Below are 45,829 nucleotides of genomic sequence, written 5' to 3'. Positions count from 1 at the left end.
CGCCATGGATGGCGCGTGGCGGCGGCCCCCCAAATCACTGTCGGATTACGGGCACACCGAGCCTAGGCGAGGTGCCGAGTGTTGGGGCAAGAGCCCTTTGCTTACTTTGGGGCTTTTCCAAAGTGAGCCGCTGTAAGAGCGGAACCATAAGCAGCCGTTACCCAAACAACGGATATGTACTCAATCCCCACGATCCCAAAAAACCCACCCCGACTGACGGCCATTGTCAGAAACTTCCCACAGGAGTACAAATGTACTCCATGACAACCCTGACCCCCCGCCGCACCGCCATCCTGACCTTCATCCGCGACCGCATCGCGCAACAAGGCCAACCCCCCAGCCTCGCCGAGATCGCCGAGGCGTTCGGCTTCGCCTCCCGCAGCGTCGCACGCAAGCACGTGGTGGCCCTGACCGAAGCCGGCTTCATCGAGGTCAACCCCAACCAGGCGCGTGGTATCCGCCTGCTCAACCAACCCACACGCCCCGAATGGCTGGACATCCCCGTCCTCGGCCGCGTCGCCGCCGGCCTGCCCATCGGCGCCGACGCCGAAGTGCACAGCCGCCTGCAACTGGACCCCGCCACCTTCGCGAAAACCCCCGACTACCTGCTGCGCGTCCAAGGCGATTCGATGATCGAAGACGGCATCCTCGACGGTGACCTCGTAGGCGTGCGCCGCAGCGCCGAAGCCTTGAACGGGCAGATCGTGGTCGCGCGCCTGGACGGCGAAGTCACCATCAAGCGTTTCGAGCGCCACGGCGAGCACGTGCGCCTGCTGCCCCGCAACCCCGCGTACCAACCCATCGTGGTTGGGCCTGACCAGGACCTGGCCATCGAAGGGGTGTTCTGCGGCCTGGTGAGGCAAGGCTGATGGGCGCCGTGGTTGCCCTGGACTCGCTGTTCAATGGCGGGCGAGTCTGGAAGGGCCGGCCCGCCGCACCTCCCGTCAGCGTGCACCCCACGGGGCTGGCGGCGCTGGATGCGGTGCTGCCCACGGGGGGCTGGCCGGAGTCGGCGCTGAGCGAAATCCTCATGGCGAAGGAGGGCGTGGGCGAGTTGCAACTGGTGTTGCCGACCCTGGCGCGTTTATCTGCGGCAGGGGAGCGCATCGTACTGGTGGCGCCGCCCTATACGCCGTACCCCCATGCCTGGCAGAACGCCGGGGTGGACCTGCGCCAACTCTCGGTGATCCAGGCCGAGGAACGCGATGCCCTGTGGGCTGTTGAACAGTGCCTGCGTTCCGGCAGTTGCGGCGCGGTGTTGTGCTGGCCGCGCAAGGCCGATGACCGGGCGTTGCGGCGCTTGCAGGTGGCGGCGGAAACCGGGCAGACCCTGGCATTTGCCTGGCGCGCCTTGAGCGAGGCAATCAATGCATCGCCTGCTGCGTTGCGCCTGGCGGTGGAGGCCAGGCCCGCGCAGGTGCGGGTGCTCAAGTGCCGGGGCGGCCTGGCCCACCCGGCGCCGATTGCGCTGGCGGGGCACTGAGGTTGCCATGCGCTGGGTGTGTATTGTCTTCCCGCAATTGGCGCTGGACGGGGTGCAGCGTGGGCATCCCGAGCCGGGCCAGCCCCTGGCCTTGCTGGCCGGTACGCCGCAGCGGCGTGTGCTGCAAACCGTCAATGACGCTGCCCGTGCCTTGGGCTTGCGCCCCGGCCAATCCCTGACCGCCGCCCATGCCTTGGCCAAGACCTTTGCCTGTGCCGAATACGACCCCGCCGAAATCGAGCGCTGGCAGCAGTTTTTGGCCGCCTGGGCCTATCGGTTCAGCTCTCAGGTCAGTGTGTATTACCCACGGGCGCTGCTGTTCGAAATCGAATCGAGCCTGGGGCTGTTCGGGCCCTGGCCGGCCTTCGAGACGCGGTTGCGCAAGGAGTTGAGCGAGCTGGGGTTTCGCCATCGCATCGTGGCCGCGCCCAACCCGGCGGCGGCCCGGGTGTTGGCGAATATTGATGATGGCCTGGCAGTTCAGGACGACGCCTTGATGCAAGCCCTGGCGCCGCTGCCCATCGACCGTGCTGGCCTTGACCCGCAGGCCGCCACCGCGTTGTCACGCATGGGCCTGCGCACCCTGGCCCAGGTGCAGGCGTTGCCCCGGCACACCTTGGCGCGGCGGTTCGACGCGAGTTTGCTCAAGCATCTCGATGCCTTGGCCGGGCAGCGCCCGTTGGCGCTGGCGTTCTACCAGCCGCCGGACCGTTTCGATGTGCGCATCGAGCTGAATTTCGACGTGCAATCCCACCAGGCCTTGCTGTTTCCGTTGCGCCGTTTGACCGCTGACCTGTCGGCCTTCCTGTGTGGCCGCGACAGTGGTGTGCAGCGTTTTGACCTGCACCTGGAACACGCCCAGGCGCCCGACAGCGTGATCAAGGTGGGCCTGCTCAGCGCCGAGCGCGAGCCGGCGATGCTGTTCGAGCTGGCCCGGGGGCGCCTGGAGCAGGTGCAAGTCACCTCGCCGGTGCGCGGCTTTCGCCTGGTGGCCCAGGACCTGCCGACCTTCGTCCCGCAACGCCAGGACCTGTTCGATGACCGCCCGCAACAGACCTTGCCCTGGGAGCAATTGCGCGAACGCCTGCGCGCACGCCTGGGGGACGAGGCGGTGCAGGGCCTGCGCTTTCACGCCGACCACCGCCCCGAATGCGCCTGGCAAGCGGCGACCGATCCGCGCGTGTGCCAAGGCCTGAACAAGGTGCAGCGCCCTGGCTGGTTGTTGAACGAACCCACGTTATTGGCCGAGCACGGAGTGCAGATCCTCATGGGCCCGGAGCGCATTGAATCCGGCTGGTGGGATGGCGCCGACATCCGCCGCGACTACTACCTGATCCAGACTCGCGCCGGCCAGCAAGGCTGGGCCTTCCGCACCGTGGGGCAAAACGACGGGCTGTGGCTGCAAGGCTGGTTTGCATGAAACCCCCACACACCCTCGCAGCCACCGTTGACACCCCTCCCTGTAGGCGCCGGCTTGCCGGCGAAAAACTCAAGCACGCCGCGTTCACCCAGGCACTGTGCCCATGAATTACGCCGAACTGCATTGCCTGTCCAACTTCAGCTTCCAACGCGGCGCCTCCAGTGCGCTGGAGCTGTTCGAGCGCGCCAAGCGCCAAGGCTACAGTGCGCTGGCGATCACCGATGAATGCACGCTGTCGGGCATCGTCCGTGCCTGGCAGGCGGCGAAAGCGGTGGAGCTGCCGCTGATCATCGGCAGTGAAGTGCGCATCGAGCATGGCCCGAAACTGGTGCTGCTGGTGCAAGACCTGACCGGCTACCAGCACCTGTGTCGCTTGATCACCCTGGCCCGGCGCCGCGCCGAAAAGGGCAGTTACCGCCTGCTGTTTGAGGACTTCGAACAGCCGTTGCCCGGCCTGCTGGCGCTGTGGGTGGCCGAAGACAGCGACACCCAGGCATCGATCCAGTGGCTGCGCCGCACCTTCGCCGACCGTCTGTGGCTGGCGGTGCACCTGCACTGTGGTCAGGACGATGCGCGCCACCTGGAGCAACGCCTGCAATTGGCGGCCAGCCTGCACATCCCCGCGGTGGCCTGCGGCGATGTGCACATGCATGCCCGCGGTCGCCGAGCCCTGCAAGACACCATGACCGCCATCCGTCATCACGTGCCGGTGGCCGAAGCCGGCACGCGCCTGCACCCCAACGGCGAGCGGCATTTGCGCAGCCTAGACGCCCTGGCCGCGTTGTACCCGCAAAGCCTGCTCGACGAAACCCTGGCCATCGCCCGCCGTTGCAGCTTCGACTTGAGCCAGTTGCGCTATCACTACCCGCGTGAGCTGGTGCCTGCCGGCCATGACGCCAAGTCCTGGCTGCGCGCCGTGACCGAACAGGGCATCGCCGCGCGCTGGCCCAAAGGTGTCGAGGCCAAGACCCTGAAGCAGATCAACGACGAACTGGAACTGATCAGTGAGCTGGGTTACGAGAGTTATTTCCTCACCGTGCACGACATCGTGCAGTTCGCCCGCAGCCGCTCGATCCTGTGCCAGGGCCGGGGTTCGGCGGCCAACTCGGCGGTGTGTTTTGCCCTGGGCATCACCGAGATCCACCCCGGCCTGACGAGCATGTTGTTCGAGCGCTTCCTGTCCCGGGAGCGCAACGAACCCCCGGATATCGACGTCGACTTCGAGCATGACCGCCGCGAAGAAGTGCTGCAGTACGTGTTCCAGCGCTACGGCCGCACCCGTGCGGCGCTGACGGCGGTGGTCAGCAGTTATCACGCGGCCGGCGCGGTGCGGGATGTGGCCAAGGCCCTGGGCTTGCCGCCCGACCAGATCAACGCGCTGGCCGACTGCTGCGGGCGCTGGAGCGACGATGCGCCGCCGCTGGCGCGCTTGCGTGAAGGCGGCTTCGATCCCGAGAGCCCGATCCTGCGCCGCGTGCTCACGCTCACCCAACAACTGATCGGCTTTCCCCGGCACCTGTCCCAGCACCCGGGCGGGTTCGTGATTTCCGAATACCCCCTGGATACCCTGGTACCGGTGGAAAACGCCGCCATGGCCGAGCGCACCATCATCCAGTGGGACAAGGACGACCTCGATGCCGTCGGCCTGCTCAAGGTGGATATCCTCGCCCTGGGCATGCTCAGCGCGATCCGCCGTTGCTTCGATTTGCTGCGCCGTCACCGCAACCGTGACCTGGCCCTGGCGACGATCCCCAGGGAAGACCCCGCCACTTACGCCATGATCAGCAAGGCCGACACCATCGGCGTGTTCCAGATCGAGTCGCGGGCGCAGATGTCGATGTTGCCCCGGCTCAAGCCGCAGACCTTCTACGACCTGGTGATCGAAGTGGCGATCGTGCGGCCGGGGCCGATCCAGGGCGGCATGGTGCACCCGTACCTGCGCCGGCGGAACAAGGAAGAGCCGGAGACCTACCCATCGCCTCAACTGGAGGCTGTGCTTAAACGCACCCTGGGCATTCCGCTGTTTCAGGAACAGGTGATGCAGATCGCCATGGTCGCGGCCGATTATGGCCCCGGCGAAGCCGACCAGTTGCGCCGCTCCATGGCCGCCTGGAAACGCCATGGCGGCCTGGAGCCGCATCAGGAACGCCTGCGCACCGGCATGCTGAAAAACGGCTACAGCGAGGCATTTGCCGCGCAGATCTTCGAACAGATCAAGGGCTTTGGCAGCTATGGTTTCCCCGAGTCCCACGCGGCCAGTTTTGCCTTGCTGACCTACGCCAGTTGCTGGCTCAAATGCCATGAACCTGCCGCGTTCGCCTGTGCGCTGATCAACAGCTGGCCCATGGGTTTCTACAGCCCGGACCAGATCCTGCAGGACGCGCGGCGCCATCGTTTGCAGATTCGCCCGGTGGATGTGCAGGCCAGTGATTGGGATTGCAGCCTGGAACCCATCGAGGGCGAACAGCCGGCGATTCGCCTGGGGCTGCGCATGATCGCGGGGTTTCGTGAAGAGGATGGGCGCCGTATCGAAGCGGCCCGCCAGCATCGGGCTTTCAGCGATATTGCCGACCTGGACGCCCGTGCCGGGCTGGATGCGCGCACCCAGGCGCTGCTGGCCGATTCGGGCGCCTTGCGTGCCTTGGCCGGCAACCGCCACACGGCGCGCTGGGAAGTGGCCGGGGTGCAAAAGCAGCTGGGGCTGTTTGCCGGGTTGCCGAGCCCCGATGAGGCGGTAGTCGAGCTGCCCGCGCCCACGGTGGGCGAAGACCTGCAGGCCGACTACGCCACCGTCGGCACCACCCTGGGCCCACACCCGCTGGCCTTGCTGCGTGGCGAGTTGCGCAAGCGGCGCTGCCGCAGCTCCCACGAGTTGCTCGCGGTGGAGCATGGGCGCAACGTGAGCGTGGCGGGGCTGGTGACGGGTCGTCAGCGCCCGGGCACCGCCAGCGGTGTGACGTTTGTGACCCTGGAAGACGAATTCGGCAACCTCAATGTAGTGGTCTGGCGTGACCTGGCCGAGCGTCAGCGCCAGGCGTTGGTGGGTTCGCGGTTGCTCAAGGTGGACGGACGCTGGGAAGCGGTGGGCGAAGTGCGCCACCTGATCGCCGGGCGCCTTACCGACTTGTCGCCCCTGCTGGAAGGCATTCATGTGCGCAGTCGGGATTTTCACTGAGGCCAGTGGTTTCTGCTGTAATTACCCCCTAACGTATACGCGTTGAAACGATCTACCGCTGGTGTGCTCAAAACCTTGCCGATGTTTTCTTTTCGCACAGAGCCAACCGATGCAATTTTTATCCAACCCCCACGGCTGTGAAGGCTGGGCCGGTGAAATGGCCCAGCGGATCCGCGCGTTCGATTGGTCGGCCACCGACCTTGGCCCGATCGACAACTGGTCCACCAGCCTGGCCTGCACCGTACAGATGATGCTGGCGTCACCGGTGCCGATGGTGATGTTGTGGGGGCGGGCGGGGTACATGATCTACAACGACAGCTACTCGACGTTCGCCGGCGGCCGCCACCCCTATTTGCTGGGCACGCCGGTGGAGCTGGGCTGGCCGGAAGTGGCCGACTTCAACCGGCATGTGGTCGACACCTGCCTGGCCGGTGGCACCTTGTCGTTCAACAACAAGGACCTGGTGCTGCTGCGCAACGGCAAGCCCGAAGAGGTGTGGCTGGACCTCTACTACAGCCCGGTCGCCGGCGACAATCATCAACCGGCCGGGGTGCTGGCGATTGTGGTGGAAACCACCGAGCACGTGCATTCCGAGCGCTTGCGCCAGGAACTCACCCATAACCTGGAGCAACGCGTGGCCGCCGAAGTGCAGGCCCGTTCGGCGGCCGAAGACCAGTTGCGCCAGTCGCAGAAGCTCGAAGCCATTGGCGGCCTCACCGGGGGCGTGGCCCATGACTTCAATAACCTGCTGCAGGTGATCGCCGGCAACCTGCACCTGCTGGCCCGGCACGAACCGGACAACGCCCAGGTGCAACGCCGCGTCAGCGCGGCCATTGCAGCGGTGGAGCGCGGGGCCAAGTTGTCGTCGCAGTTGCTGGCCTTTGCCCGTCGCCAACCGTTGTCGCCGGCGGTGTACAACCCGCAACGCATTTACGCCGGCCTGGGCGAGCTGTTGCAGCGGGCGCTGGGGGAAACCATCCATATCGATGTGCAATTGCCCCAGGACTCCTGGTGCATCAATGTCGACCGCAACCAGTTGGAAAATGCGCTGCTCAACCTGGCGATCAACGCCCGGGACGCCATGAAAGGCGAGGGCGTGATTCGCATCACTGGCGAAAACATTATCCTCAACCCCGCCGATTGCGTGGGCAAAAGCATCAAGCCCGGCGAGTACGTGCGCCTGGCGGTCACCGACACCGGTGTGGGCATGTCGCAGACCGTGCTCAAGCGCGCCTTCGAACCCTTCTTCACCACCAAGCGCGAGGGCCAGGGCACCGGCCTGGGCCTGAGCATGGTGTTCGGCTTTGTGCGCCAGAGCGGCGGGCATGTGGAGATGTGGAGCGAGGAGGGCAAGGGCTCGGTGGTGCAGATGTATTTCCCCCACAGCCTGGAGCCGGAGAGCCTCGACATGCACAGCGAACTGGCGCTTCACAGCGGCGGCCAGGAGACCGTCCTGGTGGTGGAGGACAATGAAGGCGTGCGCTTGACCGTGGTCGAGTTGCTGGAGCAGTCGGGCTACACCGTGCTCACCGCCGAAGACGGTGACCGCGCCATGCAGGCATTGCAAGACGGCGTGCGCCCGGACCTGATTTTCACCGACGTGGTCATGCCCGGTCGCGTCAAGAGCACTGACCTGGCCGACTGGGCCCGGGCGCAACAGCCGCCGGTGGCGGTGCTGTTCACCTCAGGCCACACCCGTGACATTCTCTCCAGCAATCACCTGCTGAGTCCCGACATTCATCTGCTGAGCAAGCCCTACAGCCCCGAAGCCTTGACGCAACGGGTGCGCAGCGTGCTCACCGCAAGACAAGGTTGCCCATGACGTCACAGCGCAGCATCCCGCCGATAACCGCCCACCCCACTGGCTTTGTCCGCGTACGCGGCGCCCGTGAACACAACTTGCGCAACGTCGATGTGGACATTCCCCGGGATGCCCTGGTGGTGTTTACCGGGGTATCGGGGTCGGGCAAGTCGTCCCTGGCGTTTTCCACGGTGTATGCCGAGGCACAACGGCGCTACTTCGAGTCGGTGGCGCCGTATGCACGGCGGCTGATCGACCAGGTTGGCGTGCCGGACGTCGATTCCATCGAAGGCCTGCCGCCTGCCGTGGCCCTGCAGCAACAGCGCGGTACGCCGAGCGCGCGCTCATCGGTGGGCAGCGTCACCACCTTGTCGAGCCTGATCCGCATGCTGTACTCCCGTGCCGGCAGCTACCCGCCGGGGCAGGCGATGCTGTATGCCGAAGACTTTTCGCCGAACCTGCCCCAGGGCGCCTGCCCGCAATGCCACGGCCTGGGCCGCGTGTACGAAGTGACCGAAGCGCTGATGGTGCCCGACCCCTCGCTGACCATCCGCCAGCGCGCCGTGGCGTCCTGGCCGTTGGCATGGCAGGGCCAGAACCTGCGCGACATCCTGGTGACCCTGGGCTATGACGTCGACATCCCGTGGCGCGACCTGCCGAAAAAGCAGCGCGACTGGATCCTGTTCACCGAAGAAACCCCCACCGTGCCGGTGTACGCAGGCTTCACTCCGGCGCAGACCCGCGACGCATTGAAGCGCAAGCTGGAACCGAGCTACCAGGGTACCTTCAGCGGTGCGCGGCGCTACATCCTGCACACCTTCACCCACACCCAAAGCGCACTGATGAAAAAGCGCGTGTCGCAGTTCATGCAAGGCAGTGCCTGCCCGTTATGCCAGGGCAAGCGCCTGACCCAGGCGGCGCTGTCGGTGAAGTTTGCCGGGGTGGATATTGGTGAGCTGTCGCAATTGTCGCTGACCCAGTTGGCCGAGTTGCTGCGGCCCGTGGCGGCGGGGCAGGACCGCATGAAGCTGTCGGTGGAAAAACGCCTGGCAGCCCAGCGCATCGCCCAGGACCTGCTGGAACGGGTCAGCACCTTGACCGAGCTGGGGCTGGGCTATTTGTCCCTGGAGCGCAGCACGCCGACCTTGTCGTCCGGCGAATTGCAGCGCTTGCGCTTGGCGACCCAGTTGGGTTCGCAATTGTTTGGCGTGATCTACGTGCTGGACGAGCCGTCGGCGGGTTTGCATCCGGCGGATGGCGAGGCCTTGTTCACCGCGCTGGATCGGTTGAAGGCGGCCGGCAATTCGTTGTTTGTGGTGGAGCATGACCTGGAAACCATGCGCCGCGCCGACTGGCTGATCGACGTCGGCCCGGCCGCCGGCGAGCATGGCGGGCAGGTGCTGTACAGCGGCCCGCCTGCAGGGCTGGCGCACATCGAAGCGTCGCAAACCCGCGACTATCTGTTTGCCGAGCGCCGGCCTTCGACGCCGTCGCGACGTGAGCCGAGCGGCTGGTTGAAACTCGAAGGCGTGACCCGCAACAACCTCAAGGGCTTGAACGTCGACTTCCCGTTGGGCTGCTTCACGGCGGTCACCGGTATTTCCGGCTCGGGCAAGTCCAGCCTGGTCAGCCAGGCGCTGCTGGAACTGGTGGGCGCCGGCCTCGGCCGCGTGGTAGAAAGCGACGAAGAACCGAGCCTGGAAGACGACGCGCCCCAGGCCAGCGGTGGGCATATCGGCAGCGGCCTGGAGCACATCCGTCGCCTGGTGCAGGTGGACCAGAAACCCATCGGCCGCACGCCGCGCTCCAACCTGGCGACCTACACCGGGCTGTTCGACAACGTGCGCAAGTTGTTCGCCGCTACACCAGCGGCCAAAAAGCAGCATTACGACGCGGGGCAGTTCTCGTTCAACGTCGCCAAGGGCCGTTGCCCCCACTGTGAGGGTGAAGGGTTTGTCAGCGTGGAACTGCTGTTCATGCCCAGCGTGTATGCGCCATGTCCTACCTGCCATGGGGCGCGCTACAACCCCGAAACACTGGCGATCAAATGGCAGGGCCTGAGCATCGCCCAGGTGCTGGGCCTCACGGTGGAACAGGCGGTGGAGGTGTTTGCCGAACAGCCTGGGGTGTTGCGTTCATTGCAGGTGCTGCGGGACATCGGGTTGGGTTACCTGCGCCTGGGGCAGCCGGCCACCGAGCTGTCGGGCGGCGAGGCGCAGCGCATCAAGCTGGCGACCGAGCTGCAACGCAATGCACGCGGCGCCACCTTGTATGTGCTGGACGAACCGACCACCGGCTTGCACCCACGGGACGTGGACCGCTTGCTTAGCCAGCTGAATCACTTGGTGGACGCCGGGCATACGGTGGTCGTGGTGGAACATGAAATGCGCGTGGTGGCGCAGAGTGACTGGGTGATCGACATCGGGCCGGGGGCCGGGGATTTGGGTGGGAAAATAGTGGCGTGCGGCACACCGCAGAAAGTCGCCAAGAGCAAGACCAGCCGCACCGCCCCCTTCCTGTCGCGAGAGCTGACCTTGTAGTGAGCGGGCTTGCCCCGCGCTGCGGTGTGTCAGGTGCATGGTGTATGTCTGATATACCGCAGCGCGGGGCAAGCCCGCTCACTACAGGTTTATAGGTTGATCTGTTGCTTGGCTTGTTTCACTACGTTCTCGACGGTGAAGCCAAACATCTCCTGCAACTTGGCCAAGGGGGCCGATGCGCCAAAGCTGTTCATCACCACCTTGGCCCCGGTCTGCCCGACATAACGGTCCCAACCCAAGGGACCGGCCTGTTCCACCACCACCCGCGCCTTGATCGCAGGGGGCAGCACGCTGTCGCGGTAGGCCTGGTCCTGATCTTCAAACAGCTCCCAGCTCGGCATGGACACTACCCGCGCGGCGATGCCTTCGGCTTTCAGCTGCTCGTACGCTGCCACGGCAAGGCTCACTTCGCTGCCTGTCGCCATCAGGATGACGGTGGGGTGGTCGTCACTGGCCAACACATAGGCGCCCTTGGCTGCGCCGGATGCTGCCGCGTATTGCGTGCGGTCCAGTGTCGGCAGCGCCTGGCGCGACAGCACCACGCAACTGGGGCGATGGGTTTGCGCCAGGGCCACTTTCCACACTTCCAGGGTTTCATTCGCGTCGCCCGGGCGCAGGGTCAGCAACCCTGGCGTAGCGCGCAACTGCGTGAGGTGTTCGATAGGTTGGTGCGTCGGCCCGTCCTCACCCACGCCAATCGAGTCATGGGTAAACACGAACACCACCGGCAACTCCATGATTGCCGCCAGGCGAATCGGCGGCTTCATGTAGTCGCTGAACACCAGGAACGTCGAGGTGTAGGGCCGCAGGTACGACAGCGCCATGCCGTTGGCAATCGCGCCCATGGCATGTTCGCGGATGCCAAAGTGCAGGTTGCGCCCACTGTAGTCGTCGGCACTGAAACGTCCGGCACCGTCAAAAGTGAGGTTGGTCTTGGTGGACGGTGACAAGTCGGCCGAGCCCCCCAGCAGCCAGGGGATGTGTTGCGCGAAGGCATTCAACACCTCGCCACCGGAAGCACGGCTGGCGACGCCTTTGGCGTCTGTGGCGAAGGTGGGCTGCCCCGCCTGCCATTGCTCGGGCATTTCCCCGGCGCGCATGCGCTGCAGCTCATCGGCCAGTGTCGGCTCAAGCTTGGCCAGGGCCTGGTTCCATTGCGCATACAGTGGCTCAGCACGTTCGTGCAGCGCATCACGCAATACCGTGCGCGCGCCCTCGGGCACCAGGAAGCTGGAATCCTGCGGCCAGCCATACGCGGCTTTGGTCAGGCGGATTTCTTCCTCACCCAACGGCTCGCCGTGGGCAGAGGCGGTGTTGTGCTTGTGGGGCGAGCCGTAGCCGATCACGCTGTCGACCACGATCAAGGTCGGCGCGCCGGTGTTCGACTGGAAGGTGTGCAGCGCCGTGCTCAGGGCCTGCAAGTCATTGGCATCGGTGACGTGCAGCGTGTGCCAGCCATAGGCCTGGAAGCGCTTGATCACGTCCTCACTGAACGCCAGCTCGGTGTGGCCTTCGATGCTGATGGTGTTGTTGTCGTAGATCCAGCACAGGTTATCCAGCTTCAAGTGCCCGGCCATGGAGGCGGCTTCGCTGCTGATGCCTTCCATCATGTCGCCGTCGCCACACAGGGTGTAGACGTTGTAATCGAACAGCACCTGGCCGTCGCGGTTGAAGCGTTCGCCCAGCCAGCGCTCGGCCATGGCCATGCCCACGCTGTTGGCGCAGCCTTGGCCCAGCGGGCCGGTGGTGGTTTCCACGCCGGTGGTCATGCGGTATTCGGGGTGTCCCGGGGTCTTGGAGCTCATCTGGCGGAACTGCTTGATATCGTCCAGGCTCACCGCCGACAGGCCGGAGCGCTTGCCGTGCGCATCAATCTCCACCACACCCGCCAGGTGCAGCAGCGAATACAGCAGCATTGACGCGTGCCCCACCGACAGCACGAAGCGGTCACGGTTGGGCCAGTCGGGATGGTCGGGGTGGTAGCGCAGGAACCGGCTCCACAGCGTATAGCCCACCGGCGCCAGGCCCATGGGCGTGCCCGGGTGGCCGGAATTGGCCTTTTGCACGGCGTCCATCGCCAGGGTGCGGATCGTGTTGATGCATTGGGTGTCGACAGCGGTGGCAGCGTGAGTCATGAAACCGGTCTCCCTCGGGTGGCGATCTACAGTGGAGGGCAGGGCGGGGCAAAGGTTTGATCGCGTTGCCGGTGCCGCGACGAACGGAGGGAATTGACCTCGAACATGACAAGACCCACTGCAATGGGCTAGCTTCAAGAGCGTAGGCCATTGATCAACGTGCGGAGGTTTTCCATGCCAGTGAAACACGACCTGTATCAGGACTTGGGATTGAGCAAGACAGTCGTTCACGAACGCAGGACGAGCGACAAACGCCTGGACTCACTGCTCACCCAATACGACGCAGCCGATGGGGAGGTGCTCAAGGCAGAGTCGGCCAGTGCCAGCGATAAGGACGTGGAGAAACTGAAGAAAAAACGGCTGTTGATCAAAGACAAGATCGTGGAGCAGTTGGGCTGAAGGGATGTCCGCGCCTACAGGGCGCGGACATATTTGTTCAGAATTGTCTGAAGGACAGGGCGCTTTTGACTGCCTATGATGCGCCCCGCCCACCTGGCTCTGGGGACTGTTGCGGCGCAAGGATTGCGCTGGTGAGCCAGGTGGGCACCTCTCTTCAAGCCAGCAGCGCCCGCGCGCATTCATCGATCGAGCGCTGCTGCGTTTCGCCATACAGCTTCAATTCATCAATCGTCTGACGGCCCAGCGCCTTTTCGAATTCCACCTGGTTGGCATTGGCCGCGTAGTGACTCTGCGCCGCATCCCCCAGGTTGGACTGGAAGATCCCCGCCGCGCTCACCGGCAAGAAATCCTCGTACACCAACGGTTCCACATCAATGTGGCCGGCCGTAATCAGCGCCTCCAGCGTGCGCGGCTGGTCGGCGTTGCCACGGGCGGCCACGCCCTGTTCGGTGGCGAAGTAGCGGAAGTACGCCAGGCCCTGTTCACGCATCTGCCCGTGGTTGTCGGGGAAGGCCTGGAAGTGTTGCTCCATCAATTGCATATAGCGCGCCACGTTGCCTTCGTTCGGAAAGGCGCCCAGCTCATCACGCGCCGCATTCAGCAACTGGTCGTACAGCGCCCGGCCCTTGGGGGTCAGCGCGACACCGCGTTGTTCTATTTCACCGAAACGCGCGCTGTGGCTGCCTTGGGCGTCGGTGAAGGCGATGGGTTCATCCAGGGCCTTGAAGCTGGTCTGGCGCAGCAGGATCGGGCACTCACGGCGCGGCGGGCCTTCGATCACCGCCTTGGGGGTGATGCCTTTGCCCGGCATGGCGGCCTGCACCTGGTCGATGTCCAGGGTGCGCGGGGTGAGGTGGTTGATGTGCGGGCCTTTAAAGGCCACGACATCGGCGATCAGGCGGTGCTGGTCGCTCAGTTGCTGGTATTGCGCGCCGGTGACGGTCGCGGTGTGGTGCCAGCGGAAGGTTTCCAGGGCCTGGCGGATAAATTCATCGGCGTCTTCGGCATTGAGCCCGCCGTGCGTTTCGGCTTTCTCGATCAGGGCCAGGGCGCCAGGGGTGAAGATCGAGCGCTTGGCCAGGGCGATTTCGGCGAAGCTGCGCAGTTCGAGGTTTTCGATCAGCTCCAGACGCAGCAACGAGGTGAACACGCGGAACGGGCTGGTCTGTAGCGCATGCTCATGCACGGCGCGAAAGGCCGTGGAATGCACGGGCACACCGGCCGGCGTCAGGTCGTAGTAGCCCACCGGCTGCATGCCCATCACGGCAAACAGGCGGCCGATGGTGGCCAATTCATAGGCGGTGCCCAGGCGAATAGCACCGTGGCGTTCCATGTCCAGGCGCTGGATTTCGCCGGTGCGGTGCAGCTGTTGCGCCAGGCCCGGATCGCGGTCGAGAACGCGGGTATTGGTCTCGGCCACCAGCTCCATCAGGGCGCCGTAAAGTGGAACTTCATCTCGGTACATGTCGGACATGGCCTTGGAGAAGCCCTTGCGGATGTCGTCGGGGCTGACATGTGCGGTGGTCGGCATAGAAAAATTCCTGAACACGGTGGAGTGGGGCATGGCCTATGTCTGGATTTTGTTGGGCTGGGCCTGGCCGTGCAAACGAAGAATCCTCAGGACTTCATGCTGAAAATGAATGAAATGACGCAAATATGACAAAAAACGACAGCTTGAAAATTTCATTTTTCGCGGGCTTTCCTAACTAATTCTTCACGAGGAGCGCCCCGGTCCTCATGAAACAATCGTCACGTTTGTAGGGATGAAAGCTGTTCTGCACACACCGCACATAAAAATATGTTTAGGGGCTGTCGTTAATGAAAATTTCTACACTGGCGTTATCCATCACCGCCGCCTTGCTTGCACACCAAGCCAGCGCCGATGATTTCGGGCTCGGTTCGCTGGGCACGGGGAACGGTCACAGCGGCTTTCTGGAAGACAGCCACGCGGCTATCAGCTCGCGAACCATGTACTACAGCGCAGACAACCGCTCGGGGACGGCGAATGATCTGCGTGAAGCGGCCACCTTGCTGCGCGTCGACTACAAATCCGGCTACACCCAGGGCACCCTCGGGGTCGGTTTTGATGTGATGGCCTTCGGTGCCTTGCGTCTGGACGGCGGCGATGGCCACACCGCAGGCCCAGGCCTGGCCGGTAACGGCAACAGCTTCTTCCCAACCAAGAACAACGGCACTGAGCCGGCCGACAGTTTCGGTCGCGCTGCGGGTAACGTGAAGTTCCGCATCTCCCAGACCGAATTGCACGTGGGTGGCGGTCTGGCCCCGGTGTTGCCGATCCTGGTTTCCAACGACAGCCGTGTGGCGCCGCAGACCTTTGACGGCGGCATCCTGACTTCCAGCGACATCCCCAACGTGACCTTCACCGGTGGTGAGCTGAACCATGCCCAAGGGCGTGCTTCCAGCAACTCCACTGGCCTGAGCGTTGCCGGCGCGACCCGTGACAGCAACAGCTTCAAGTTTGGCGGCCTGGACTACAAACCATTCGGTTCTTCCGACAACGCCATCGCTAAAAACCTGACGTTGCAGTACTACTACGCCGATCTGGAAGACTTCTACAAACAGAACTATTTCGGCCTGGTACACGTGCTGCCCCTGGGCAACGACCAGTCGTTCAAGACTGACCTGCGCTACTTCGACAGCACCAGCGACGGCAAGAACGGCTCGGCCGGCTACGCGTTCAACAACAACGGCGGCTATGCCAAGCACGCCGGCGAAGTGGACAACAAAACCTACAGCGCCGCGTTCACCTACCAGTTGGGCGGCAGCAGCCTGATGCTCGGCCATATTGGCGTGAGTGATGACGGCGGTTTCGTCTGGGTCAACCAGGGCAGCATTGCTGACCCGAACGCCCAAGGCGCAGGCGGCAGCGACTTCTACCTGTTCACCGACGCCGTGGTCGGCCAGTTCTCCCGTGCGGGCGAGCAGGTCAATTTCGGTCAGTACTCGTATGACTTCAAAGCCTACGTGCCTGGCCTGAAAGCCTCCATCGCTTACCTGGACGGTACTGATATCAAGTCCAAGGTAGCTGGCGGTGCTGACCAGAAAGAAAACGAAACCGACTTCCGTCTGGACTACGTTGTGCAGGAAGGCCCGCTGAAAGGCTTTGGCACCACCTTCCGTACCGGTACTTACCACGGTCACAACACCGGCACGGCCGATCAGGATCAAACTCGCCTGATCTTCAACTACACCTACGCGATCTTCTAAGAACACGCGAGGAAACTGCGCGATTGCGCAGCGCTAAAAAACTGCAGGCCGCCTAATCAGCGGCCTCAGTCTTTTCTGGGCCAGGGTTGAGTCTTCATGTGCATCGGGGCGCGAATGGGTTCTACACTGCCCGTCACCGCGCCAGTGATGGAGGACCCGATGACGGCCACGCCCGTAACAGACATCCTTGCAACGATTGAAGGCCAGCGCCTGGCCAACCCAGACGCCGAACGCTGGCGCGAGTGGGGCCCTTACTTGAGTGAACGCCAATGGGGCACCGTGCGCGAGGACTACAGCGCCGACGGTGATGCCTGGGTGTATTTCCCACACGAACATGCCCGCAGCCGCGCCTACCGCTGGGGCGAGGACGGCCTGGCCGGTTTCAGCGACAAGGCACAACGCTGGTGCCTGGGCTTGGCCCTGTGGAACGAGCGCGACAGCATTCTCAAGGAGCGCCTGTTCGGCTTGAACAACGCCGAGGGCAACCACGGTGAAGACGTCAAGGAACTGTACTTTTTCGTCGACGGCGTACCGAGCCATGCCTACCAGCGCATGCTCTACAAGTACCCCCATGCAGCCTTTCCCTACGCTGACCTGATCACCGAAAACGCCCGGCGTGGCTTGGGCGATGCCGAGTACGAGGTGCTCGACACCGGGGTGTTCGAAGACAACCGCTACTGCGATGTGAGCGTCGAATACGCCAAGCACACGCCCGACGATATCTTCATGCGCATCACCGTGCACAATCGCGCGGACCAGCCGACTCGCCTGCAAGTGCTGCCGCAGCTGTGGGCGCGCAATGACTGGAGCTGGACGGTTGATGCGCCCAAGCCACAGTTGACCCTGGCGGGCTCTCATGTACTGGCCCGTCACCCTGAGCTGCCCGACCGTCACCTCGGCGCCTGGGGCCAGGACGGCGTGGAATGGCTGTTCTGTGAAAACGAAACCAACTACCCGAAGCTCGACGCCCAACCGGCGCCGGGGCCGTTCAAGGACGGTATCAACGATTACGTGGTCGACGGTGTTCAATCGGCGATTCGTCGCGATGCCGGCACCAAGGTGGCGGCGCGGTTCATTCTTGAGCTGGAAGGCCAGCAGAGCCAAATCCTCTACCTGCGTTTCGCACCCACCGATGCACCTGAAGTCAATGCGCGCAAGCTGTTTGAACAACGCCGTCAGGAGGCCGATGACTTCTACGCGGCCCTGCAACACAACATTCCCGACGCGGATGCACGCAATGTGCAACGCCAGGCCCTGGCCGGTTTGCTGTGGTCCAAGCAGCTCTACTATTTCGACGTCAACCAATGGCTCGACGGCGACCCGGCCCAGCCTGCGCCACCGCCCGAACGCCTGCATATCCGCAATACCCATTGGCGGCACCTGTCGAATTTCGACATCCTCTCGATGCCCGACACCTGGGAATACCCGTGGTACGCCTCCTGGGACCAAGGTTTCCAGGCCGTGGCCATTGCCCTGATCGACCCGGGGTATGCCAAGCAACAGTTGTTGCTGCTGGTGAAGGACCGCTTCATGCACCCCAATGGCCAGTTGCCGGCGTATGAGTGGCGGTTCGACGACGCCAACCCGCCCGTACACGCATGGGCCAGCTGGCGCGTGTATCAGCAGGACAAGGCGCTGACGGGCGTAGGCGACATGGACTTCCTGGAGCGGATCTTCCACAAGCTGCTGCTGAATTTTTCCTGGTGGGTCAACCGCAAGGACGCCGAGGGCCGCAACCTGTTCCAGGGCGGGTTCCTGGGCCTGGACAACATCGCCTTGTTCGACCGTTCGGCCACGTTGCCCCCGGGCTATCAACTGGACCAGGCCGACGGCACTGCGTGGGTCGCTGCGTATGCGCTGGACCTGATGCGCATCGGCCTGGAGCTGGCCAAGCGCAATGTCGTGTACGTGGATATTTCGGTGAAATTCTTCGAGCACTTCCTGTACATCGCTGGTGCGATCAACCGTGTCGATGACAGCGCCGAAGGCCTGTGGGATGAGCAGGACCAGTTTTTCTACGACGTGCTGCACCGGCCCGACGGCCAGAACGAACCGGTGCGCCTGCGCTCCATTGTCGGCCTGATGCCGCTGTTTGCCGTGCTGGTGCTAGAGCAACGTGAACATGAAGGGCTGGAGGGCCTGCGCGAGCGCCTGCTGGGCTTCATGAAACATCGGCCGGACCTGGCCAAGTTAGTCTCGCGCTGGAACGAACCGGGGCAGGGCAACCGCCTGCTGCTGGCGTTGTTGCGGGGGGAGCGCACCAAGGACCTGTTGCGGCGCATGCTCGATGACAACGAGTTCCTCTCGGCCTTTGGCGTGCGTTCCTTGTCCAAGGCCTTCGCCGAACAGCCCCTGGCGCTGAAGATGAACGGCGACACGCTGTGCGCGCGCTACCAGCCGGGGGAGTCCGACTCGCGTTTGTACGGCGGCAACTCCAACTGGCGCGGGCCGTTGTGGATGCCGGTGAATTACATGCTGATCGAGTCGCTGCGCGAGTTTCATCGCTACTACGCGGATAACTTCTCGGTGGAGTACCCGACGGGCAGTGGTTATCTGTCGTCGCTTGAAGAAGTGGCTGACAGCCTCAGCCAGCGCCTGACGCGTTTGTTTTTGCGCGATGAAAATGGCCTGCGGCCGTCGATGGCGGGTTATGCGCAGTTGGAGGCCGACCCGCTAAGCCGCGACCTGGTGTTGTTTCATGAGTATTTCCACGGGGAAACCGGGCGTGGGTTGGGGGCGTCGCACCAGACGGGGTGGAGCGCGTTGGTGGCGCTGTTACTGAGTGTTCCGCCAACGGCGTGAATCGGGTAGATTCGCCGGCCCGACCCTTACAAGGATGTAGATCATGGCGAATAGCGCCACTGCTTCACGCCCAGCGAACCTGCTGGTAGCCCTGCTGATGGGCGCCGGTGTTTTTACCTTGAGCCTGTATGCCAGCAGCGCCAGCGCAGCCTCAATGAGGGCGGCCTGTGTGCAATGCCCATCGGAGACTGCCGATGCGTCCAAATGGGTCAAGAATGGCACGTATCGCCTCGAACCCGTGACTCTGTCGATTGACGATGAGGTCAGAAATGCGGACCCTGACTCGCTTCGCAAAATGACCCGGCTCAAGCCGCGGGCGCTTGGCGCTGATGAAAATGATCCTTTGGTCGATGAAGTCGTCCGCGCGATAGATATCGTCGGTGAAGCCGGTGATGTCGATATATTGAGGGCGCAGTGGCCCGAGCTGACGCGCCGATCGCGTTACGCGTACAGTCTTTTCATCAACGAAGGGCAAATAGCCGATTTCTATAACGTCTACGTGCGCGTGGGGCCCAACAAGTATTTGATCGTCATTGGCCGGGATGTGGAGTCCGGGGAGTTCCACGAGCGGCGGGGTGAGGGGTACCTCATCAACCGGCGGGGTACCGAGGGCCATTCCAGGGAGCTTGAGCAGTTTAGAGTTGTCGAGGCCGCAGCAGGCCGCTGACAGATCCTCATGAGCCAGAAATGAAAGTCGCCTCAGGTGCGCGGTTTTCCGCGGTTGTTGTTGTCGTGAGCGGGCTTGCCCCGCGCGGCGATCCATCTCGCGCTGAGGGGCGTCAGGCAGGGTTGCGATGTGTCGAATGGCGCGGCGCGGGGCAGGCCCGCTCACTACAGGCCAGGATTTGGGGCAAAAAAAATCCCGCCTCGAAGGGCGGGATCGGGGACTGTCCGTGAATCAAGCCGGGAACAGTTCGCTCAGCTTCATGGCCAGCATCATGTCGCCTTCAGTGCGCAGTTTGCCGCTCATGAAGGCCTGCATGCCGTCGGTGTCACCGCTGACGATGCCTTCCATGGTTTCGCCGTCGGTGACCAGGGTCACTTGGGCGTCAGGGTTTTCGCCTTCCAGCAGTTCGCAGGTGTTGTTTTTCACCACCAGCGAGAAGTTCTGGGTGTCGTCGATACGGAAACCGAACACCAGGTCCAGGCCGTCGGCAGCGGCTGGGTTGAATTTGGCTTTCATTGCTTCTACAGCTTTGGCTACGTCAGTCATGGTTTCGATCCTTTAGGGTGAGTCCAGTGACCTTGGGGTCACGGTTGGCCGCCATTCATCGGAAGGTGATGAGGTGCGGCGCCTTCAACAGTTGCAAGTGGGTGTGACTGTTGAAGGAAGCCAGTGCCACCTCGCGACCGCGGAATTTCAGCTGGTTGAGCGAGGTGTTAACAATTTGCCAGTTCAGCTCGAACGCCTGGGCAGCCGGCATTCGGGTAATCAGGTGGAGCAGGGCGGTGATGGTGCCGCCGGAAGTAAACACGGCGATCTTCTGCGTATTGTCGGCTGCTTCGAGGATGCGCTGCAGGCCGCCTTGTACGCGTTCCACGAAGCCCAGCCAACTCTCCAGCCCGGGCGGGTCGTAGGTGCCGGCCAGCCAGCGCTCGATGATCAAGGCAAAGATACGTTGGAATTCGCTGCGGTTCTGCGCGGCATTGCGCAGGATATCCAGCGCCTCGGGCTCGGTTGCCAGCAGGTCGGGCAGCAGGGCGCGGATGATCGCATCGGCATCGAATTCGTTGAAGGCGCTGTCGACTTCAAGCGCGGGCACCGGCAGGCCGAGGGCTGCATATTGATCGAAGGCGGCGGTGGCGGTGTGCTGCTGGCGACGCAGGTCACCGGCGACACAGCGGTCGAACGTGAGGCCCAGTTCCGCCAGGTGGCGACCGAGCACTTGCGCTTGTTCCACGCCGGCGGGCGACAGGACGTCATAGTCGTCTGCACCGAAGGAGGCCTGGCCATGTCGAATCAGGTAGATGCTGCCCACGTCCGTTTTCCCGGTACGTTGAAAGTCTGGCGAGGTTATGAGGATGCCGAAGAGCTGTCAATGAAAAAACATACGCTTGTTTTAAAAGCTCGTTAGAGGCCCGTTGCTGGCGGTTTGAGCACTGGCCCGAAGGCAATGCCGTCGGTATGCTGGGGCCATCCGCGCCTGGCGCAGTGCATTTTTTAAGGAGTCATATGGATTTTCTGGCTGAATACGCGAGTTTCCTGGCGAAGACCGTCACCCTGGTGGTCGCCATTCTGGTGGTATTGATCAGCTTCGCGGCCCTGCGCAGCAAAGGCCGTCGCAAATCGGCTGGCCAGTTGCAGGTCAGCAAACTCAATGATTTCTACAAGGGCCTTCGCGAGCGCCTGGAATCGACCTTGCTCGACAAGGACCAACTGAAGGCGCTGCGCAAGGCCGAAAGCAAGACCGAAAAGAAGAGCAGCAAGAAGAAACCCGAGGCCAAGCCACGGGTGTTTGTGCTGGATTTCGACGGCGATATCAAGGCCTCGGCCACCGAGAGCCTGCGCCATGAAATCACCGCCTTGCTGAGCCTGGCCACGCCAAAGGACGAAGTGGTACTGCGCCTGGAAAGCGGCGGCGGCATGGTGCACAGCTATGGCCTGGCCTCTTCGCAGCTGGCGCGCATTCGCCAGGCGGGCGTGCCATTGACCGTGTGCATCGACAAGGTCGCTGCCAGCGGCGGCTACATGATGGCCTGCATCGGCGAGAAGATCATCAGCGCCCCCTTCGCCATCCTGGGTTCCATTGGCGTGGTCGCGCAGTTGCCCAACGTCAACCGCCTGCTGAAAAAACACGACATCGACTTCGAAGTACTGACGGCCGGCGAGTACAAGCGCACCCTCACGGTGTTTGGCGAAAACACCGAGAAGGGCCGGGAGAAGTTCCAGGAAGACCTGGACATCACCCACCAACTGTTCAAGAACTTCGTGTCGCGCTATCGCCCGCAACTGGCGATCGATGAGGTGGCGACCGGCGAAGTGTGGCTGGGTGTTGCAGCCCTCGATAAACAATTGATCGATGAGCTGCAGACCAGCGACGAATACCTGGCCACCAAGGCCAAGACCGCTGACGTGTTCCACCTGCACTATGCCGAGCGCAAAAGCCTGCAGGAGCGCGTAGGCCTGGCTGCCAGCGGTTCGGTGGACCGCGTGTTGCTGACCTGGTGGAGCCGCTTGACCCAGCAGCGCTTCTGGTAACCCGGTCCAGCATGTAAATGCTCCCCTGTAGGAGTCCGGCTTGCCGGCGATGGCGTCCCTGAGACCGCCATCGTCGGCAAGCCGGGCTCCTACAGTTTTTGTGTGGTCAGCACGAGAGCGGGAGGAATCGGATTTCGCATCAACGTTCCCACCACCAGCGCCCCCAGCAACCCCAACACGCCCGCCAGCCACAACACCCCGCTGAAGCCTCCCACAAACGCCTGCCGCGCCAGCGGTTGCACCACCGCCCGAGCCGACTCCGGCAACAGCGCCATGGCTGCCGGCATATCGCCTGCCACCACCCGCGACGCAATACCGGCCACCTGCGCCTGCCACTGAGCCTCCACGCTCGCCCCCAGCAATTGCTCGCTGTGGCTGCTCAACAACGCGCCATACACACCAATCGCCAGCATGATCGCGCTGAAGCGCATGGTCGTACTCATGCCCGACGCCATGCCGGCACGGTCGCGGGGTACGCAGGCCATGATGTTCTTCTGGGTGTCGCCATTGAGTAGGCCCGCACCGGCCCCCGTCACGGCAATCGCCAGGGCAAAGGGCAGGTAGCCGCCCACATTGACCGCCCAGGCGCTCAGCAGATTGCCGCCGCCCACCAGGGTCAAGCCGGTCGCCATCATCGTCGCCGGCGCAAAACGCCCGGCCAGGCGCGCGCCGATGCGGGGGCAAATCAGCATGGTCAGGGCAAAGGGCAGCATGCCCAGGCCCGAGGCAATCGCGGAAAAGCCCAGGCCGTTCTGCAGGTAGAACGGCAGCAGCGTCATCATCACCTGGGCGCACCCGGCGTAAGCAAACATGCCGAGCAGCGCGCCGATGAAACGTGGGTGACGAAACAGCTGCAAGTCGACCATGGGGCGCCGCTGCATGCGTTCGACCCGCACAAACACCCCCAGCAGCAGCGCGCCACCGATGAGCCGCGCATAGGTCAACGGGTTGTCCCAGCCAATACGGTTAGCCTCGATCAAGCCCCAGATCAGGCACAACAGGCTCGCGCTGAATGCCAGGCTGCCCCATGGGTCCAGTCGCGCCGCCTGGGTATCCCGCGATTCGGGAATGGCGCGCAGCACCAGCAGCATCAACCCGAGGCCTACCGGCAGGTTGAGGTAGAAGATCCAGCGCCAGCCCAGGTACTGCGTGATCACGCCACCCAGGGTCGGCGCGGCGGTCATCGCCACGCCCATGCAGGCGCCCCAAAACGCCCAGGCCTTGGCCCGCTCCACTTCATCGTGAAAGGTGTGGCCGATGGAGGCCAGCGCGGAGGTCAGCAACAGCGCTGCGCCTACACCTTTGACGGCGCGGGCGATGTCGAGGAACAGCGCGTTCGGCGCCGCCCCGCAGCCCAGTGAGGCCAGGATGAAAATACCCAGGCCCCACACCAGCGAACGCTTGCGACCAAAACGATCGGCCAGGCTGCCAGCCGGCAGCAGCAAGGCCGCGAAGGCCAGCATGTAGGCACTGACTACCCATTCGATATCGGCGAAATTGGCGCCCAAATCGCGGGCGATACTCGGCAGGGTCACCGCGACAATATTGGTGTCGAGCACGATCAGCGAACAGACGCCGGAGGCCGTGAGCAGGGTCAAACGCGGGCTGACCCTGTTCATGATGAAATTACCTTGCAGGTAACATGGAAATGACGGTTGACGATCATCGCAAGGGCTCTCTAATGTTCAGGTAGCACGAGCTTATCCCCGGCGGCGCAGACCTTTGTTAGCTGGCGTGGAGCACTTCATTACCTTTGAGCTAATCCTGCGATGGAAATCCGCCATTTCCGCTACTTCCTGGCTGTCGCCCGGCAACGTAATTTCACCCGGGCCGCCGAGCAACTGGGCATCGCGCCGCCGACCTTGAGCCGGCAGATCCAGGACATGGAAGAAAGCCTGGGCACACGCTTGTTCATTCGCCAGCAACGCGAAGTCAGCCTCACCGAGGCCGGCGCGGCGTTATTGATCGAGGCGCAAGCCACCGTGCGCCAGTTCGAATTCGCCCAACGCAATGCCCAGCGCGCCGGACGCGGCGAAATCGGCCATATCGAATTGGGCTACGTGGCCTCGGCGGTGTATTCCGGGCTGCTGCAAAAGCAGATGCAAGCGTTCAGCCAGGCGTTTCCCGATGTGAGTGTGAACGTGCGTGAATGCGCGATGGCGACGTTGCCCGGTGCCGTGGCGGATGGGCGCTGCGACATTGGCTACATCCGTTCACCCATGACCCTGCCCGAGGGCGTCGAGGCCGTGCGTCTGGACAGCGAAGGCTTCGTGCTCGCCTTGCCCCAGGGCTCCTGGCTGCTGGGGTTGAAAGCCATCACCTGCGAACACCTGCAAAACGAGACCTTCATCTTGCCGGAGCAGATCAGCGGCACCCTGCACGTGGCCGCCCAGGGCGGTTTTGCACCGCGTTTGGGGCCGCAGCCGGGCGGGTTGGTCGCCGTGGTGGCGCTGGTTTCGCTGGGGCAGGGCGTGGCGGTGGTGCCCGCGTCGATGGTGGGGCATGTGAGCCTGCCGGGCGTGGTGTACCGCAGCATCCAGGGCAATGACGCGTCGTCGTGGCTGTCGCTGATTCACCGGCGCTTCGAGAAAGCGCCGGCGGTGGCGCGGTATATCCAGCAGGTCAAGCACTCAGCCGGGGCTGCACCGAGTCCGCCAGTCGAGTAAGGATCAGGCAGCACGACACCGCCCCTGCATCCAGCACCCCCAGTGAGCGCTCGCCCAGGCGACTGGCGCGGCCGATTTTTGCCACCAGGTCCTTGGTGGAGTCGCGCCCCTGGGAGGCGGCGGTTTTCATCGCCTCCAGTGCGTCGTTGAACGAGGCCCCGCTGGCGTGGGCGCGTTCGAAGGCTTCCACGGCTGGGATCAGCGTGTCCATCAGGCACTTGTCGCCCACACCCGCGTCGGTGATGTCCTGCAGCGAGGTCAGGCCGCCGCGCAGCAAGTGCGCAAAGGTCGCCGCGTCGATCTCATCACTGGCGCGTACCTCGTCGGCCATGCCGATGAACAGGCTGCCATACAGCGGGCCCATGGAACCGCCGATACCTTCCATCAGGCTCAGGGTCAGTTCGTCGAGGGCTTCGGCGAGTGTCAGTTGACGACCTTCGATGGTGCGGCCGCAATGGGCGAAGCCCTTGGCCATGTTGATGCCGTGGTCGCCGTCGCCAATCGCGCCGTCGACTTCGCTGAGGTATTCACGGTTGGCCACGATCACGCTGACCAGGTCGGCGACAATGGCGCTGCCGTCACGGGTGGAAAAATGTTGGCTCATGGTTCACTCCGCCTGGGTCATGCCGATGGAGCGGCAGGGTTGATCGATCAGGGTTGTCAGCTCGGCATCAAGGCCGAGCAGGGTCAGGGTCACGCCCATCATTTCCAGGGAGGTGAAGTAGTTGCCGACGTAGCAACGGTGGATCTTCAAGCCCTTGGCCTTCAACTGACGTTCCACTTCGGCGTAGAAAATGTACAGCTCCATGACCGGCGTCGCGCCCAGGCCCGAGACCAGCACCACCACGCTGTCGTCGCTACTGAAGTCGCGGTCGGCGAGGATCGGCGCGAGCATGCGTTCGGCCATGGCGGCGGCGGATTCGATGGGGATCACTTCAATGCCCGGTTCGCCATGGTGGCCGATACCCAGTTCCATCTGGCCATCCGGGATCTGGAAGTTCGGCTTGCCCACCGCGGCAATGGTGCAGGGCGTGAGGCCAATGCCGATGGAGCGGCAGTTGTCGACGGTTTTCTGCGCCACGCGAATCACGCCGTCGAGGTCGTAGTGCTGGGCGGCCGCCGCCCCGCCGATCTTCCACATGAAGATCTCCCCGGCCACGCCACGGCGCTTGGCTATGTCGGCCTTGGGCGCGGAGGCCACGTCGTCGTTGGCGACCACGGTGCGGATGCGCATGTCTTTGCTGGCGGCCATTTTCATCGCCAGCTTCACGTTCATGTTGTCGCCGGCATAGTTGCCGTACAGGCAGGCCACGCCCGCGCCATGGTCGGCGGCGCGGAAGGCATCGAAAAAGCTCTTGGCGGTGGGCGAGGAGAAAATCTCGCCGACCGCCACGGCGTCCACCAGGCCCGGGCCGACGTAGCCAAGGAACGCCGGCTCATGGCCCGAGCCGCCACCGGTGACGATACCGACGCGGCCAGCGGCCGATGGCCTGGCCTTGGTGATGACCCGAGGGTTGGCCTCGTATTGGCGCAGCTCGGGGTGCGCGACCAGGATGCCGCGCAGCATGTCCTCGACCACTTGGTCCGGATCGTTGATGACTCGATTCATAACGCGGGTTCCTGTTCTTGTTTTTAAAGGGCAACAACAATCAACTGTGGGAGCTGGCTTGCCTGCGATGGCGGTGTCTCAAATACAGGTTTGCAAACTGACACTCCGCTATCGCAGGCAAGCCAGCTCCCACAGGATTATGTGCGTTGTAGGCGTCAGGGTTGCAGCACGACCTTGAGCGACTTGTCCCCACGCTCCATCACTGCAAACGCTTCCTTGAAGTCCGCCAGTGCAAATGTATGCGTCACCACGTCGCGCATGTCGATCTTGCGGTTGCCGATAAAGTCGATGGCACGCGGGTACATGTATGGCCCCAGGTGCGAGCCGAGTATGTCCAGTTCCTTGCGGTCGCCGATGATCGACCAATCTACCGTGGCCTCGTCATTGAAGACGCTGAATTCGACGAAACGCCCCAGCTTGCGCAGCATCGCCAGGCCCTGGTTCACCGCCTTGTGGTGCCCGGTGGCCTCGATGTAGATGTCGCAGCCGTAACCGTCGGTGAGCTCGCGGATCCTGGCCAGCACATCCACCTCGGCCGGGTTCCACACTTCGTCGGCGCCCAGGCGCAGGGCGAGGGCGGCGCGCTCGGGTTTCATGTCCAGCACGATGAGCTTTTTCGGATTGCGCAGGCGCACCGCGCCGATGATGCCCAGGCCCAGTGTGCCGGCACCGGCGACCACCACGACGTCGTCATGGTCGACATTGGCGCGCTCTGCCGCGTGCAGCGAGCAGGCCAGGGGCTCGATCAGGATCGCTTCGTCCGGGGCGATGGACTCCGGCACTTTGTGGACGATGCCTTCCTTGGTGAAGATCATGTACTGGGCCATGGCACCCTGCACATTGTTCTGGAAGCCATAAAGGTCGTGTTTCTGACACATCCAGTACTGGCCGTGATTGCAGAAGCGGCAGCCCCAGCACGGCACGATCTGCTCCGAGATCACTCGGTCGCCCACCGCCACGCCGCGCTTTTCCGCGCCTGGGCCCAAGGCAACCACGCGGCAGACGAATTCATGCCCGGGGATCATCGGCGGCTTCACGTAGCGCGGTTGCTCGGCATCGCCCCAGAACGACGGCGCGCCGCGATAGGTCTTGATGTCGCCCATGCAGATACCGCACAGCTCGACCTTGGTGAGGATCTCGTCCGGGCCGGGCGTGGGCACGTCGACGGTTTCCAGGCGGTAGTCTTCCGGGCCATGGCAGACCACGGCCTGCATGGTTTTCGGGATGACCGGGGACAGGTGTTCAGGTGTGCGTTCGGTGACGGTGGACATGACAAAACCTCACGACAAAAAAATGAATTACTGAATGCTGTAGCCGCCGTCGATCACCATGTTGGCGCCGGTGATCATTTGCGCGGCGTCGCTGAGCAGGTACAACGCCAGCCCGGCGATTTCTTCCGGCTGGGCAAAGCGGCCGGCGGGGATCTGCAACTTGGCCTTTTCACCCACTTCACCGGCCCAGGCTTTCTTGCCCAGGGCGGTCTCGACGATAGTGGGGGAGATGGCGTTGACGTTGATCTGTGGCGCCCACTCCATGGCCAGGACCTTGGTCATGCCGACGATGGCGGCCTTGCTGGCGCAATAGGCGACGTGACGGTCCAGGCCGATCACGGCGGCCTGGGAGGCGAGGTTGACGATGCGCCCGCCACCGTTGGCGAGCATGTGCCGGGCGCACGCCTGGGCGACGAAGAAGCTGGCCTTGAGGTTGATGTCCAGGGTGGTGTCCCAGGCGCTTTCGCCGACATCGATGGCTTTGTCCAGCAGCACCACGCCGGCGCTGTTGATCAGGTAGTCCAGGCGCTGGAAGTGTTCAAATACGCGGTCGACCGTGTGCTGTATCTGGCCGATCTGGCCGAGGTCGACGGCAATGCCCAGGTGCCCGGCACCAAGGCTGGCGGCCACTTCGACCACGGCGGGGTCGCGGTCGAGCAGGGCCACGCGTGCGCCGCGCTCAGCCAGCAGGCTGGCGCAGGCCAGGCCGATCCCGGCGGCGCCGCCGGTAATCACCGCGCAACGGCCGGTGAGGTCGAAGGCTTGGTTCCAGAAACCAGACATGAATGACTCCTCTTTCAAAAGCACTGAAGATCCAATGTGGGAGCTGGCTTGCCTGCGATGCAGGCACCTCGGTGTGTCAGTTACACCCGGTTGATGCCATCGCAGCGGTGCGGCGATCCGACAAGCCAGCTCCCACACTTGACCCTATTTCAAGTCAATACCTACTTACCGCCGCTGACTTGTTTGTACAGCGCATCGGCATTGGCATTGGTGACTGGCACCCACGGCAGGATGTAGTTCTTCGCCGTGCCGTCCCCCCATTTCACGTCCTTGCCATACCGCTCCCAGATCACCGACTGCGGCTTGTAGTCCTTGCCCGCCAACGCCCGCAGTGCCACATCCAGTGCGCCCTGGGATTGGGCCTGGGCGTCTTGCAGGAAGGTGGTGACCTCGTCTTTCTTCGCCGCCTGGATCGCATCCGGCATGCCGTCGATGGAGGTCACCGGCACGTCCTTGGAGGTCAGCCCGTGGGACTTGAGGGCCTGCACCGCGCCGAGGGCCATGTCATCGTTCTGCGCAATCACCCCGTTGATGCCCTTGGGGTGTGCGTTCAGCCAGTCTTCGGTGAGGGTCAGGGCTTGGGCGCGGTCCCAGTTGGCGGTTTTCTTTTCGATGATCTTGATGTCCGGGTGCTTGCCCAGTACTTCCAGCTCGCCTTTTTCCCGGTCGATCTGCGCCGATTGGCCAATCGGGCCCTGGATGATCACCACATTGCCCTTGCCATTGAGCTTGTCGACCATGGCCTGGGCCTGCAGGCGGCCGCCCTCCACGTCATCGTTGCCCACGTAAGGCACGGCGGCATCGGCTACTTTCGTATTGGAGGCGATGACCACCACGTCGTTGCTCATGGCTTGCTTGACGGTGCCCACGCCGGCCTTGGTGTCGATGGGCACGAAGAGGATGGCGTCGTAGTGCTGGGTCACCATGTTTTCAATCTGGTTGTTCTGGGTCAGGGCGTCGTAGTTGCCGTCGAACACGGTCAATTGCACGGTGCCGTCCTTGACCGCCGGGTGTTCCTTGAGCTCGCGGACCCAGTTCTGCATGAACTGGCCCTTGAGGCCGTAGACGGCGGCGCCGATCTTGTAAGTCTTGCCGTCGGCGGCGAAGGCGATACTGCTGGCGAGCAGGGTGAGGGTCGCCGCGGCGGCCAAAGTGGTACCAAGTTTCATGAGTAGAACTCCGGTTATTGTTGTGGGTCGTTCTCTAGCGTTTTTTCTTGCGCCACACGTCGATCAGTACTGCGAACACGATGATCAGGCCCTTGGCGACCTGCTGGTAATAAGAGGACACCCCGAGCAGGTTCAGCCCGTTGTTGATCACACCGATCAGCAACGCGCCAAACAGCGTGCCGACAATGCTGCCGGTGCCACCCGAGAGGCTGGTGCCGCCGATCACCACGGCGGCGATGGCGTCCAGCTCATACGAGACCCCGGCCTGGGGCAGGGCAGAGGTGGTGCGGGCCGAGAGCACCACACCGGCCAATCCGGCGAGCAGGCCCGAAACCACGTACACCGAAAACATCACCTTGCGCACACCGATGCCGGAGGTGCGCGCGCTCTTTTCATTGCCGCCCACCGCGTACACGTAGCGCCCGTAAGTGGTGTAGCGCAGCACCATCCAGAAGATCAGTGCGACCACGGCGAAGATCACGATCGGCACGCCAATCGGGCCGATTTTGCCGATACCCAGCGCCAGGTAGGCGTCGGGCAGGTCAGTGATCGGGCTGCCGTCGTTGAGAATGAAGGTCATGCCCCGCGCGATGCTGAGCATGCCCAGGGTGGCCACGAAGGGCGGGATCGACAGGTTGGCGACCATGAAGCCGTTGACCACGCCGAGCATCGCACCGGCAAACATTCCCGCGCTGACCGCCGCCAGCAGGCCGTAGCCCTGGGTCGCGACCATGGCGCTGCACAGCCCGGCGAAGGCCAGGATCGAGCCCACCGACAGGTCGATGCCCTTGGTCAGGATCACGTAGGTCATGCCCACGGCGAGGATGCCGTTGATCGAGGTCTGGCGCAGGATGTCCATCCAGTTGCGCCAGGTCATGAAGTATTCGCTGGAGAACGCCATCACCACGCACAACAGGATAAACACCAGCGGCAGGCCGAAGCGGTCGAGGGACAGGCGCAGGCGGTTGCGCGGCGGGGCAGTGATGGGGGCGGTAATGGAGGTTTTGGCATTCATGAGGCAAGACTCAACAAGGCTTCCTGGGAAAGGGCGGTGTCGGTGCTGATGGTCACCAGCCGGCCGCCCTTGAATACGGCGATGCGATCACTCAGGTGCAGCAGTTCCGGGGCTTCCGACGACACCACGATGGCGGCACCACCGGCCCGCACGAACTGGTCGAGCAGGTGATAGATCTCCTGCTTGGCGCCTTCGTCGATGCCACGGGTCGGCTCATCGCAGAGCAGGCACACCGGCTCGGTGGACAGGCATTTGGCGAGCACCACTTTCTGCTGGTTGCCACCGCTCATGGAGGCCACCGGCAGTTCCAGGGAGGAGGTCTTGATCTGCAGGCGCTTGACCATGTCTTCGGCCAGCCGTGCTTCTTTGCGTGCATTGATCAGCGACCAGCTCGACAGGCGCTTGTAGGCCGACAGCGCGATGTTGGAAAGAATGCTGCCGGTGAGCACCAGGCCGCTGTCCTTGCGGTCTTCGGTCACCAGGGACATGCCGGCGTCAATCGTGGCCTTGGGCAACCCCACCGGCATGGGTTTGCCTTGCAGGGTCACGCTGCCCGAATCGGCGACGGTCAGGCCGTAGATGCAGTTGAGGAATTCGCTGCGCCCCGAGCCCATCAGGCCATAGATGCCGAGGATCTCGCCCTGGCGCAGTTGCAGGCTGATGTCGTGGAATTCGCCGGCGCGGCTCAGGTTATCGACCTGCAGGCAGGTGCTGGCAGCGCATTCGCGGCCGACCTTGTGGTCGATGCGCGCCAGTTCCTGGCCGACGATGCCGCGCACCAGGTGGTTGCGGTCGATGTCGGCCATGCGTCCGCTTTCCACAAAGGCGCCATCGCGGAAGATGCTGTAGTCGTCGGCTATCTGCGCCAGTTCGCTCAAGCGGTGCGACACGTACACAATACCGGCGCCACGGGCGGTGAGGCGGCGGATCGCCTTGAACAGGGTCTCCACTTCGCGTTCGCCAATGGCCGAGGTGGGCTCGTCCATGATCATCACCTGGCAGTCGTGGCTGAACGCTTTGGCGATTTCCACCAGTTGCATCTGCGCCACGCTCAGGCGGTGCATGGGGCTGGTGGCGTCCACGTCGAATTCGAGTCTTTCGAGCAGCTCACGGGTGCGGCGGTTGAGGGTCTTGTTGTCGACGATGCAGCCGGCGCGGCGCGGTTCGCGGCCCAGCCAGATGTTTTCGGCGACGGTCATGTGGGGGATGGGTTCCAGTTCCTGGGTGATCATCGCGATCCCCGCCGCGAGGGCTTCACTGGGGCGGTTGAACTGGACGGGTGCGCCATTGAGCAAAAGGGTTCCGGCGTCGCGCTGGGTAATGCCCATCAGGATGCTCAGGAACGTCGACTTGCCCGCGCCATTGCCTCCGCACAACGCATGCACGCTGCCGGCCCGCAATGAGAGGCGCCCGTCACGTAGGGCGGGCACCCCGGCGTAAGCCTTGGCGACGTGTTCAGCCTGGAGCAGTAATGGCGTGGCCATCGGCGTGTCCTCGTGCTGTGAATTCTTATTAGGTGCACAGTCGTGTTGCCCTGTGAGCATATGTGTATCAAATGAAATTCTGATCAGTCAATCTCTTTCACTGAAAAGGTGTAAATGTCATTTTCATGGTCATTAAGCGCTTTATATGGGGCTTTGACTGGCGAGTCAGTTAAAACTCGCTTGACAGAAGGGGGTGATTGCTTGCGAAATGAATGAGCGAAATTTCACTGAATGATCATTTGATCAGTCAAAAGCAGATCACGGCAGCGGAGCCAGACGCCATGAACACACCTTTCCCGGTGGCTATCGGATGCGACGAAGCGGGTTTTGAGCTCAAAGAGCTGTTGAAGCGCCATATCGAGGCCCTGGGTTACCCGGTGACCGACTTCGGCACCCATTCCACTGCGCCGGTGCTCTACCCGGACATCGCCCTGGCGGTTGCCACCGCCATCAATGCCGGGCAGCAACGCCTGGGGGTGCTGGTGTGCGGCACCGGCATCGGCATGGCGATCTCGGCCAACAAGGTCCTGGGAATCCGTGCGGCCCAGGCCCATGACACCTATTCGGCCGAGCGTGCGCGCAAGAGCAACGATGCGCAGATCCTGTCCATCGGCGCGCGGGTGATCGGCGCAGAGCTGGCCAAAAGCATCGTCAAGGCGTTCCTGGAGTCGGAGTTCGAGGCGGCGCGTTCCGGGGCCAAGGTCGAGCGCATCAATGCCATCGAGCGCGATGGGCATCAGTAGTGGACGGAACGGGGCAAGAGTCGGGAGAATGTGCCTTTGACGCCGAAACGGAAGCCCGTCCCCATGAGTGACAGTACCCAGCGCATTGCCAGCGATATCGATCAAATGACCGAAGTGGCGATGCTCTATTACCTTGAGAACGTCACTCAGGAAGCCATCGCCAAGCGCTTCGACCTGTCGCGGGCGAAAGTCAGCCGCTTGCTCAAGCGCGCGCGTGATGAAGGGATCGTCGAGGTGCGCGTGTTGCAGCACCCGGCCATGAACAATGAGCTGGAGCAGGCCTTGGTGCAGCGCTTCAAGCTGGACCGCGCCCTGATTGCCGTCGACCACAGTGACCCCGACACCCAGCGTTCGGCCGTCGCCAGCCTGGTGGCCAACTACCTGAACAAGACCCTCGGCGACGGCATGATCGTCGCGGTGGGCATGGGTCGCAACGTCGGCGCGGTGGCCGACAACGTGTTCCTTCCGGTGACGCGCAATTGCACATTTGTGTGTGCCATCGGCGGTTCGCTCAAGGCCGGCGAGTACATGAATCCAGACCACATCTGCCGGCGCCTGGCGCTGCGTTTCGGCGGCGAAAGTGAAAGCCTGTATGCCCCGGCCCTGGTGGCGAACCCGGAACTGCGCGGGGTGCTGATCAATAACGACACGGTACGCTCCACGCTGGATCGGGCACGGCGCGCGGACATTGCGCTGATCGGCATCGGCGACATGAGCGAGAACAGCAACATGGTGCGCATGGGCTGGTTCTCGCCCCAGGAAATCGCCCAGGCGCGGCTGTCCGGCACAGTGGGTGACATGATGGGCTATGACTTCATCGACATCCACGGGCAGCCGGCGGTCAACGCGATCCAGGGGCGGGTGATCGGCCTGACGGTGCAGGAGCTGTTTCGCATCCCCGACGTGGTGGCGATTGCCAGCGAGAACACCAAGGCGGCGGCGACCCTGGGCGCATTGCGCTCGGGGGTGATCAATACGTTGGCCACCACGGTGACTAATGCTCACACGATTTTGGCGCTGGACGACGCGACGCGAAAAACCTGAATCAGCACAGATTAAAATGTGGGAGCGGGCTTGCTCGCGAATACGGTGCATCAGTTAATCTATAGGTCGACTGACACACCGTATTCGCGAGCAAGCCCGCTCCCACACTGGTTTTGTATGTGCTTGAAGTACAGATCTTGTAATAGTTTTGCGTTGTAGGAAATTTGTGTTTCGACTGTACGATTCAAGTCCTTTTGTCATTTCAGGACTTGCATGAACACCCTCTCGGAGCCTCCCAGTCGTCTTTCCCCAAGGCATCCACTGCCGCTGTTCCCGCTCAAGCACCCCGTATTCCGCCTGCTAACCTTGTCCCGGTCCACTGATCGCGCATTGCCGTGCCCGGCATTCTGAACACCTTGAACACAGAGATTCTATAAATGGAATGGTTAGCGGATCCAACGGCCTGGCTCGGCCTGTTGACCTTGATTGTGCTGGAACTGGTGCTGGGCATCGACAACCTGGTGTTTATCGCGATCCTGGCGGACAAACTGCCGCCGGAGCAGCGTGATCGTGCGCGGTTGATTGGTTTGTCCCTGGCACTGCTGATGCGCCTGGGCCTGTTGGCGAGTATTTCCTGGTTGGTGACCCTCACGCAGCCACTGTTCGAGGTGTTCGACAAAAGCTTCTCCGGCCGTGACTTGATCATGTTGTTTGGTGGTGTGTTCTTGCTGTTCAAGGCCACCATGGAATTGCACGAACGTCTTGAGGGCCATGTGGCCCAGCGTTCGGGCAATGTGGCCTATGCGATGTTCTGGCCGATCGTGGCGCAGATCGTGGTGCTCGACGCGGTGTTCTCCCTTGACGCGGTGATTACCGCCGTGGGCATGGTGGACGAGTTGGCGGTGATGATGATCGCGGTGATCGTGTCCATCGGCCTGATGATCGTGGCGAGCAAGCCGCTGACCCGTTTCGTCAACGCCCACCCGACGGTGATCATGCTGTGCCTGGGCTTCTTGATGATGATCGGTTTTGCCCTGACCGCTGAAGGCCTGGGCTTCCATATTCCGAAAGGCTACCTGTATGCGGCCATTGGTTTCTCGATCCTGATCGAAGGCTTCAACCAGCTTGCTCGCGCCCGCCGCAAGAAATCCGCGCAAGGCGTATTGCCCGTGCGCGAGCGTACCGCCCATGCGGTGATGCGCTTGCTGGGCGGCCGCAGCCTGGCGGTGGAAGAGGTGGGTGAAGACGTGGCCGACCTGCTCGGCGAGCCGGATGCTGCGCAAGGCCCGCTGTTCGACCGACGTGAACGCGTGATGATCAGTGGTGTGCTGCAACTGGCCGAACGGCCGATCCGCACGCTGATGACGCCGCGGGCCAAGGTCGACTCTATTGATCTGGCTGACGATCCGGAGACGATCCGACGCAAATTAATGCACTCGTCCTACTCGCGATTGCCGCTGATCCGCAACGGTGCCGTGGACGAGCCCTTGGGCTTCGTGCACAAAAAAGAGTTGCTCAAGGAATACCTGGCCGGCAACGAGCCGAACCTGGAGCACCTGGCACGTCGTGCGGTCAACCTGCTGGAGAGTTTCTCGGTGCTCAACGCCCTGGAGCAGATGCGCCAGGAATCCACCCACATCGCCTTCGTGATCAACGAATTCGGTGACTTCATGGGCGTGTTGAGCATGACTGACATCCTCGAATCCATCGCCGGTGAGTTGCCCGATGCCAGCGAAATCGAAGGCCCGGACATGGTTGAGGAGGGTGAAGGTTTTCGTGCCAACGGTGCCTTGACCCTCAACCAAGTGCGTCAGCGCACTGGCTTCCAGGCCGTGGCGACCGAGGACTACCAGACCCTGGCCGGCCTGGTGATGAGCTTGTTGGACCGCCTGCCGGTGGTGGGCGACAGCCTGGTGCATGAGGGCTGGCGCCTGACCGTAGCGGCGGTGGAAGAACGACGCGTAACCCAGGTGCTCATGACGCGTGAAACGTAAATCGATCCTTGCCCTCATGCTTTGAAATATAGAGCGCCTGATCAGCCTTGATCAGCGCCTGGTTCAATGTCTCACCGTCCTCCACCCGGGCCAGGCCGATGCTGATGGTCACCGGGGGTTGGGTCGGTTGCTCGCGCACGCGCTGGCAGAGCAGGGTGGCCAGTTGCTCGACGTCGCTTTTGCGCACGCCGGCCAGGTAGATGCCAAATTCTTCGCCGCCGAGGCGGGCGTAGTCGTAGTCGACCATCACCGCCTTGATGTCCTGGGCTACGCGCTTGAGCACTTCATCGCCGATGTCGTGGCCGTACACGTCGTTCACTTTCTTGAAGTTGTCGATGTCGATCATCGCCAGGTAGTGATCGTGGGTCTTGGGCTGCTGGCTGAGTTTCTTGCCGGCGCTGGTCATGAACGAACGGCGGTTGGGAATTTCAGTGAGGGTGTCCAGGTAGGCCTGGTCCAGCAGCAGCCTGGACATGATGAAGTTGTGCAGCTTGGCCTGGCGCAGTTTCAGGAAGCTGTAGAGCGTCAGGAAGGTCAGAAACACCGAATAGAACGTCACCAGGGCGCCGCGCACTTCCAACAGGGAAAGGTGGGCCAGGTAAAACGGATTGAGCAACGCCCAGGTGATCAGCATTGTCGTGACAAACGACCAATGCTTGAGCGGTAGCACCGATGCGCTGTAAAGGATGCTCGACGCTGCCAGGATCAACCAGCTGGGGTGCAGGTCCATTGGCAAACCTTCGATCAGCAGGCGCGTGCCGAGGGCGATGATGGCGACGAATACCAGGTTGATCCACTGGAAGTGCTGGGCGTTGCGGGTAAATCCCAGGGTAATGGTGTTGATGGTCAGCAGTGCCAGAAACAGCATCGAAAGCCCGGTAAAACCCTGGCCCCCCGGAAAGCTGACGATCAGGTCGAAGACCAGCCAGATGCAGATGCTGGCGATATAGATCAGCAGGCAGAAGGGCTTGAGTCGCTCGAAATCATGCTGGGCGAACTCGAGTTGCAGGGCGGGCGAGGGGTGTTTCTTGAGGACTTCGGCTTCAATGGTCTTGAACATTGCTGACCCTGGATCGGCTGAGACGGCATTGAGCAGCGTAGACGCTGGCCGGGGTCTCGCCAATCCAAGACTGGTCAGGCGTGCCCGCCAAATGCCTGCAAGAGCGTCCGGTCGCTGATTCCTTCAAATGTCTTCATCAGGTTGCGGTTTTGATAGATCAATAGCGTTGGAACGCGTTCGACATTCGGATGGCGGGGCGTATTTGCACAGTCGAGGATCAATGTTCATTGGCGTGCTCCATGCGGCAACTGGGCTAATGGGGGAAGCACTGATCGTCTACTGTCAACCTTCACAGGTTGTGGCGCTCACGCGTCCTTGTCGCGCTCGATGCGTTCACGCGCCTTGCGGGCCTGGCTTGCACACTTCCTGTATTCCTCATTGTCACGAGAGGCCTTGGCCCGGCGGTAGCCGTGGTGGTTCTGACTGGTGTAGTCGGTGCTGAAGGCATCCTTGAGCTTGCGCAGCTCTTCCTTGCATTCGCGGCGGTCTTTGCTGGCCGACGCATTGCCTGCCACGAGAAGGGACAGCACCAGCAGGGTAACGCCGAATTTCATCAAAGCAGGTTCCTCATCTAATCGTTCCCTGTAGGAGCCGGCTTGCCGGCGAAAAACGTCCAGACACCGCGTTAAGCCTGATGGCCTGCGTCATCGTTAACGACCATCGCCGCAGTGCGACGATTCGACAAGCCGGCTACTACAGAAGTGGTGTGTTCAATTTGCCTTGAGGCTAGCGCAATGCGTCGATTTTTCCACGCATGCCGGTGCACTGAGATCGTGCGCGGTAACACCGTTGTGGCGCACTCGTTTGGGGCTGTCACCGAGGCGTGGGGCCTCTGGTAGCAATCGGTTGCGCGGTGCTGGCGTAACGCCTTGTTTGGTGAAGATATTTATCTCACTGATTTATATGGAATTTATCCCTGAGATATTTTTCTGTTACGGCGTGTGGCACACTTTCTGCTGTCTATTCCGTTGTTACATACTAAGTTCCGGTATAGCGGAATACACAACTCCTGGAGTGCTTGTCATGCATCACCGACCTTCCGTGTTTAAAGCGTGTGTTTTTCTCTTCGCCGCATCGGCTTCCCTCGCAAGCGTAGTTCAGGCGGCGGACAGCAAGCTCGATGATGTGCTCAAGCGTGGGCACCTGATCGTGGGTACAGGCAGTACCAATGCGCCGTGGCACTTCCAGGGAGCGGATGGCAAGTTGCAGGGTTTTGATATCGACATCGGCCGCATCGTGGCCAAAGGCTTGTTCAACGACCCGAGCAAAGTCGAGTTTGTGGTGCAGTCTTCCGACGCCCGTATTCCCAACCTGCTGACCGACAAGGTCGACATGAGTTGCCAGTTCATCACCGTCACCGCCAGCCGTGCGCAGCAAGTGGCCTTCACCCTGCCGTACTACCGCGAAGGTGTGGGTCTGCTGCTGCCGAACAACAGCAAGTACAAAGAGATCGAAGACCTGCAAGCGGCGGGTGATGGCGTCACCGTGGCCGTGTTGCAGAACGTGTATGCCGAGGAGCTGGTGCACCAGGCCTTGCCTAAAGCCAAGGTCGATCAGTACGACAGCGTCGACCTGATGTACCAGGCCGTGAACTCCGGTCGCGCCGATGCCGCCGCCACCGACCAGTCCTCGGTCAAATACCTGATGGTGCAGAACCCAGGCCGCTACCGCAGCCCGGTCTACGCCTGGAGCCCGCAGACCTATGCGTGCGCCGTCAAGCGTGGCGACCAGGATTGGCTGAACTTCGTCAACACCGCGCTGCATGAAGCCATGACCGGTGTGGAGTTCCCGACCTACAAGGCCTCGTTCAAGCAATGGTTTGGTGTAGACCTGCCGGAACCGGCGATCGGCTTCCCCGTTGAGTTCAAGTAAATCGTAAACGCTGGGGCGTCGCTGACGGCGCCCCATTCAGGTACTGCCCACCATGAACTATCAGTTGAACTTTGCCGCCGTGTGGCGCGACTTCCCCAGCTTGCTGGCGGGGCTCGGCCTGGGCCTGGAGCTGGCGCTGCTGTCCATCGCCATCGGCTGCGTGATCGGCCTGATGATGGCGTTTGCCATGCTGTCCAAGCACCGGGCGCTGCGTGTGCTGGCCTCGGTGTACGTGACGGTGATCCGCAATACGCCGATCCTCGTGCTGATCCTGTTGATCTACTTCGCGTTGCCGTCCCTCGGGATCCGTCTCGACAAAATCCCGTCCTTCATCATTACCCTGTCGTTGTACGCCGGTGCCTACCTCACCGAAGTGTTCCGCGCAGGCTTGCTGAACATCCCCAAGGGGTTGCGTGAAGCCGGGTTGGCCATCGGCCTGGGCGAGTGGCGTATCCGCGCCTACATCACCGTGCCGGTGATGCTGCGCAACGTGTTGCCCGCGCTGTCGAACAACTTCATTTCGCTGTTCAAGGACACCTCCCTGGCCGCTGCCATCGCAGTGCCGGAGCTGACCTATTACGCCCGCAAGATCAACGTCGAAAGCTACCGGGTGATTGAAACCTGGCTGGTCACGACCGCGCTCTACGTGGCTGCCTGTTACCTCATTGCCATGCTGCTCCGTTACTTGGAACAGCGTCTGGCGATCCGTCGTTAAGGAGGGCTTTCATGTACGAGTCCCCAAGCTGGCTGCATGAGTTGTGGATCGCCCGGGATACCCTGTGGGCGGGCTTTCAGGCCAGTGTTTATGTGTCGGCCCTGGCGATCATCTTCGGCACCCTGATCGGCATTGTCGCCGGGTTGATCCTGACCTACGGCAAGTTCTGGATGCGTGCGCCGTTTCGCCTGTATGTCGACCTGATCCGTGGCACCCCGGTGTTCGTGCTGGTGCTGGCGTGTTTCTACATGCTGCCGGCGCTCGGTTGGCAGATCACCGCGTTCCAGGCTGGTGCCGTCGGGCTGACGCTGTTCTGCGGCTCCCACGTTTCGGAAATCGTGCGCGGTGCGCTGCAAGCCATTCCCCGTGGGCAACTGGAAGCGGGCAAGGCCATCGGCCTGACGTTCTACCAGTCCCTGGGCTACGTGCTGCTGCCCCAGGCGCTGCGCCAGATCCTGCCGACCTGGGTCAATTCCTCCACGGAAATCGTCAAGGCCTCCACCTTGCTCTCGGTGATCGGCGTGGCCGAGTTGCTGCTCAGTACCCAGCAAGTCATCGCGCGCACCTTCATGACCCTGGAGTTCTACCTGTTCGCAGGCTTTATGTTCTTTGTCATCAACTACGCCATCGAGTTATTCGGGCGCTACATTGAAAAGCGGGTGGCCTTGCCATGAACCAACCTCAAACCAACCAACCGCTGCTGAATATCCGCGGCCTGCGTAAACAATACGGCCAGGTCGAAGTGCTCAAGGGCGTCGACCTGTCCATGCAGCGCGGCAACGTGGTGACGTTGATCGGCTCCAGCGGCTCGGGCAAGACCACGCTGCTGCGCTGCGTCAACCTGCTGGAAGAATTCCAGGGCGGGCAGATCACCCTGGACGGCGAGTCCATCGGCTACAGCGAAATCGCCGGCAAGCGCGTGCGTCACCCCGAGCGCGTGATCGCCCAGCACCGCGCGATGACCGGCATGGCGTTCCAGCAGTTCAACCTGTTCCCGCATTTGACCGCCTTGCAGAACGTCACACTCGGCCTGCTCAAGGTCAAGAAGATGGGCAAGGACGAAGCCGTGGCCCTCGCCGAAAAATGGCTGGACCGTGTCGGCCTGCTGGAGCGTCGCAACCATTTCCCCGGCCAGCTTTCCGGCGGCCAGCAACAACGTGTGGCGATTGCCCGCGCCATTGCCATGAACCCGAGCCTGATGTTGTTCGACGAAGTCACCTCGGCCCTCGACCCGGAGCTGGTGGGCGAAGTGCTCAGCGTGATCAAGGGCCTGGCGGAAGAGGGCATGACCATGTTGCTGGTCACCCACGAAATGCGCTTTGCCTATGAAGTGTCCGACAAGATCGTTTTCATGAACCAGGGCCGCATTGAAGAGCAGGGCACCTCGAAGGACATTTTCGAACGCCCGCAATCGCCGCGCCTGGCGGAATTTCTCAAGAACATTCGTTTTTAATCAGGAGCACAGTGTTATGAGCATTACTCGTTACGGCACCGGCAGCACCGCCGGCGGCGGCCAACCCCGTCCTTTCGCCCGTGCGGTGGAAGCCGACGGCTGGCTCTACGTCTCGGGCCAGGTGCCAGCGGTGGACGGTGAGATCATCAACGGCGGGATCATCGAGCAAACCCGGCAGACCATGCGCAATGTGGTGGCGATCCTCGAAGAAGCCGGTTACGAATTGAAAGACGTGGTACGCGTTGGCGTCTGGCTGGAAGACCCACGGGACTTCTGGAGTTTCAACAAGGTCTTCGGCGAATACTTCACCCCGGAACACGCCCCGGCGCGCGCCTGTGTGCAGGCCAACATGATGGTCGATTGCAAGGTGGAGATCGATTGCGTGGCGTACAAGAAAAAAGGCTAAATTGCCCGACTCTTGATATCACAGAAGATCAAATGTGGGAGCGGGCTTGCTCGCGAATGCAGTGGGTCAGTCACAGATGCATTCACTGACACACTGCATTCGCGAGCAAGCCCGCTCCCACAGGGGATCGCCTATGCAGCACATACCTTTGACCGGACCCACACTGCCATGACCGAAGACACCATCAAACGCCGCGCCAAAGGACTGGACCGTGCGTTCGATATCCTCGATTTTCTCAAGGAAATCGGCCAGCCCCTGCGCCCGAATGATATTGCCAGCGGCATTGGCAGCCCCAAGTCCACCGTCTACGAGCTGGTGGCTTCGCTGCTTGAGCGGCGCATCCTCGAGACCGTGGGCAAGGACGGTCACGTCTACCTGGGCCGCCAGCTGTACTTTCTGGGCCAGGCGCACCTGCGTCATTTCGACCTGACCCGCGAGGCCGATCACGCCTTGCAGGAAATTGTCAGCCAGACCCACGAAACCGCGCAGATGTGCCTGCTCAACGGGCGCAAATACACGGTGGCGCTGATGCGTGAAGGCGAGCGGCATTTCCGTATTTCCTCAGACATCGGCGAAAACGCGCCGATCCCCTGGACCGCCTCCGGGCGCCTGCTGCTGGGGCACCTGAGCGATCAGCAGATCATCGACCTGATCGACTACGATGACTTCATCCTGCCGGATGGCCAGCGCTTGCCGCTGGAAACCTTCCTGGCGCAAATCCGTCAGGCCACCCTCGATGGCTTCTTTTCCTTCGACAGCGTGGCCGACACCTTTACCCATTGCTTTGCCGCCCCGGTACGGGACGCGCAAGGCATCAGCATCGCGACCCTGTGCATCGTTGCACCCCGGGCCGACGCGATCAAAAACTACAACGACTATCGCCGGGTGTTGATCGACAGCGCCAACAACCTGGCCCGTCGCATCAACGAATAGGAGCATTTCATGTCTGCCATCAACGCCGTTGAAAAAGGCGCCGCCGCCGTCGGTGCCCACTTGGTCCGTGACGTCAGCCTGCCGGCCCTGGTGCTGCACCGCGACGCCTTGGAACACAACATTCGCTGGATGCAGCAGTTTGTCAGCAACAGCGGTGCCGAGCTGGCGCCCCATGGCAAGACCAGCATGATGCCGGCGCTGTTTCAGCGCCAGATCGAGGCCGGCGCCTGGGGCATCACCCTGGCCAACGCCGTGCAGACCCGCGCCGCCTATGCCGGTGGCGTGCGCCGTGTGTTGATGGCCAACCAACTGGTGGGCGCGCCGAACATGGCGCTGATCGCCGACCTGCTGGCCGACAAGGATTTTGATTTTCACTGCATGGTCGATCACCCGGACAACGTCGCCGACCTGGGCCTGTTCTTCGCCGCCCGTGGCCTGCGCCTGAACGTGATGATCGAATACGGCGTGGTCGGTGGTCGTTGCGGTTGCCGCAGCGAGCAGGAAGTGCGCGACCTGGCGAAGGCGATCAAGGCCCAGCCGGCCCTGGCCCTCACCGGCATCGAAGGCTATGAAGGCGTGATCCATGGCGAGCACGCCATCAGCGGCATCCGCGCGTTTGCGGCGAGCCTGGTGCGCCTGGCGGTCGACTTGCAGGACAGCGGTCATTTCGACCTGCCCAAGCCCATCGTCACCGCCTCGGGTTCGGCCTGGTACGACCTGATCGCCGAATCGTTCGAAGCACAGAACGCCGCTGGCCGCTTCCTCAGCGTGTTGCGCCCGGGCAGTTATGTGGCTCATGACCATGGTATCTACAAAGAGGCGCAATGCTGTGTGCTTGACCGTCGCAGCGACCTGAACGAAGGCCTGCGTCCGGCCCTGGAAGTCTGGGCCCACGTACAGTCGCTGCCTGAGCCGGGGTTTGCGGTGATCGCCCTGGGCAAGCGCGACGTGGCCTACGACGCCGGTCTGCCGGTGCCGCTCAAGCGCTACAAGGCGGGTATTTTGCCGGCAGAAGGCGATGACGTCGGCGCGTGCAAGGTCACGGCGGTGATGGACCAGCACGCGTTCATGACCGTGGCGCCGGGGGTCGAGCTGCGTATTGGCGACATCATTTCGTTCGGTACTTCCCACCCGTGCCTGACCTTTGACAAGTGGCAGGTGGGGTGTCTGGTGGATGAGCAGTTGCAGGTGATCGAGAGCTTGCATACCTGCTTCTAGACCGCGTCGCTCCCTTCGCGAGCAAGCCCGCTCCCACCTTTGAAATGCATTCCAATGTGGGAGCGGGCTTGCTCGCGAAGAGGCCATCAGCCACACCCGAGATGCTTGCCATGACCACCCAACCCCGCATCGCCCTCATCGGCGAATGCATGATCGAACTGCAACACCGCGCCGACGGCAGCCTGCACCAGAGCTTCGGCGGCGATACCCTGAACACGGCGGTGTACCTGCGCCGTGAACTGGGCAGCACCGGTAGCGTCGACTACGTCACCGCCCTGGGCGATGACAGCTTCAGTGATGCCATGTGCCAGCAATGGGCCGAAGAAGGCCTGGGCCTGGGCATGGTTCAGCGCCTGCCTGGGCGCTTGCCGGGCTTGTACTGCATCCAGACCGACGCCAACGGCGAGCGCAAATTCCTCTACTGGCGCAACGAAGCTGCCGTGCGCGACTGCTTCACCACGCCTGCAGCCGAGCCGATCCTGGCTGCCTTGCCAGGCTATGACGTGGTGTATTTCAGCGGCATCACCCTGGCGGTGCTGGGTGAAGTCGGGCGTGCGCGCCTGCTGCACACCTTGATCGAAACCCGTCGGCAAGGGGGCCAGGTGGTGTTCGACAACAACTACCGGCCGCGCCTGTGGACGTCTGTTGAAGCCGCGCGTGCGGCGTATCACCAGGTGATGGCCGAGGTGGATGTTGCCTTGCTCACGGAAGATGACGAGCGGGCGTTGTTTGGCTATGAAGACAGCGAGCAGGTGTTCGCGGCGTACCCGGCGATTGTCGAGGTGGTGCTCAAGCGTGGAGCGGATGCCTGTTTGATCCGTTGCGCGGGTGAGCGCTTCGCAGTGCCGGCCATCAAGGTTGCGAAGGTAGTGGACACGACGGCGGCGGGGGATTCGTTCAGCGCGGCGTACCTGGCGAGTCGGCTCAAGGGTGGTTCGCCTGAACAGGCTGCACGGGCCGGGCATCAGTTGGCCAGTCGGGTCATTCAGATTCCAGGGGCTTTGATTCCTCGTTGAATGGCCGCCTGCGGCGGTTCGCGGGCAAGCCCGGCTCCCACCATTGATCGGTGTACGCCGTCCAATGTGGGAGCTGGCTTGCCTGCGATAGCGGTTTACAGCCAAGCCCCTTAGTCGCGGTAGAACACCTGCACCAGGTGATACCCGAACTTGCTCTTGATTGGCCCGTGCACCACCTTCACCGGCTTCTTGAAGATCACCGCATCAATCGCCCCCACCATCTGCCCGGGCCGCACTTCACCCAAGTCGCCCCCACGCTTGCCCGACGGGCAAGTGGAGTACTTCTTGGCCAGCACATCAAAGGCTTCGCCCTTGGCGATGCGCTGCTTGAGCTGTTCGGCTTCTTCGCTGGTTTTAACCAGGATGTGACGGGCTAGGGCTTTCATGCGGGTTACCTTGCAACGGTCAAACGTAAGGGCGCGCGATTATGCCTGAACTCACTCGACGACGCTGATCATGCTGCGGATTTTCGTGGCCAGCAGGTCGATGGAAAACGGTTTGGCCACCATGTCCATGCCGTCCTCCAAAAAGCCTTGGCGTTCGGCGGCTTTTTCAGCGTAGCCGGTCATGAACAACACGCGCAGGCCAGGCCTGTGCTGACGGGCGATTTCCGCCAGTTGCCGGCCGTTCATGCCGGGCAGGCCCACATCGGTCACCAGCAGGTCCACGCGCAGATCCGACTCCAGCAGCGGCAGCGCCGTGCGCGCATCCGCCGCCTGGTGCGCGGTGTAGCCCAGTTCATCCAGTACGTTGACCACCAGCATGCGCACAGCCGGGTCGTCCTCGACCACCACCACGGCCTCGCCGGCCAGTGCCAGCGGCGCTTCGCTCAAATGCTCCGGCAGGTTGCTTTCCAGCGCCGTGCCATGCAGGCGCGGCAGGTACAGGCGTACGCAGGTGCCCTGGCCGGGTTCGCTGTGAATGGTCACATGCCCACCGGATTGTTGGGCAAAGCCATAGATCATCGACAAGCCCAGGCCGGTGCCTTGGCCGATGGGCTTGGTGGTGAAGAAGGGGTCGAACGCTTTGGCGAGGATTTTCGGCGCCATGCCGGTGCCGTTGTCGCACACGCCAAGCATCACGTAGTCGCCGGCCTTCACCGGTTCGAGGGTGGTGATGTCGGTGCCGTCCAGGTAGCTGTTGGCGGTTTCGATCAGCAACTCGCCGCCATCGGGCATGGCGTCGCGCGCGTTGATCACCAGGTTGAGCAGGGCGTTTTCCAGTTGGCTCGCATCGGTGTTGACCGGCCAGATATC

Annotated in this window: 39 protein-coding genes (1 of these 39 only partly in view); 23 read left to right on the top strand and 16 right to left on the bottom strand. The window is 62.6% G+C overall.

All coding sequences use genetic code 11. The features are described from left to right. Window positions 1-251: 251 nt before the first annotated feature. The 6 genes from lexA to uvrA all read left to right on the top strand — a co-directional run bounded on the left by lexA (window position 252) and on the right by uvrA (window position 10,419). Complete coding sequence (gene lexA / locus M2394_RS03915; protein ID WP_259171696.1) at window positions 252-869, top strand: transcriptional repressor LexA; 618 nt, start codon at window positions 252-254, stop codon at window positions 867-869. Next, a complete protein-coding gene (imuA, locus tag M2394_RS03910) occupies window positions 869-1,483 on the top strand; it encodes a translesion DNA synthesis-associated protein ImuA (RefSeq protein ID WP_259171695.1) in 615 nt (204 codons plus the stop codon). The genes lexA and imuA overlap by 1 nt, the downstream gene beginning before the upstream one ends. Before the next feature lie 7 nt (window positions 1,484-1,490). Continuing rightward, on the top strand, window positions 1,491-2,903 hold the full coding sequence (locus tag M2394_RS03905; RefSeq protein WP_178922295.1) for a DNA polymerase Y family protein: 1,413 nt from the start codon (window positions 1,491-1,493) through the stop codon (window positions 2,901-2,903). A gap of 103 nt (window positions 2,904-3,006) precedes the next feature. Then, window positions 3,007-6,078 carry an error-prone DNA polymerase gene (locus tag M2394_RS03900; RefSeq protein WP_259171693.1) on the top strand — a complete coding sequence of 1,024 codons (3,072 nt, stop codon included), beginning with the start codon at window positions 3,007-3,009 and terminating at the stop codon, window positions 6,076-6,078. A 109-nt stretch (window positions 6,079-6,187) separates the two neighbouring features. Beyond that, window positions 6,188-7,900 carry an ATP-binding protein gene (locus M2394_RS03895; RefSeq protein WP_178922299.1) on the top strand — a complete coding sequence of 571 codons (1,713 nt, stop codon included), beginning with the start codon at window positions 6,188-6,190 and terminating at the stop codon, window positions 7,898-7,900. Continuing rightward, entirely contained in the window at window positions 7,897-10,419 is a 2,523-nt protein-coding gene (uvrA, locus tag M2394_RS03890) for an excinuclease ABC subunit UvrA (protein WP_259171692.1), read from the top strand. The genes M2394_RS03895 and uvrA overlap by 4 nt, the downstream gene beginning before the upstream one ends. Before the next feature lie 89 nt (window positions 10,420-10,508). Here the strand turns inward: uvrA and tkt are convergent, their stop codons facing one another. Then, the gene (gene tkt, locus M2394_RS03885; RefSeq protein ID WP_259171691.1) at window positions 10,509-12,554 is read right to left on the bottom strand and encodes a transketolase; all 2,046 of its coding nucleotides are present in this window, start codon (window positions 12,552-12,554) and stop codon (window positions 10,509-10,511) included. Between the two features lie 174 nt (window positions 12,555-12,728). On the opposite strand from tkt, the gene M2394_RS03880 reads away from it, so the two are divergent. Next, the gene (locus M2394_RS03880) at window positions 12,729-12,953 is read left to right on the top strand and encodes a DUF465 domain-containing protein (RefSeq protein ID WP_178922304.1); all 225 of its coding nucleotides are present in this window, start codon (window positions 12,729-12,731) and stop codon (window positions 12,951-12,953) included. Between the two features lie 154 nt (window positions 12,954-13,107). On the opposite strand, the gene M2394_RS03875 is transcribed toward M2394_RS03880, so the two are convergent. Next, on the bottom strand, window positions 13,108-14,484 hold the full coding sequence (locus M2394_RS03875; RefSeq protein ID WP_259171690.1) for a VOC family protein: 1,377 nt from the start codon (window positions 14,482-14,484) through the stop codon (window positions 13,108-13,110). 287 nt (window positions 14,485-14,771) lie between these two features. Here M2394_RS03875 and M2394_RS03870 point away from each other — a divergent pair, with 287 nt between their 5' ends. The 3 genes from M2394_RS03870 (at window position 14,772) to M2394_RS03860 (ending at window position 19,650) form a co-directional block, all read left to right on the top strand. Continuing rightward, on the top strand, window positions 14,772-16,181 hold the full coding sequence (locus M2394_RS03870) for an OprD family porin (protein WP_259171689.1): 1,410 nt from the start codon (window positions 14,772-14,774) through the stop codon (window positions 16,179-16,181). Between the two features lie 159 nt (window positions 16,182-16,340). Next, window positions 16,341-18,983, top strand: coding sequence for an MGH1-like glycoside hydrolase domain-containing protein (locus tag M2394_RS03865; RefSeq protein WP_259171711.1), 2,643 nt, complete (start codon window positions 16,341-16,343; stop codon window positions 18,981-18,983). Between the two features lie 43 nt (window positions 18,984-19,026). Continuing rightward, on the top strand, window positions 19,027-19,650 hold the full coding sequence (locus tag M2394_RS03860) for a hypothetical protein (protein WP_259171688.1): 624 nt from the start codon (window positions 19,027-19,029) through the stop codon (window positions 19,648-19,650). A 231-nt stretch (window positions 19,651-19,881) separates the two neighbouring features. Here the strand turns inward: M2394_RS03860 and M2394_RS03855 are convergent, their stop codons facing one another. Together M2394_RS03855 and M2394_RS03850 are read right to left on the bottom strand one after the other, a co-directional pair. Beyond that, window positions 19,882-20,196 (bottom strand): SCP2 sterol-binding domain-containing protein, encoded by a 315-nt coding sequence (locus tag M2394_RS03855; protein ID WP_016969749.1) that lies wholly within the window; start codon window positions 20,194-20,196, stop codon window positions 19,882-19,884. A 55-nt stretch (window positions 20,197-20,251) separates the two neighbouring features. Beyond that, entirely contained in the window at window positions 20,252-20,962 is a 711-nt protein-coding gene (locus M2394_RS03850) for a histidine phosphatase family protein (protein WP_259171687.1), read from the bottom strand. A 194-nt stretch (window positions 20,963-21,156) separates the two neighbouring features. Between M2394_RS03850 and sohB the strand changes: the two genes are divergently transcribed. Beyond that, window positions 21,157-22,182 (top strand): protease SohB, encoded by a 1,026-nt coding sequence (gene sohB / locus M2394_RS03845; RefSeq protein WP_178922316.1) that lies wholly within the window; start codon window positions 21,157-21,159, stop codon window positions 22,180-22,182. An 89-nt stretch (window positions 22,183-22,271) separates the two neighbouring features. Here the strand turns inward: sohB and M2394_RS03840 are convergent, their stop codons facing one another. After that, entirely contained in the window at window positions 22,272-23,801 is a 1,530-nt protein-coding gene (locus M2394_RS03840; protein ID WP_259171686.1) for an MFS transporter, read from the bottom strand. Window positions 23,802-23,951: 150 nt separating this feature from the next. Here M2394_RS03840 and M2394_RS03835 point away from each other — a divergent pair, with 150 nt between their 5' ends. Beyond that, window positions 23,952-24,848, top strand: coding sequence for a LysR family transcriptional regulator (locus M2394_RS03835; RefSeq protein ID WP_259171685.1), 897 nt, complete (start codon window positions 23,952-23,954; stop codon window positions 24,846-24,848). Here M2394_RS03835 and dhaL read toward each other — a convergent pair. From dhaL to M2394_RS03800, 7 genes are all read right to left on the bottom strand, one after another. After that, the gene (gene dhaL, locus M2394_RS03830) at window positions 24,805-25,452 is read right to left on the bottom strand and encodes a dihydroxyacetone kinase subunit DhaL (RefSeq protein WP_259171684.1); all 648 of its coding nucleotides are present in this window, start codon (window positions 25,450-25,452) and stop codon (window positions 24,805-24,807) included. The two genes, M2394_RS03835 and dhaL, sit on opposite strands and share 44 nt — an antisense overlap. A gap of 3 nt (window positions 25,453-25,455) precedes the next feature. Then, window positions 25,456-26,457 (bottom strand): dihydroxyacetone kinase subunit DhaK, encoded by a 1,002-nt coding sequence (locus tag M2394_RS03825; protein ID WP_178922324.1) that lies wholly within the window; start codon window positions 26,455-26,457, stop codon window positions 25,456-25,458. Between the two features lie 155 nt (window positions 26,458-26,612). Continuing rightward, window positions 26,613-27,728 carry a zinc-binding dehydrogenase gene (locus M2394_RS03820; RefSeq protein WP_259171683.1) on the bottom strand — a complete coding sequence of 372 codons (1,116 nt, stop codon included), beginning with the start codon at window positions 27,726-27,728 and terminating at the stop codon, window positions 26,613-26,615. A gap of 27 nt (window positions 27,729-27,755) precedes the next feature. Next, window positions 27,756-28,511: an SDR family oxidoreductase gene (locus M2394_RS03815; RefSeq protein WP_259171682.1), complete on the bottom strand. Its 756-nt coding sequence runs from the start codon at window positions 28,509-28,511 to the stop codon at window positions 27,756-27,758. 161 nt (window positions 28,512-28,672) lie between these two features. After that, a complete protein-coding gene (locus M2394_RS03810) occupies window positions 28,673-29,680 on the bottom strand; it encodes a substrate-binding domain-containing protein (RefSeq protein WP_259171681.1) in 1,008 nt (335 codons plus the stop codon). Between the two features lie 34 nt (window positions 29,681-29,714). Next, entirely contained in the window at window positions 29,715-30,695 is a 981-nt protein-coding gene (locus tag M2394_RS03805; RefSeq protein WP_259171680.1) for an ABC transporter permease, read from the bottom strand. Next, complete coding sequence (locus tag M2394_RS03800) at window positions 30,692-32,179, bottom strand: sugar ABC transporter ATP-binding protein (protein WP_259171679.1); 1,488 nt, start codon at window positions 32,177-32,179, stop codon at window positions 30,692-30,694. Before M2394_RS03800 ends, M2394_RS03805 begins: the two co-directional genes overlap by 4 nt. 281 nt (window positions 32,180-32,460) lie before the next feature. Here M2394_RS03800 and rpiB point away from each other — a divergent pair, with 281 nt between their 5' ends. From rpiB to M2394_RS03785, 3 genes are all read left to right on the top strand, one after another. Beyond that, on the top strand, window positions 32,461-32,922 hold the full coding sequence (rpiB, locus tag M2394_RS03795) for a ribose 5-phosphate isomerase B (protein WP_178922335.1): 462 nt from the start codon (window positions 32,461-32,463) through the stop codon (window positions 32,920-32,922). Between the two features lie 63 nt (window positions 32,923-32,985). Continuing rightward, window positions 32,986-33,966: a sugar-binding transcriptional regulator gene (locus M2394_RS03790; protein ID WP_259171677.1), complete on the top strand. Its 981-nt coding sequence runs from the start codon at window positions 32,986-32,988 to the stop codon at window positions 33,964-33,966. A gap of 377 nt (window positions 33,967-34,343) precedes the next feature. After that, window positions 34,344-35,900, top strand: coding sequence for a TerC family protein (locus tag M2394_RS03785; protein ID WP_178922339.1), 1,557 nt, complete (start codon window positions 34,344-34,346; stop codon window positions 35,898-35,900). Here M2394_RS03785 and M2394_RS03780 read toward each other — a convergent pair. Then, window positions 35,881-36,960: a GGDEF domain-containing protein gene (locus M2394_RS03780; protein ID WP_259171676.1), complete on the bottom strand. Its 1,080-nt coding sequence runs from the start codon at window positions 36,958-36,960 to the stop codon at window positions 35,881-35,883. The genes M2394_RS03785 and M2394_RS03780 overlap by 20 nt on opposite strands. 305 nt (window positions 36,961-37,265) lie before the next feature. Further along, complete coding sequence (locus tag M2394_RS03775) at window positions 37,266-37,514, bottom strand: hypothetical protein (RefSeq protein ID WP_259171675.1); 249 nt, start codon at window positions 37,512-37,514, stop codon at window positions 37,266-37,268. 469 nt (window positions 37,515-37,983) lie between these two features. Here M2394_RS03775 and M2394_RS03770 point away from each other — a divergent pair, with 469 nt between their 5' ends. The 8 genes from M2394_RS03770 (at window position 37,984) to M2394_RS03735 (ending at window position 44,573) form a co-directional block, all read left to right on the top strand. Continuing rightward, entirely contained in the window at window positions 37,984-38,832 is an 849-nt protein-coding gene (locus M2394_RS03770; RefSeq protein WP_178922344.1) for a transporter substrate-binding domain-containing protein, read from the top strand. 52 nt (window positions 38,833-38,884) lie between these two features. After that, window positions 38,885-39,547 (top strand): amino acid ABC transporter permease, encoded by a 663-nt coding sequence (locus M2394_RS03765; RefSeq protein WP_176995730.1) that lies wholly within the window; start codon window positions 38,885-38,887, stop codon window positions 39,545-39,547. Window positions 39,548-39,558: 11 nt separating this feature from the next. Then, entirely contained in the window at window positions 39,559-40,221 is a 663-nt protein-coding gene (locus M2394_RS03760; RefSeq protein WP_016976586.1) for an amino acid ABC transporter permease, read from the top strand. After that, on the top strand, window positions 40,218-41,000 hold the full coding sequence (locus M2394_RS03755; RefSeq protein WP_065907741.1) for an amino acid ABC transporter ATP-binding protein: 783 nt from the start codon (window positions 40,218-40,220) through the stop codon (window positions 40,998-41,000). The genes M2394_RS03760 and M2394_RS03755 overlap by 4 nt, the downstream gene beginning before the upstream one ends. Before the next feature lie 16 nt (window positions 41,001-41,016). Further along, entirely contained in the window at window positions 41,017-41,406 is a 390-nt protein-coding gene (locus M2394_RS03750; RefSeq protein ID WP_032896881.1) for a RidA family protein, read from the top strand. Between the two features lie 168 nt (window positions 41,407-41,574). Further along, window positions 41,575-42,339, top strand: coding sequence for an IclR family transcriptional regulator (locus M2394_RS03745; RefSeq protein WP_106580124.1), 765 nt, complete (start codon window positions 41,575-41,577; stop codon window positions 42,337-42,339). 9 nt (window positions 42,340-42,348) lie between these two features. Then, window positions 42,349-43,557 (top strand): amino acid deaminase, encoded by a 1,209-nt coding sequence (locus tag M2394_RS03740; protein WP_178922345.1) that lies wholly within the window; start codon window positions 42,349-42,351, stop codon window positions 43,555-43,557. A gap of 110 nt (window positions 43,558-43,667) precedes the next feature. After that, the gene (locus M2394_RS03735) at window positions 43,668-44,573 is read left to right on the top strand and encodes a sugar kinase (RefSeq protein WP_259171673.1); all 906 of its coding nucleotides are present in this window, start codon (window positions 43,668-43,670) and stop codon (window positions 44,571-44,573) included. A gap of 110 nt (window positions 44,574-44,683) precedes the next feature. On the opposite strand, the gene M2394_RS03730 is transcribed toward M2394_RS03735, so the two are convergent. Together M2394_RS03730 and M2394_RS03725 are read right to left on the bottom strand one after the other, a co-directional pair. Continuing rightward, window positions 44,684-44,959: a peptidylprolyl isomerase gene (locus tag M2394_RS03730; RefSeq protein WP_060752567.1), complete on the bottom strand. Its 276-nt coding sequence runs from the start codon at window positions 44,957-44,959 to the stop codon at window positions 44,684-44,686. Between the two features lie 51 nt (window positions 44,960-45,010). Beyond that, on the bottom strand, window positions 45,011-45,829 hold the end of the coding sequence (locus M2394_RS03725) for a PAS domain-containing sensor histidine kinase (RefSeq protein WP_178922349.1). The gene runs 1,677 nt beyond the window's last position; the window shows 819 of its 2,496 coding nt (coding positions 1,678-2,496); its start codon lies off the right edge, out of view; the stop codon is at window positions 45,011-45,013.

Source organism: Pseudomonas sp. BIGb0164 (assembly GCF_024810135.1).
Classification (GTDB): Bacteria; Pseudomonadota; Gammaproteobacteria; order Pseudomonadales; family Pseudomonadaceae; genus Aquipseudomonas.
The sequence above is the reverse complement of the archived record's forward strand: the minus strand, read 5'-3'. Positions and strand labels throughout refer to the sequence as shown.

Coding starts and splice junctions, on each gene's coding strand:
- lexA (WP_259171696.1), top strand. CDS start 252: ATGTACTCCATGACAACCCTGACCCCCCGCCGCACCGCCATCCTGACC.
- imuA (WP_259171695.1), top strand. CDS start 869: ATGGGCGCCGTGGTTGCCCTGGACTCGCTGTTCAATGGCGGGCGAGTC.
- M2394_RS03905 (WP_178922295.1), top strand. CDS start 1,491: ATGCGCTGGGTGTGTATTGTCTTCCCGCAATTGGCGCTGGACGGGGTG.
- M2394_RS03900 (WP_259171693.1), top strand. CDS start 3,007: ATGAATTACGCCGAACTGCATTGCCTGTCCAACTTCAGCTTCCAACGC.
- M2394_RS03895 (WP_178922299.1), top strand. CDS start 6,188: ATGCAATTTTTATCCAACCCCCACGGCTGTGAAGGCTGGGCCGGTGAA.
- uvrA (WP_259171692.1), top strand. CDS start 7,897: ATGACGTCACAGCGCAGCATCCCGCCGATAACCGCCCACCCCACTGGC.
- tkt (WP_259171691.1), bottom strand. CDS start 12,554: ATGACTCACGCTGCCACCGCTGTCGACACCCAATGCATCAACACGATC.
- M2394_RS03880 (WP_178922304.1), top strand. CDS start 12,729: ATGCCAGTGAAACACGACCTGTATCAGGACTTGGGATTGAGCAAGACA.
- M2394_RS03875 (WP_259171690.1), bottom strand. CDS start 14,484: ATGCCGACCACCGCACATGTCAGCCCCGACGACATCCGCAAGGGCTTC.
- M2394_RS03870 (WP_259171689.1), top strand. CDS start 14,772: ATGAAAATTTCTACACTGGCGTTATCCATCACCGCCGCCTTGCTTGCA.
- M2394_RS03865 (WP_259171711.1), top strand. CDS start 16,341: ATGACGGCCACGCCCGTAACAGACATCCTTGCAACGATTGAAGGCCAG.
- M2394_RS03860 (WP_259171688.1), top strand. CDS start 19,027: ATGGCGAATAGCGCCACTGCTTCACGCCCAGCGAACCTGCTGGTAGCC.
- M2394_RS03855 (WP_016969749.1), bottom strand. CDS start 20,196: ATGACTGACGTAGCCAAAGCTGTAGAAGCAATGAAAGCCAAATTCAAC.
- sohB (WP_178922316.1), top strand. CDS start 21,157: ATGGATTTTCTGGCTGAATACGCGAGTTTCCTGGCGAAGACCGTCACC.
- M2394_RS03840 (WP_259171686.1), bottom strand. CDS start 23,801: ATGAACAGGGTCAGCCCGCGTTTGACCCTGCTCACGGCCTCCGGCGTC.
- M2394_RS03835 (WP_259171685.1), top strand. CDS start 23,952: ATGGAAATCCGCCATTTCCGCTACTTCCTGGCTGTCGCCCGGCAACGT.
- dhaL (WP_259171684.1), bottom strand. CDS start 25,452: ATGAGCCAACATTTTTCCACCCGTGACGGCAGCGCCATTGTCGCCGAC.
- M2394_RS03825 (WP_178922324.1), bottom strand. CDS start 26,457: ATGAATCGAGTCATCAACGATCCGGACCAAGTGGTCGAGGACATGCTG.
- M2394_RS03820 (WP_259171683.1), bottom strand. CDS start 27,728: ATGTCCACCGTCACCGAACGCACACCTGAACACCTGTCCCCGGTCATC.
- M2394_RS03815 (WP_259171682.1), bottom strand. CDS start 28,511: ATGTCTGGTTTCTGGAACCAAGCCTTCGACCTCACCGGCCGTTGCGCG.
- M2394_RS03810 (WP_259171681.1), bottom strand. CDS start 29,680: ATGAAACTTGGTACCACTTTGGCCGCCGCGGCGACCCTCACCCTGCTC.
- M2394_RS03805 (WP_259171680.1), bottom strand. CDS start 30,695: ATGAATGCCAAAACCTCCATTACCGCCCCCATCACTGCCCCGCCGCGC.
- M2394_RS03800 (WP_259171679.1), bottom strand. CDS start 32,179: ATGGCCACGCCATTACTGCTCCAGGCTGAACACGTCGCCAAGGCTTAC.
- rpiB (WP_178922335.1), top strand. CDS start 32,461: ATGAACACACCTTTCCCGGTGGCTATCGGATGCGACGAAGCGGGTTTT.
- M2394_RS03790 (WP_259171677.1), top strand. CDS start 32,986: ATGAGTGACAGTACCCAGCGCATTGCCAGCGATATCGATCAAATGACC.
- M2394_RS03785 (WP_178922339.1), top strand. CDS start 34,344: ATGGAATGGTTAGCGGATCCAACGGCCTGGCTCGGCCTGTTGACCTTG.
- M2394_RS03780 (WP_259171676.1), bottom strand. CDS start 36,960: ATGTTCAAGACCATTGAAGCCGAAGTCCTCAAGAAACACCCCTCGCCC.
- M2394_RS03775 (WP_259171675.1), bottom strand. CDS start 37,514: ATGAAATTCGGCGTTACCCTGCTGGTGCTGTCCCTTCTCGTGGCAGGC.
- M2394_RS03770 (WP_178922344.1), top strand. CDS start 37,984: ATGCATCACCGACCTTCCGTGTTTAAAGCGTGTGTTTTTCTCTTCGCC.
- M2394_RS03765 (WP_176995730.1), top strand. CDS start 38,885: ATGAACTATCAGTTGAACTTTGCCGCCGTGTGGCGCGACTTCCCCAGC.
- M2394_RS03760 (WP_016976586.1), top strand. CDS start 39,559: ATGTACGAGTCCCCAAGCTGGCTGCATGAGTTGTGGATCGCCCGGGAT.
- M2394_RS03755 (WP_065907741.1), top strand. CDS start 40,218: ATGAACCAACCTCAAACCAACCAACCGCTGCTGAATATCCGCGGCCTG.
- M2394_RS03750 (WP_032896881.1), top strand. CDS start 41,017: ATGAGCATTACTCGTTACGGCACCGGCAGCACCGCCGGCGGCGGCCAA.
- M2394_RS03745 (WP_106580124.1), top strand. CDS start 41,575: ATGACCGAAGACACCATCAAACGCCGCGCCAAAGGACTGGACCGTGCG.
- M2394_RS03740 (WP_178922345.1), top strand. CDS start 42,349: ATGTCTGCCATCAACGCCGTTGAAAAAGGCGCCGCCGCCGTCGGTGCC.
- M2394_RS03735 (WP_259171673.1), top strand. CDS start 43,668: ATGACCACCCAACCCCGCATCGCCCTCATCGGCGAATGCATGATCGAA.
- M2394_RS03730 (WP_060752567.1), bottom strand. CDS start 44,959: ATGAAAGCCCTAGCCCGTCACATCCTGGTTAAAACCAGCGAAGAAGCC.